At 55.0% G+C, this 57,064-nt stretch carries 56 protein-coding genes and 1 pseudogene; 30 read left to right on the plus strand and 27 right to left on the minus strand.

All coding sequences use genetic code 11. The features are described from left to right. The 5 genes and pseudogenes from ACOSDM_RS11170 to ACOSDM_RS11190 all read left to right on the plus strand — a co-directional run. Positions 1-120 (plus strand): annotated as a pseudogene (locus tag ACOSDM_RS11170) (ISAs1 family transposase); the annotation flags it as partial. Between the two features lie 184 nt (positions 121-304). After that, entirely contained in the window at positions 305-1,276 is a 972-nt protein-coding gene (locus ACOSDM_RS11175; RefSeq protein WP_420724610.1) for an NAD(P)-dependent oxidoreductase, read from the plus strand. A 17-nt stretch (positions 1,277-1,293) separates the two neighbouring features. Further along, on the plus strand, positions 1,294-1,605 hold the full coding sequence (locus ACOSDM_RS11180) for a DUF2849 domain-containing protein (protein ID WP_420724611.1): 312 nt from the start codon (positions 1,294-1,296) through the stop codon (positions 1,603-1,605). Beyond that, entirely contained in the window at positions 1,605-3,275 is a 1,671-nt protein-coding gene (locus ACOSDM_RS11185) for a nitrite/sulfite reductase (RefSeq protein ID WP_420724612.1), read from the plus strand. The genes ACOSDM_RS11180 and ACOSDM_RS11185 overlap by 1 nt, the downstream gene beginning before the upstream one ends. 19 nt (positions 3,276-3,294) lie before the next feature. Next, the gene (locus tag ACOSDM_RS11190; RefSeq protein WP_420724613.1) at positions 3,295-3,798 is read left to right on the plus strand and encodes a DUF934 domain-containing protein; all 504 of its coding nucleotides are present in this window, start codon (positions 3,295-3,297) and stop codon (positions 3,796-3,798) included. 4 nt (positions 3,799-3,802) lie between these two features. On the opposite strand, the gene ACOSDM_RS11195 is transcribed toward ACOSDM_RS11190, so the two are convergent. The 7 genes from ACOSDM_RS11195 to ACOSDM_RS11225 all read right to left on the minus strand — a co-directional run bounded on the left by ACOSDM_RS11195 (position 3,803) and on the right by ACOSDM_RS11225 (position 7,837). Then, the gene (locus ACOSDM_RS11195) at positions 3,803-4,018 is read right to left on the minus strand and encodes a hypothetical protein (RefSeq protein ID WP_420724614.1); all 216 of its coding nucleotides are present in this window, start codon (positions 4,016-4,018) and stop codon (positions 3,803-3,805) included. Further along, positions 4,015-4,761, minus strand: a complete 747-nt coding sequence (locus tag ACOSDM_RS11200; protein ID WP_420724615.1) for a COG4280 domain-containing protein — start codon at positions 4,759-4,761, stop codon at positions 4,015-4,017. Before ACOSDM_RS11200 ends, ACOSDM_RS11195 begins: the two co-directional genes overlap by 4 nt. A gap of 29 nt (positions 4,762-4,790) precedes the next feature. After that, entirely contained in the window at positions 4,791-5,333 is a 543-nt protein-coding gene (locus ACOSDM_RS11205) for a Chromate resistance protein ChrB (RefSeq protein WP_420724616.1), read from the minus strand. 52 nt (positions 5,334-5,385) lie between these two features. Next, positions 5,386-5,922, minus strand: a complete 537-nt coding sequence (locus tag ACOSDM_RS11210; protein WP_420724617.1) for a hypothetical protein — start codon at positions 5,920-5,922, stop codon at positions 5,386-5,388. 67 nt (positions 5,923-5,989) lie between these two features. Beyond that, entirely contained in the window at positions 5,990-6,820 is an 831-nt protein-coding gene (locus tag ACOSDM_RS11215; protein ID WP_420724618.1) for an isocitrate lyase/PEP mutase family protein, read from the minus strand. After that, the gene (locus ACOSDM_RS11220) at positions 6,817-7,392 is read right to left on the minus strand and encodes a GNAT family N-acetyltransferase (protein WP_420724619.1); all 576 of its coding nucleotides are present in this window, start codon (positions 7,390-7,392) and stop codon (positions 6,817-6,819) included. The genes ACOSDM_RS11215 and ACOSDM_RS11220 overlap by 4 nt, the downstream gene beginning before the upstream one ends. Beyond that, complete coding sequence (locus ACOSDM_RS11225) at positions 7,385-7,837, minus strand: hypothetical protein (protein ID WP_420724620.1); 453 nt, start codon at positions 7,835-7,837, stop codon at positions 7,385-7,387. Before ACOSDM_RS11225 ends, ACOSDM_RS11220 begins: the two co-directional genes overlap by 8 nt. A gap of 181 nt (positions 7,838-8,018) precedes the next feature. On the opposite strand from ACOSDM_RS11225, the gene ACOSDM_RS11230 reads away from it, so the two are divergent. Continuing rightward, on the plus strand, positions 8,019-8,699 hold the full coding sequence (locus tag ACOSDM_RS11230) for a helix-turn-helix transcriptional regulator (RefSeq protein ID WP_420724621.1): 681 nt from the start codon (positions 8,019-8,021) through the stop codon (positions 8,697-8,699). Positions 8,700-8,716: 17 nt separating this feature from the next. Here the strand turns inward: ACOSDM_RS11230 and ACOSDM_RS11235 are convergent, their stop codons facing one another. After that, a complete protein-coding gene (locus tag ACOSDM_RS11235) occupies positions 8,717-10,132 on the minus strand; it encodes a malonyl-CoA decarboxylase (protein ID WP_420724622.1) in 1,416 nt (471 codons plus the stop codon). 138 nt (positions 10,133-10,270) lie between these two features. On the opposite strand from ACOSDM_RS11235, the gene ACOSDM_RS11240 reads away from it, so the two are divergent. Both ACOSDM_RS11240 and ACOSDM_RS11245 read left to right on the plus strand, forming a co-directional pair. Next, positions 10,271-11,452 carry a CaiB/BaiF CoA transferase family protein gene (locus ACOSDM_RS11240; RefSeq protein ID WP_420724623.1) on the plus strand — a complete coding sequence of 394 codons (1,182 nt, stop codon included), beginning with the start codon at positions 10,271-10,273 and terminating at the stop codon, positions 11,450-11,452. Continuing rightward, a complete protein-coding gene (locus ACOSDM_RS11245) occupies positions 11,445-11,780 on the plus strand; it encodes a DUF1491 family protein (RefSeq protein ID WP_420724624.1) in 336 nt (111 codons plus the stop codon). The genes ACOSDM_RS11240 and ACOSDM_RS11245 overlap by 8 nt, the downstream gene beginning before the upstream one ends. Before the next feature lie 6 nt (positions 11,781-11,786). Here ACOSDM_RS11245 and ACOSDM_RS11250 read toward each other — a convergent pair whose 3' ends face one another. From ACOSDM_RS11250 to ACOSDM_RS11285, 8 genes are all read right to left on the minus strand, one after another. Next, a complete protein-coding gene (locus tag ACOSDM_RS11250) occupies positions 11,787-12,833 on the minus strand; it encodes a class I SAM-dependent methyltransferase (protein WP_420724625.1) in 1,047 nt (348 codons plus the stop codon). A 15-nt stretch (positions 12,834-12,848) separates the two neighbouring features. Next, positions 12,849-14,681 (minus strand): asparagine synthase (glutamine-hydrolyzing), encoded by a 1,833-nt coding sequence (gene asnB, locus ACOSDM_RS11255; protein WP_420724626.1) that lies wholly within the window; start codon positions 14,679-14,681, stop codon positions 12,849-12,851. Positions 14,682-15,203: 522 nt separating this feature from the next. Continuing rightward, on the minus strand, positions 15,204-15,524 hold the full coding sequence (locus ACOSDM_RS11260; protein WP_420724627.1) for a hypothetical protein: 321 nt from the start codon (positions 15,522-15,524) through the stop codon (positions 15,204-15,206). A gap of 137 nt (positions 15,525-15,661) precedes the next feature. Beyond that, a complete protein-coding gene (locus ACOSDM_RS11265; RefSeq protein ID WP_420724628.1) occupies positions 15,662-16,414 on the minus strand; it encodes a capsid assembly protein in 753 nt (250 codons plus the stop codon). Positions 16,415-16,429: 15 nt separating this feature from the next. Next, positions 16,430-16,699 (minus strand): hypothetical protein, encoded by a 270-nt coding sequence (locus tag ACOSDM_RS11270; protein WP_420724629.1) that lies wholly within the window; start codon positions 16,697-16,699, stop codon positions 16,430-16,432. After that, the gene (locus tag ACOSDM_RS11275; protein WP_420724630.1) at positions 16,692-18,395 is read right to left on the minus strand and encodes a portal protein; all 1,704 of its coding nucleotides are present in this window, start codon (positions 18,393-18,395) and stop codon (positions 16,692-16,694) included. The genes ACOSDM_RS11270 and ACOSDM_RS11275 overlap by 8 nt, the downstream gene beginning before the upstream one ends. A gap of 2 nt (positions 18,396-18,397) precedes the next feature. Beyond that, entirely contained in the window at positions 18,398-18,619 is a 222-nt protein-coding gene (locus ACOSDM_RS11280; RefSeq protein ID WP_420724631.1) for a hypothetical protein, read from the minus strand. Between the two features lie 529 nt (positions 18,620-19,148). Further along, the gene (locus ACOSDM_RS11285) at positions 19,149-19,604 is read right to left on the minus strand and encodes a hypothetical protein (RefSeq protein ID WP_420724632.1); all 456 of its coding nucleotides are present in this window, start codon (positions 19,602-19,604) and stop codon (positions 19,149-19,151) included. A gap of 357 nt (positions 19,605-19,961) precedes the next feature. Between ACOSDM_RS11285 and ACOSDM_RS11290 the strand changes: the two genes are divergently transcribed. Both ACOSDM_RS11290 and ACOSDM_RS11295 read left to right on the plus strand, forming a co-directional pair. Beyond that, positions 19,962-20,603: a S24 family peptidase gene (locus tag ACOSDM_RS11290; RefSeq protein WP_420724633.1), complete on the plus strand. Its 642-nt coding sequence runs from the start codon at positions 19,962-19,964 to the stop codon at positions 20,601-20,603. Between the two features lie 52 nt (positions 20,604-20,655). Continuing rightward, a complete protein-coding gene (locus ACOSDM_RS11295) occupies positions 20,656-21,504 on the plus strand; it encodes a branched-chain amino acid aminotransferase (protein WP_420724634.1) in 849 nt (282 codons plus the stop codon). Between the two features lie 7 nt (positions 21,505-21,511). Here ACOSDM_RS11295 and pyrC read toward each other — a convergent pair whose 3' ends face one another. Genes pyrC through ACOSDM_RS11315 form a run of 4 tightly spaced genes read right to left on the minus strand, consistent with a single transcriptional unit; the run spans position 21,512 to position 26,805 of the window. Further along, positions 21,512-22,549: a dihydroorotase gene (gene pyrC / locus ACOSDM_RS11300; RefSeq protein WP_420724635.1), complete on the minus strand. Its 1,038-nt coding sequence runs from the start codon at positions 22,547-22,549 to the stop codon at positions 21,512-21,514. Then, positions 22,546-24,315, minus strand: a complete 1,770-nt coding sequence (gene asnB / locus ACOSDM_RS11305) for an asparagine synthase (glutamine-hydrolyzing) (protein ID WP_420724636.1) — start codon at positions 24,313-24,315, stop codon at positions 22,546-22,548. Before asnB (ACOSDM_RS11305) ends, pyrC begins: the two co-directional genes overlap by 4 nt. A 35-nt stretch (positions 24,316-24,350) precedes the next feature. Further along, positions 24,351-25,385, minus strand: coding sequence for a glycosyltransferase (locus ACOSDM_RS11310; protein WP_420724637.1), 1,035 nt, complete (start codon positions 25,383-25,385; stop codon positions 24,351-24,353). A gap of 10 nt (positions 25,386-25,395) precedes the next feature. After that, positions 25,396-26,805, minus strand: coding sequence for an O-antigen ligase family protein (locus ACOSDM_RS11315; protein WP_420724638.1), 1,410 nt, complete (start codon positions 26,803-26,805; stop codon positions 25,396-25,398). 199 nt (positions 26,806-27,004) lie between these two features. Between ACOSDM_RS11315 and ACOSDM_RS11320 the strand changes: the two genes are divergently transcribed. Next, positions 27,005-27,793, plus strand: coding sequence for a glycosyltransferase family 2 protein (locus tag ACOSDM_RS11320; RefSeq protein ID WP_420724639.1), 789 nt, complete (start codon positions 27,005-27,007; stop codon positions 27,791-27,793). 8 nt (positions 27,794-27,801) lie between these two features. Here ACOSDM_RS11320 and ACOSDM_RS11325 read toward each other — a convergent pair whose 3' ends face one another. After that, positions 27,802-28,839, minus strand: coding sequence for a glycosyltransferase family 9 protein (locus ACOSDM_RS11325; RefSeq protein ID WP_420724640.1), 1,038 nt, complete (start codon positions 28,837-28,839; stop codon positions 27,802-27,804). A 45-nt stretch (positions 28,840-28,884) separates the two neighbouring features. On the opposite strand from ACOSDM_RS11325, the gene ACOSDM_RS11330 reads away from it, so the two are divergent. Beyond that, positions 28,885-29,763 (plus strand): YgfZ/GcvT domain-containing protein, encoded by an 879-nt coding sequence (locus ACOSDM_RS11330; RefSeq protein WP_420724641.1) that lies wholly within the window; start codon positions 28,885-28,887, stop codon positions 29,761-29,763. On the opposite strand, the gene mdh is transcribed toward ACOSDM_RS11330, so the two are convergent. Then, the gene (gene mdh, locus ACOSDM_RS11335; protein WP_420724642.1) at positions 29,760-30,719 is read right to left on the minus strand and encodes a malate dehydrogenase; all 960 of its coding nucleotides are present in this window, start codon (positions 30,717-30,719) and stop codon (positions 29,760-29,762) included. The two genes, ACOSDM_RS11330 and mdh, sit on opposite strands and share 4 nt — an antisense overlap. A gap of 319 nt (positions 30,720-31,038) precedes the next feature. On the opposite strand from mdh, the gene ACOSDM_RS11340 reads away from it, so the two are divergent. The 10 genes from ACOSDM_RS11340 (at position 31,039) to ACOSDM_RS11385 (ending at position 42,199) form a co-directional block, all read left to right on the plus strand. Further along, on the plus strand, positions 31,039-32,382 hold the full coding sequence (locus ACOSDM_RS11340; protein WP_420724643.1) for a hypothetical protein: 1,344 nt from the start codon (positions 31,039-31,041) through the stop codon (positions 32,380-32,382). Next, positions 32,379-33,194: a hypothetical protein gene (locus tag ACOSDM_RS11345; protein ID WP_420724644.1), complete on the plus strand. Its 816-nt coding sequence runs from the start codon at positions 32,379-32,381 to the stop codon at positions 33,192-33,194. Before ACOSDM_RS11340 ends, ACOSDM_RS11345 begins: the two co-directional genes overlap by 4 nt. Positions 33,195-33,208: 14 nt before the next feature. Beyond that, on the plus strand, positions 33,209-33,937 hold the full coding sequence (locus ACOSDM_RS11350) for a hypothetical protein (RefSeq protein WP_420724645.1): 729 nt from the start codon (positions 33,209-33,211) through the stop codon (positions 33,935-33,937). 11 nt (positions 33,938-33,948) lie between these two features. After that, positions 33,949-34,956: a hypothetical protein gene (locus tag ACOSDM_RS11355; RefSeq protein WP_420724646.1), complete on the plus strand. Its 1,008-nt coding sequence runs from the start codon at positions 33,949-33,951 to the stop codon at positions 34,954-34,956. Positions 34,957-34,965: 9 nt separating this feature from the next. After that, positions 34,966-35,823, plus strand: a complete 858-nt coding sequence (locus ACOSDM_RS11360) for a hypothetical protein (RefSeq protein WP_420724647.1) — start codon at positions 34,966-34,968, stop codon at positions 35,821-35,823. Positions 35,824-35,946: 123 nt separating this feature from the next. Next, positions 35,947-36,534, plus strand: coding sequence for a YqaA family protein (locus ACOSDM_RS11365; protein WP_420724648.1), 588 nt, complete (start codon positions 35,947-35,949; stop codon positions 36,532-36,534). Further along, positions 36,531-37,064, plus strand: a complete 534-nt coding sequence (locus ACOSDM_RS11370) for a disulfide bond formation protein B (protein WP_420724649.1) — start codon at positions 36,531-36,533, stop codon at positions 37,062-37,064. Before ACOSDM_RS11365 ends, ACOSDM_RS11370 begins: the two co-directional genes overlap by 4 nt. Next, positions 37,043-37,609, plus strand: a complete 567-nt coding sequence (locus tag ACOSDM_RS11375; protein WP_420724650.1) for a demethoxyubiquinone hydroxylase family protein — start codon at positions 37,043-37,045, stop codon at positions 37,607-37,609. The genes ACOSDM_RS11370 and ACOSDM_RS11375 overlap by 22 nt, the downstream gene beginning before the upstream one ends. 257 nt (positions 37,610-37,866) lie before the next feature. Further along, the gene (locus ACOSDM_RS11380) at positions 37,867-40,644 is read left to right on the plus strand and encodes an HD domain-containing phosphohydrolase (protein WP_420724651.1); all 2,778 of its coding nucleotides are present in this window, start codon (positions 37,867-37,869) and stop codon (positions 40,642-40,644) included. Between the two features lie 49 nt (positions 40,645-40,693). Beyond that, positions 40,694-42,199 (plus strand): class I adenylate-forming enzyme family protein, encoded by a 1,506-nt coding sequence (locus tag ACOSDM_RS11385; protein WP_420724652.1) that lies wholly within the window; start codon positions 40,694-40,696, stop codon positions 42,197-42,199. A 19-nt stretch (positions 42,200-42,218) separates the two neighbouring features. Here ACOSDM_RS11385 and ACOSDM_RS11390 read toward each other — a convergent pair whose 3' ends face one another. Both ACOSDM_RS11390 and ACOSDM_RS11395 read right to left on the minus strand, forming a co-directional pair. After that, positions 42,219-42,353 carry a hypothetical protein gene (locus ACOSDM_RS11390; protein WP_420724653.1) on the minus strand — a complete coding sequence of 45 codons (135 nt, stop codon included), beginning with the start codon at positions 42,351-42,353 and terminating at the stop codon, positions 42,219-42,221. Between the two features lie 226 nt (positions 42,354-42,579). After that, positions 42,580-42,831: a hypothetical protein gene (locus ACOSDM_RS11395; RefSeq protein ID WP_420724654.1), complete on the minus strand. Its 252-nt coding sequence runs from the start codon at positions 42,829-42,831 to the stop codon at positions 42,580-42,582. 155 nt (positions 42,832-42,986) lie between these two features. Here ACOSDM_RS11395 and ACOSDM_RS11400 point away from each other — a divergent pair, with 155 nt between their 5' ends. Next, positions 42,987-43,667: a DUF4823 domain-containing protein gene (locus ACOSDM_RS11400; RefSeq protein WP_420724655.1), complete on the plus strand. Its 681-nt coding sequence runs from the start codon at positions 42,987-42,989 to the stop codon at positions 43,665-43,667. A 99-nt stretch (positions 43,668-43,766) separates the two neighbouring features. After that, positions 43,767-44,972 (plus strand): hypothetical protein, encoded by a 1,206-nt coding sequence (locus ACOSDM_RS11405; RefSeq protein ID WP_420724656.1) that lies wholly within the window; start codon positions 43,767-43,769, stop codon positions 44,970-44,972. Here ACOSDM_RS11405 and ACOSDM_RS11410 read toward each other — a convergent pair. Then, positions 44,956-45,648: an FkbM family methyltransferase gene (locus tag ACOSDM_RS11410; protein ID WP_420724657.1), complete on the minus strand. Its 693-nt coding sequence runs from the start codon at positions 45,646-45,648 to the stop codon at positions 44,956-44,958. The two genes, ACOSDM_RS11405 and ACOSDM_RS11410, sit on opposite strands and share 17 nt — an antisense overlap. Positions 45,649-45,920: 272 nt before the next feature. Here ACOSDM_RS11410 and ACOSDM_RS11415 point away from each other — a divergent pair, with 272 nt between their 5' ends. Next, a complete protein-coding gene (locus ACOSDM_RS11415) occupies positions 45,921-47,603 on the plus strand; it encodes a putative bifunctional diguanylate cyclase/phosphodiesterase (RefSeq protein WP_420724658.1) in 1,683 nt (560 codons plus the stop codon). A 651-nt stretch (positions 47,604-48,254) separates the two neighbouring features. Here ACOSDM_RS11415 and ACOSDM_RS11420 read toward each other — a convergent pair. Then, entirely contained in the window at positions 48,255-48,659 is a 405-nt protein-coding gene (locus ACOSDM_RS11420; RefSeq protein WP_420724659.1) for a tellurite resistance TerB family protein, read from the minus strand. 177 nt (positions 48,660-48,836) lie between these two features. On the opposite strand from ACOSDM_RS11420, the gene ACOSDM_RS11425 reads away from it, so the two are divergent. Next, positions 48,837-49,784, plus strand: a complete 948-nt coding sequence (locus tag ACOSDM_RS11425; protein ID WP_420724660.1) for an AEC family transporter — start codon at positions 48,837-48,839, stop codon at positions 49,782-49,784. Continuing rightward, the gene (locus ACOSDM_RS11430) at positions 49,777-50,973 is read left to right on the plus strand and encodes a Coenzyme F420 hydrogenase/dehydrogenase, beta subunit C-terminal domain (protein WP_420724661.1); all 1,197 of its coding nucleotides are present in this window, start codon (positions 49,777-49,779) and stop codon (positions 50,971-50,973) included. Before ACOSDM_RS11425 ends, ACOSDM_RS11430 begins: the two co-directional genes overlap by 8 nt. 317 nt (positions 50,974-51,290) lie before the next feature. Here the strand turns inward: ACOSDM_RS11430 and ACOSDM_RS11435 are convergent, their stop codons facing one another. After that, positions 51,291-54,029, minus strand: a complete 2,739-nt coding sequence (locus ACOSDM_RS11435; RefSeq protein ID WP_420724662.1) for an ATP-dependent DNA helicase — start codon at positions 54,027-54,029, stop codon at positions 51,291-51,293. Positions 54,030-54,311: 282 nt separating this feature from the next. Between ACOSDM_RS11435 and ACOSDM_RS11440 the strand changes: the two genes are divergently transcribed. From ACOSDM_RS11440 to ACOSDM_RS11450, 3 genes are all read left to right on the plus strand, one after another. Beyond that, positions 54,312-54,884, plus strand: coding sequence for a hypothetical protein (locus tag ACOSDM_RS11440; RefSeq protein ID WP_420724663.1), 573 nt, complete (start codon positions 54,312-54,314; stop codon positions 54,882-54,884). A 133-nt stretch (positions 54,885-55,017) separates the two neighbouring features. Further along, positions 55,018-56,160: a hypothetical protein gene (locus ACOSDM_RS11445; protein ID WP_420724664.1), complete on the plus strand. Its 1,143-nt coding sequence runs from the start codon at positions 55,018-55,020 to the stop codon at positions 56,158-56,160. Then, positions 56,157-56,816, plus strand: coding sequence for a hypothetical protein (locus ACOSDM_RS11450; protein ID WP_420724665.1), 660 nt, complete (start codon positions 56,157-56,159; stop codon positions 56,814-56,816). Before ACOSDM_RS11445 ends, ACOSDM_RS11450 begins: the two co-directional genes overlap by 4 nt. The last annotated feature ends 248 nt before the right edge of the window (positions 56,817-57,064 follow it).

Raw genomic sequence — 57,064 nt, forward strand, 5'->3', positions numbered from 1 at the left:
CGCAAGCTCGCCCTCAACATCATCAAAGCCAATGACGACAAAGGCTCCATCAAGGGCAAAATCAAACGCGCCGGATGGGATGATGCCTTCCTCACAAAGCTCTTCGCTCATATGCGATAGCCCTGCCCCTTGAGGGGGGGAGGGAGAATAGAACCATCCCACCTGCCAAACACTTAATCCCACTATTCATACTTAAATTATAGGATCTGACTGGACAATTCACTAATTCACACTTATATTTTGTCTATAACATTATTCACACATTTATAAGTGTGAATTAACGCGAAACGAAAGCGACTGTATCATGGACGTATTTCCGTCCTTTTGGCGCCTGGAAGGCAAAGCAATCATCGTCGTTGGCGGTGGTGATGCTGCTTTGCGTAAACTGCGCCTGATCGCCCGGACTGCGGCAAAGATTAATGTTTTCAGTCAGGCCCCTGCTGTCAGTGACATTCAAGAAATGGCAGCTACAGGTCGGGTCACGTTGCATTACCGCGCCCTAACCGATCAGGATATCGCAGAAAATGCAGCCATTGGCATTGTCGCGACCGATGATGATGCAGAGGCTGAGGCCAGCGTCGCGCGACTGCGCGCCCATCGGGTGCCGGTCAATGCGGTGGATCGTACAGAAATGTGCGACTTTCTGATCCCCAGCATCGTGGACCGCAATCCGGTGATCATCGGTATCGCCACGGGCGGTGCCGCCCCGATCCTGGCGCGGTCGGTACGCGAAACGCTGGAAGCCATCCTGCCTTCTCGCCTGGGGGCCCTGGCGGCATTTTCCCAGCGGTTTCGTCGCGCAGTCACTGCCACAATTTCGGAAGGCCCCCTGCGCCGCGCCTTTTGGGAGCGATTCTTTGACGGCCCCATCGCGCAACAGGTTCTGGAGGGCGATGACAGCGGCGCGAATGAAGCCATGCTGACTGCGTTGAATGGCCGTGATGTGCATCACCAGGTCGATGGTCACATCACCATTGTGGAACTTTCTCCCAATGAACCAGATCTGTTGAGCCTGCGGGCGCTGCGCAAGTTACAGCGCGCCGATATCCTGTTGCACGATGCGCAATTTGGGGCATCCGCACTGGAACTGGTGCGCCGGGATGCCGACCGCCTGATCACCTGCAGCCCGGCCGATGCCCTGCACCGTGCTGAAATAGCGCGAAGTGCCGGCAAGACAGTTGTTGTCCTGGCCTTGCCTGGCCAAACCGCCAATACCCGTTACGAAACCCTGCGGCATGGCAGCGCCGATCCGCTGCCCCGCGCTTTAAGCGCCTGATACAAGAGGAAATCACCATGAGCCTGAAAGCCATTACTGCAAATCGTTTGATCGATGGCATCGCCGTCTGGCTGACCCCCACTGGTCGCTGGAGCGAGAGCGTTTATGACGCACGGGTTGCAGAGGACGCCGACAGTCTGGCCGCAATGGAAGCCATCGCCGCACAAGCGACAAAGGCTTGCACCGTTGTGGACGCCTTGCCGATTGATGTGAAATTGGAAGATGGCAAGCCCGTCCCCACCAAAAACAAGGAACGCATTCGTGCCCTGGGTCCAACCGTACGTCTGGATCTGGGCAAACAGGCAGACAGCCTTGGAAAGGCCGCATAATGTACCGGTATGATGAATTTGATGAAACACTTGTAAAGGAACGCGTCGCCCAGTTTCGGGGCCAGATCGCACGTCGCCTGTCGGGTGAGTTGACAGAAGACGAGTTCAAGCCGCTGCGGCTGATGAATGGTCTGTATCTGCAGATCCACGCCTATATGCTGCGCGTCGCCATTCCCTATGGCACCTTTAATGCGAAGCAAATGCGCATGCTGGCCCATATCGGGCGCAAGTATGACAAGGACTATGGCCATTTCACCACCCGCCAGAATATTCAGTTCAACTGGATCAAACTGGAGGATACCGCCGATATCCTGGAGGATTTGGCGAAGGTTGAAATGCACGCTATCCAGACGTCGGGCAACTGCATCCGCAACACCACCGCAGACCCCTATGCGGGTGCGGCCGTGGATGAATATGAAGACCCGCGCATCTGGGCAGAGGTGATCCGGCAATGGTCCAGTTTCCATCCGGAATTTTCCTTCCTGCCGCGCAAGTTCAAGATTGCCGTCACCGGTGCGCCCAATGACCGTGCCGCCGTACGCGTACACGATATTGGCCTGACGATTAAGAAAAATGACGCCGGTGAAACAGGCTTCGAAGTCATGATCGGTGGCGGTCAGGGGCGATCCCCCTTCATTGCCAAAACGGTCAGTGACTTTGTGCCCAGGGACAATCTGCTGTCCTATCTGGAGGCAATCCTGCGGGTCTATAACATGCTGGGCCGGCGCGATAACAAGTATAAGGCGCGCATCAAGATACTGGTCCATGAAGTTGGCATTGACGAAATCCGCCGCCTTGTTGAAATCGAATGGGCGAACCTGAAAAAGGAAACCAGCGTCGATCTTCCCGCCGAAGAACGCGATCGCATCGCCGCCTATTTCCGTGCCCCGGATTTTGAGGTCCTGGCGGATACCGATACCGGGTACGAGGCCCGCCGGTTTGAAGACCGCGACTTCCGCCATTGGGTGCGCAGCAATGTCGTTACCCATCGCCAGCCAGGCTATGCCATCGTCAATATCTCCCTGAAGCCCACGGGCGGCATTCCGGGTGATATTTCCGGCGATCAAATGGATGCCGTCGCTGATATTGCTGATGCCTATGCACTGGACAGTGAAATCCGCGCAACGCTGCAGCAGAATCTGGTTCTGCCCCATGTGAAGCTGTCGGACCTGCCTGCCGTCTATGACAAGCTGGTCGCAGCCGGTCTGGCCACAGGCAATATCGGGCTGGCGGGCGATATTATTGCCTGTCCGGGCCTGGATTACTGCAACCTGGCCAATGCGCGCGCGATCCCCATCGCACAACAGATTTCCGACCGGTTTGCAGATCTGAACCGGCAATACGATATCGGCAATCTGGAGATCAAGATTTCCGGCTGTATCAATGCCTGTGGTCATCACCATGTCGGCCATATCGGCATTCTGGGCGTCGATCGGAAAGGGGAAGAGCATTATCAGCTGACCCTTGGCGGGCGGGCCGATAATGCGGCTGCCATTGGGGACATCACCGGCCCTGGTTTCAGTGCGGATGGCATCATCGACGCGGTTGAGAATGTTGTGGAGACCTATCTGTCGCTGCGTCAAGACCCCGCGGAACGGTTCATTGATACCCTGGAACGGGTGGGTCACACCCCGTTTAAGGAAAACCTGTACGGCCCTAAAGCCGCCTAACCCATAGAAAGTGAAGACAATGGCCCTGATTAAAAATGGTACCCAAGTGTCAGATCAATGGTTGGTTGCTGCGGATGACACTCCTGTCCAGGCAGACATTCCAACCATCGTTTCCTATAAACGCTTTCTGGCAGAACGTGACACGCTGGTGCGCAGCCGCGCGGAACTGGGCGTGAAACTGGTTCCAGGCGATGATGTATCCGCAATTGCCGCAGACCTGCCTCGCCTGCAAGTGGTGGCCCTGGACTTCCCAAAATTCACCGATGGACGGTCTTATTCCGCCGCGCGCCTGCTGCGTCAGCGCTATGGCTTCCAGGGTGAAGTCCGCGCCACGGGGGATGTCCTGCGCGACCAATATCTGTTCATGAAGCGCGCAGGTTTTGATGCCTTCCAGGTAAAGGACGGCGCAGAGGCTCAAGGCTGGATTGAGGCGATGGGCGAACTGTCCCACTATTATCAACCCGCCGCCGACGGCACGCCTGCTGTCTGGGCTCAGCGTCGCGCCATCGCTGCTGCCGAATAGGCCGTTACTTCGCTTTTAAGGCAGACCGGCGCACGCTGCCGATCACGACCAGCAGACAGCCGACCAACAGTACAGCCCCGCCGATCAACGGATCGAGCGGGGTTAGTTCTGTAATTACCGCAGTCCCCGCGGCAACAGCTAATACCGCCATGGACAGCCAAATATCGCCCATAAACATGCTGTAGAGTTCTTCAGCGACGTCTTTCAAAATGGTGATCATGCGACCGCTCCCTTAATCCGTTTGGCCATGGCGGCAGCCATCAATCCAACCGCCAGGAACAGGGCCGCAAATACAAACAGGGCCAAATCCGCGCCCGGCCATTCCACGCCCAACCCTTCACCGGTCCAAAACACGCCAAAGGCGGACAACATCACACCAACACCGAATTTCAGCGTATTCTCCGGCACCTTCGACAAGGGACGATGCAACACCGCACCGACAGCCAGCACCAGAACACAGGCAGCCGCCGCGCCCAGGCTGGCGGAGACCAACAATCCACGCCCCGCACTGACCGCAATAACGACAAAGACAACCTCCAACCCTTCCAGCAGGACGGCCTTGAATGCACTGATTCCACCGATCCAGTTTAAGGATTTCTGATGACGCTTGGATTCCTCATCCAACAAGGCAGCTTCCTTCTTAAAGATCGCATCCTCGTCATGCAGCGGCATCACACCGCCTGCCCGCAAGGCCGCTTTACGCAGCCAGCCAATGCCGAACAACAGCAGCAGAATTCCGATACTCAGTTGCAAAACATGAATTGGGACCTGATCCAATAGGGGCCCCAGCATCAAGACGATCAATGCCAGTACCGCCAAAGCAGCCCCGGTTCCCAGGATCGCTGGGCGCCAGCCACGCAACGTGGCAACAACCAGCACAATCGTAAAGGCCTCAACTACTTCCACCACCGACGCCAAAAAGGCCGCCCCGATGGCTGTGGTTTCCGCGGATGTTATCATCATGAACGCATACCCCCAAGAGTTGTAGATGGTCACAGGTTTTCTTCATGCGCCTCAAAGACACGTTTGGCATAGTCATCCAACAGGGCCTCACACCCTTTTAACCGACGTCCGGCCTCCCCAGCCTGCGCGGCCCCATAAAAATCCAACGCTTTGATCTTTTCCAACCAGCCCTGTAATTTCTTCAGGTCGACATCATTCTCTTCCAATTCAGCATAAGTATAGTGATCCGCCGCGATCTCCTTTGCGATCTCGCGTTCAAAATCATCACATTTGTCGATGAATTCTTCATAGGCATCGTCCCGGTCCGCCTTGAACCGGGCAACAACCTTGTCTTCTTGCGCCTTGTCCAGGGCCAGCGTCTCCAGGATAACGCAGTCCCCCTTCATCTCAGCAATGTCGTTTTCCAACATTTTCAATCGCCGCACATGGCTGTCGGTCTTGGGCAGCAGGCAGACGCCATTCTGCAGATAAACCGCCCCCAGACCCTTTAGCTTACGCCAGAGGGCAATGCGCTTCGATGCGGGCTCTGCCGGCACTTTATAGGTTAGGAGCAGCCATGAGATATCAGTCATGCAATAATTATAATGTTACAGCCGTTACATTTCAATAGATTTATTTCGAACTCTATATCGGCAACCGGGTTGCCGCGACACGACCGAATATACCCAGCGCCCGGGTCGCCCGGCTGACAGCATTCAGATCGGATCGTGCGACCCCCTGGGCAAGATAGTCCTGCCATTCGGCGATTCTGTTCCGTGGCTGTGTCACGGTTGTCATGGAATAACCCCGCCCTGTAGGCCCGCGCAGCAGCAAGGCCTGATCGCTTCGGGTGATGACATGACCGGCGACCAGCATATCGGTCATATCAATCATATCATGCAGCGCCAGTGACCGTGGGTCATAGCGGTCGCCAATCATAAGATAGGTGGCTTCAAGGCTGGGCGTAACGCGGTCATAATCGTCGCCAAAAGGGCCCAGTGGCGGCGGATCTGGCAAGCGGTCCTGATGGCGACCAGCCTTGCCTGCAGCCCCAGCCTTACCGAGACTCATCGAACGCTTGATGGGTCGACTGTGACCCAGCATCGGGGTCCCGGTTTCTCCAAACAGGGTTGTAGCAGACCCATCGTCGCGGATCGGTTCTAAAAAGGATGTTATCTTCATTTTACAGGCCTCCAACCAGCATCAAATCTGGTAAGAGACATGTAGCAAGAGACGTGCCAGCGATAATTTATGGCGATTTACGGAAATAGCGCTCAATCGCCGCAAACCCGGCCGCATGGGCCGAAAAGCCAAAGCTGCCTTGTTCCTGAATTTCCTGCGCCGCCGCCAGCAAGGATCCATAGGCCAGACGGGCGAAGGCCGACCCAATGCTGATCCGCTTGACGCCAGCCTGTTTCAACGCGTCCAGGTCAAAGGTGGCGCCCGGCATTCCCATCACAACATTGACCGGTCGTGTGACGGACTGACACACCGTGCGGATACTATCCAGGTCCGTCAGACCCGGCGCATACAGGACATCCGCCCCGACCGCCTCAAAGGCCTGCAATCGGCGGATCACCGCATCCAGATCTGGCCCGCCCCACAGAAAGCTTTCACAACGCGCGGTCAGGATAAAGTCTGGCGAGATCGCATGCGCTGCCTCCACCGCTGCGGCCACCCGTTCTACAGCCAGCCCTTGATCAAAGATCGGGTCGGCGCGATCCCCGGTATGATCTTCAATGGAGCAGCCCGCCAAACCAATTTCCCCGGCCAGAGTTACGGTTTCAGCAACCCCGTCTGGCGTATCGGCAAAACCTTTTTCCAGATCTGCCGATACCGGCAGCGGCGTTGCATCCACCAGCATCCGACAGTGATCCATCACTGTGTCGCGCGTGCTTTCCCCTTCACAGACCCCCATGGAAAAAGCCATGCCAGCGCTGGTCGTCGCCAGGGCTTGAAACCCAAATCCGTGCAGTATTCGCGCAGACCCAACATCCCAGGGATTGGGAATCACAAAGGGGATATCCTGCTTGTGCAGGGCCCGGAAAGCCGCACGCTTTTCTTCACAATGATTGCTCATGTCAGCATCCTTCTCATAATGGGCCGTGTTTCAGACGGCCTAGCCACTTCCTGATACCCTGCCCTGCGGAAGGCGGCAGCAAGTCCTGTCCAGGCATAAACGGCCGGATAATTGGGAACAGAAGGATCGACCGGATAGCCTTCTACCGCCGGGCCACCGCGGCATTGAACAAAATCCGCCGCACCATTCAACAATTTCACCGACAGGCCCTGCCGCCGGTGGCTCTTGGCAATTGTCAGGCAAGACACGGACCAGACCGGAAGGTCATCCAGCGGTTTGAACAGGCGCGACCGATCCAGATAGGGGTAGGCCGGACGGGGCGCAATCGCGCACCAACCGACCGCCTTGTCCCCATCAAAAGCCAGCAGCCCCGGCGGATCGGTTTCAAACAATGCCTTCAGCGCCTCGCGATTACCCTCTCCTTTCCCCGCATCAAAGCTTTTGCGATCCAATCGCCACAACATGCACCAGCAGCCCCCGGAACCGCCTTGCTTTGGCCCCATCAAATCAACAAAAGCGTCCCAAACATCCGGTCCCGCCTCTCGCAATTCTATCGTATCTGAATTACCCATCTGCCTGTTTCCAGTCCCCCGTCGTATTCCACCAGCGGTGCGGGTTGTTGCGATCATCCAACCCTTTTGAGCGGCTGACCAGAGTGTCCTGAACCTTTATAACCGGTTCCTGATAGCTGTGTACCTGAAACACCGCTTCGACCACTTGCTCCAGAATATTCTGATCCGGTGTCAGATCGAAACTGACTTCGACCACGCCGGGGCGCTCCCGCACTACGCTTTCAGCTCCCGCTGCGGCCCCGTCCAGCGGCCGATACCGCTCCGTACCGGCAGCCGTGGCATAAGCATTGTTATCATAGGGGCCCTGCCTCAAGGGCGTGACGGCGGTGACATGCTCCATAATGCGTGCAATGTCTTCCGCGGGGGCCTGAATGGTGACAGTCCAGAATCTCAACATACAAACCGAATGGGTCTCAAATGCCGATAACAGCCTGGATTCAGTCATGACTGCCCCCTAAAAAGGTCAGGGTTTTCATGGAAAATAACACTTTCATGCGCGTCGCGTTTCATCTCAATGTCTCCTTGGTTACGAAAACTTTTTTGTCCGTCCCGAAAGATAATCAGATTACTGCTGACAACAGTATGTCAGCAGTGGTGCTATAGTCCCTGAATTGAGGAGACTATGAGTGAGCAAGTCAGGACGCCTGTTTGAAATCATCCAGATTCTGCGCGCGGCTGATCGTCCATTAACGGCGCAAGCCATGGCCGATGGGTTAGAAGTCACGAAACGCACAGTGTATCGGGATATCGCTACGCTTCAGGCGATGCGGGTTCCAATCGAAGGAGAAGCAGGGATCGGTTACATCATGCGGCCTGGCTATAACTTGCCGCCCCTGATGTTTGATGCGGAGGAGATGGAAGCCATTGTTGTTGGCCTGGCCATGTTAGGTCGCACACAGGATCATGGACTGCTGCGCGCGGCAGAACGGGCAAGCCGCAAGATATCATCTGCCATCCCGGAGCATGCGGGTCCATTGGCGGACCGTGCCCTTTATGCCTCTAACTGGAATGCGATTCCAAAATCCGATACCGATGCACGATTTTTCCGTGAAGCATTACGCGAGGAGGACCGTCTTTCAATCGCTTACACAGATGCCCAAGGCACAGAAAGCACCCGAACGATCCTGCCACTGGCAATTATCTATTACATCGACGCGATCGTTCTGGCCGCCTGGTGTCAGCTGCGCGAGGACTTCCGTCATTTCCGGCTTGACCGGATCACCAGGGCAGACCGTCTGAACACCCCGTTCCATGACTGCGCGGCCAGCCTGCGCCAAAAATGGCGCGACACGACAAATCTGACTTAAAGAGGCGCTTTACCCCACTACAGCAGGGCCTTCACCGCGCTGGAATAGACCACGGTGCCATCGCTGGAGAACCGTTCATGGTTCCGTTCAATATCGCCCAGACGATAGAGATAATTCACCATCATCCCGGCGGATTGTTCAATGCCCTTGGGGGATGTATCGCCCATCCAGTTGATCCGCTCGACCTGGGATCCATTCTGCAGATGGAACCGTGCGACCGGATCCAGCGGCTGGGTACCACGCTTCTCTTCCACCAGATAGCGGGCGCATAACCGGGTCAGGGGTTCTTTCAAGGCGGCAACCAAATCGTCATCCTGGGTCCAGGAGGGATCAGACAGAATCTTCATCAGATAGCCTTTGGTCGCGGTTTCGCCGGTCACATCCTTCAACCGGCGGCGATCTTCCGCCGTCAGGATATTAGGCAGGCCGTCCGCCACCGCCTTTTCCAGCCATTTGCGGAATCCCGGAATGGGCGACAGGGTAGAAAATGTCTTCAAATTTGGCAGATCCCGTCGCAGGTCATCCACCACCCGCTTGATCAGGAAATTCCCAAAGCTGATACCGCGCAACCCTTTCTGCGTATTGGAAATGGAATAGAAGATCGCCGTATCGGCCTTTTCCGGATCCCCGGTCGGGGCCGCTTCATCCAGCAGTTTCTGAACATTGCCAGACAGGCCGTTGACCAGAGCGACTTCGACAAAGATCAACGGCTCTTCTGGCATGCGCGGATGGAAAAAGGCGTACAGCCTGCGATCCGATTCCAGGCGGTTTCGCAAATCCTCCCAGGATCGGATCTCATGGACAGCCTCATATTCGATCAGCTTCTCCAGCAAAGAGGCGGGAGAGTTCCAGGAAATCGTCTGCATTTCCAGGAAGCCGATATCGAACCAGCTGACCAACAAGGCCTGTAGACTGGAATCCAACGGTTTCAGATCCGGTTCCTTTGACAGGAAGGACAGGATATCGGCCCGCATATCCACCAGAAATTTCACCCCTTGCGGCAGTGCGTTGAACTGCATCAACAGGATGGTGCTGGCTGGGGTCAGGGCGTTTCTCAACGCTTCTTCCGCCTTATAGCGGGCAGCATCATCCCCCGCTTCTTTCCACCCCTCCAGGGCCTTATCGATGTCTTCTGGATTGGTGCCAAACTCTTTCGCCAGGACCAACAGAAACCGGCGGCGTCCATCCCGGCTCAGTGACAGATAGGCCTGGCCCAGGGCCGCGGCGCGTTTGCGCGCGGAAACCTCACCGCCCTTGCGTTCCAGACATGCCGCCATTTGCTTGCGAACGACTGTCAGGTCACGCCCTTCGAGATCCGGCTTCAGGGCCTCAACGCTCTCCGTTCCAGCGAGATCATCCCAAACGTCCCGCAAACTGGCCAGCGTCCGGGCGAAAAAACCAGTCTCTTGTCTAACAACCAGGGTCGTGCTCATTGCTCTGTACCTTCACACTGTCGCATTAATTCTATTGGATATGGCCTGGAAAAAAGACGGCGCAACCGGCATGGTACAAAAGAGTATGATCTATCCGATAAAAAATCGATTAAATTTGCATTTCTGTAGGGAGTCCCCGTGAACGCCATTCCTGAAACCCCCTCCGACAAAGGACCTTTGGCGGGTCTGATGATTATTGATATGACCCGCGTTCTGGCCGGTCCTTACTGCACGATGATGCTGAACGATCTGGGGGCCCGGGTGATAAAGGTAGAATCGCCAGAAACCGGCGATGATTCCCGCAGTTTCGGCCCTTTCATAGAGGGTGTTTCCGCCTATTTCCTGAGCCTCAATCGCGGCAAGGAATCAATCGTCATCAACCTGAAAGACCCCAAGGACCGCGCCATATTCGACGCCTTGATCAGGAAGGCCGATGTGCTGGTGGAAAACTATCGCGGCGGGGCCATGGCGCGATTGGGTTATGACTGGAATGCGCTGCATGCGGCCAACCCTAAACTAATCTATGCGGCTATTTCAGGCTTTGGTCAGACCGGTCCCTATAAGACAAAACCTGCCTATGACATGGTTGTACAAGGCATGGGGGGCGTGATGTCGATTACCGGCCATCCAGGCGGCCCACCAACCCGCGTTGGCACCTCTGTTGGCGATCTGACAGCCGGCCTGTTCGCTTTGGGCGCCATCAATGCCGCTTTGTATGAAAGGGAGCGCACAGGCCTGGGCCGCATGATCGATGTCTCCATGCTCGACAGCCAAATCGCGATTTTGGAAAATGCTGTTGCACGCTACGCCGTCACCGGAAAGCCACCCGGTCCATTGGGCGCCCGGCATCCCTCCATCACCCCCTTCGAAGCCTATGAGACACAAGACGGTCATCTGATCATCGCAGCAGGCAACAATAAGCTATTTACCGATCTATGCTCTGGATTGAACCGACCCGACTTGGCCACTGACCCAAGATTCCTGACCAATTCAGATCGTGCTGCAAATGTGGATGCCCTAAAGACCGAATTAGAAACCAGCCTGAAAACCAAACCAACTGCGCATTGGCTAGACGTCCTGGATGCGGCGGGCGTCCCCCATGGGCCTATTAACAATGTTGAACAGGCCCTGAATGACCCACAGGTCCGCGCCCGCAATATGGTGGTTCATATGAGGGACCCGGATGGCCCCGACCTGATGATGGCGGGCAATCCCATCAAGATATCTGGTGTCGCAGACCCACCGACGCGCCCTCCTGCACCCAAGCTGGATGCCGACAGGGCTAAGATTCTGGCCGAACTGGGCCTGACGGATGAGTGATGATCGCCTGCCAACCGCCCTTTGGGTTCAGGCCGGGCTGGCGCAATGCAGCGGCCAGGGAATCTCCGCCATGGTCCTGCACAAGGGTGATCCCCATACCGGCGTGGTGCTGGTCAAAATCGCCACCCTGGACGGGGCCTGTCGACTGTTGACGCAACAGCGTGATATGGAGGGTAAACTGCGCTGGGTCGATGCCCTGCCCAAAGACCCGACCCCCAGCGAGACCGACGCCGATGCCTATATCACCCGCACCAGTGCCCGCGATCCGGACCTGTGGGTCATCGAAATTGAGGATCGGAATGGAGCCAATCCATTTGATCCAAAGTAATCACTTCTAAGCCAGCTTGGTTGCCAGAATGCGGATGTCGGCCTCGCCAAACTTTTCGGCGGCATAGGGGTCGGCATCGGTGACATCCAGATCGGTATCGAAGCCGCCGATCAGGCGTTTGAAATCCCCAAAGCCGATGGCTTCCAACCGCCCCGTGATATTGGCCCAACTGGTGGCGCGATACACCGCCTTCAGCCCATCGCCCAAGTGATAGCGTTTGTTGATGGAAAAGCCGAGATGGGCCAGGTGATCCTGAACCAGTTTCGCTGGCACATCGGCCAGGATCTGAACGGAGACATGGAACAGGTCGCGGGCAATTGATCCTTCTCCTTCCGTATAAATCCAGGCGATCCCGCCGGGCTTGAGCAAGCGCTGCATTTCGCGGTAGGCGCGGTCTTCGTCATCCAGATGATGGAACACGCCATTCTGAACAGCCGCATCAAAGCTGCCGGACTCTTCGGGCACATCATAGACCGTACCATGGATAAAGCGCAGACGGCTTTCCGGGACACCCAGATTATCGCGCGCGGCTTCGGCATAGCGGATGCTGTCTGATCCATAATCGACCCCTACGACTTCCGCCGCCCCCGCATTCAGCAGGGCATGATCAAAATTGCCATGACCACAGCCCATATCGACGATGCGCATGCCCTCAAAGGTACCCTTTTCCAGCCCGTTGAAGCGCAGGCGCTCATCATAACGGGTAATCCGGTCGCGATACTGATCCGCATCGAATTGTGTCCACAGCGATTGGAACAGGTCCTGGTGTTCCTCCTCCATCGTCTGCTCCCGCGGATCGTGATCCAGCGGCAGCCCGCCATCGCAGAAAGCAATCTTTCGCGCGGCCTCTAAATCCCCAATGGCGCGCTCAACCAGGGCATGGGTCAGCGCAAAAGGATGTTCCGACAGTGCCTGATCATATTGCAAGGCCTCCCAGCCCATATTCATGCGGATCAGCGCCTCAATCCGCGCCAGGGCCATGAACCGTGTCCGGGGCAGGTCAGCGGCCAGACGCTTCAAGTCTTGCAGGCGGGGCAGATATGTCTTTTCCATGAGGCCTAATTCCCTTTAGCGTGGATCAACACTGGTTTCAAAAAACAAACGGGCGGACGTCAGGCAGAATAGGAAATTGTCCATCCCCTGACTGTCTGTTTCAGGGTGCAAAAGCCGGGCCACGGAATCGCGATCAACGATGTCCCACAGGGCGCTGTCGGCCAATAGCCGGTCCCGAACATCCTGTGCCCGCCTGTCCAACAGAGAGGCAATCGGCGCATTGAAGCCCAGCTTCTTCTTCAGTCTCAAGATTTCCTGTGGCACGAGTCCCTCCCCCGCTTGGCGCAACAGCGCTTTTGAATAACCGTCCTGAATCAGATGCTGTGATGGGACGGTCAGCATGAAATCCACCAGACCACGGTCCAGATAGGCACCGCGATTTTCGATGGAATGGGCCATATAGTGGCTGTCATGGGCCCAGGTCAGCACGGGCACGGATTCCCGCAGCAATTCATTCAGCATCCGGTTGCGCAGCAGATCGGGGCAATAAGATGCCTCCTCAAAGTCTCCCGCCACCGGCGCGATCAGATAATCCGCCACTTGGGGCGCGTTGAGATGCACATGTCCACGCTGGCCCGGATGATCGATAAAGGCGCGCGGATTGCGCAACAGCGGATTGCGCACATGTTGACCAAAAGATGCCTGCCATTCAGCGATCAAATCGTCAAAATCAGCGCGCTCCGCCTGCCCGGCCAGCCAGAAAAGATAATGATCGTAGTAACCGGCAAAAATCTCATCCGCGCCATTGCCATTGATCAGCACCTTATAGCCCGCTTGGGCTACGGCCTCTGACAGAAACCCATCCAGATACATGCCCAGCGACGGGACGGGACCATCATAGGCCAGGCTCATCCGCGCCAGACGATCCAGAAAGCCATCGCTGGAAACACGGGTTTCATGGTGGGGCGTGCCCAGAGCGGTCGCGGCGGCACGGATGGCGGCACTTTCATCATAGTCGCGGTCCGCCTCCAGCATCGAAAACGTATGCAATTGCTGGCCATGGCGATGCACCGCGATCCCGGCCAGAACATTGCTGTCAATGCCGCCACTCAGGCTGATGGCAATAGGGACGTCTGATCGTAACCGAATGCGAATGGCGCGGTCGATTTCTACGGCCGCCCCCTCTGCCGCCTCCCCCGCCGTCATTGCAACGGGCGAAAATTTTGGCGTCCAGTAAGGCTTAGGCTCCCCTGCACCCGATTGAGTTATCCAGGCGACCTGACCTGCGGGGAAGGCCGTGACATCCTGAAAGAAGCAGGTCTGGTCCCGAAACAAGGCGCGATAGCCATGGGCCAGAAAGCGATGAACCTTTTCTGCATTCACTGTGAACCCTTCGCCGGTCAGGGCGGCAAGCTGTTTGATCTCTGACGCGAAATACAGACCGTGGGAACAGCGATGCGAATGTAACGGCTTCTCCCCAAAGCGATCGCGCGACAACAGCAGCCGACCGCCGTCCCGTGGGTCCAGCAGGGCAAAGGCCCACATCCCCTCCAGGCGATCCAGCGCCGCCTCTCCCCAGGCCAGATAGGCCTGCAACAGCACTTCTGTATCGCTGTGGGTGCGGAAGGAATGACCCAGCGCAATCAACTCGTCGCGGATTTCCAGATAGTTATAAATCTCCCCATTGAAGACCAGCACACAGCCATCGGCTTCAAAGGGTTGGGCAGATCGGGGATCGGGATCGATGATGGCAAGGCGGGTATGCAGCAGAACAACGGTCGAATCCGACAGGGCAATCACTCGCTGGCCCGACCCGTCCGGTCCGCGATGGGCCATGGAACGCAAGGTCCGCGCCCGCGCATCTGCATCGGGCGGCTCACTGCCGATATAGCCCGCAAGGCCGCACATATCAGGCGACCCCTGTATAGAAGGGTGAAATCACTTCAGTCATCATCCGGCCTTCTGCCGCTTTTAAAGACGCTTTAAGACAGGTTCTTTCTGAACCTTGAAACATTTATATCGGAAATGGAGTGCGCGGTCTACACTTAGCACTTGCCGCCCTGGACCCCGGATCAAGTCCGGGGTGACGAAGCATTAGCCAAATGCACTCTCACCCTGTGGAGCGCAGCGTCTCGAAGGGTACGCCCGCTGTAAGCACTAAACTTACAGCCCATCCTTCGAGACGCGGCGGTGCCGCTCCTCAGGATGAGGGAAGTGCGGATGGTGAAAAACCACCGTCATTCCCGCGAAGGCGGGAATCCAGGGCAGCCCGCATAAATCCTGACTGCCGCCCTGGACCCCGGATCAAGTCCGGGGTGACCACAAAAAGTGATTGTATCCATTTTTCAACAGCCAACCCCGATGAGCGGTGGGGCCTGTCCGGGCAAAGTCGCTGCCGGTCCACCGCCCATCGGTGTTGTCTTTCCCCGATCAGACAGCCGGTGCGCTGCCTTCCGGGTAAAGCTGCTTGAAGCCCTCGCTGACGGCATTCAGGACCTGTGGGTCCCGGTCGCGCCAATAGCGAGGATCGCGCATCATCTGGCGGAGTTGTTCTTCCGCATCCGCCTTCCCCTTTGGATCATCGTTGACGAGCAACGGGCCCAGCAATTCGCCGATTTCCGGCCCGAAGGCCTTGGCCAGCAAAATCGCCGCCCGAGGCGTGATGATGGAATCCAGTTCCGCCAGTTCCGCCTGGGTAAGAGATTGAAGGCCATTGGCGATCACCTGGACCGAGTGGTTATTGTTAAACATGATACTGTCATTCCTTTCGAGTGGTTGAGTAAGTGCGACCGCGATTGTCTTCCATGGCTGAAGGTCTCTTCAGATGGACACGCCCCCACCTGCGATCGCAGAAATCAAACGGGGGCGCGAGAGCATCATCCCGGCGATCAGGCACCGTCGGGATAGAGTTGCTTGAAGCCGTTCTGAACCTTGCGGGTCAGGGCCGGGTCGTGATCGCGCCAATAGCGCGGATCATTCATCAGGCGCTTCAACTGTTCCTCGCTCAGCGGCTCGCCGCGATCCCCGCCCTTGGTCAGGCCCGGCTCGTCCCCGGCGGCCATCATGCGATGCACTGCCATGACCCCATCAAAGCTGGAACACAGAGAGTTGAAAGCATCGCCCGGCAGGTTCTTCTGGCCCCATTTTCGCATCTGGCGACGGATTTCCTTCCATCGCTCCGGACCGCCGAAATGCGCTTCCAATCGGGCGGAGTCACCAGCCCCGCGGGCGGCCTGCACGACCTCCACGATCAGAGGGGCCAGCTTTTCTGCTGCCAGGTCATAGACAAGTTGCACCTGAGCCTCGGTAAAGCCTGCGCGATGCAGCACAGCCTCCATCTCCAGATCCCGTTCCAGATAGTCTTCCAGAATATCGATGCGGTATTGTTCGGGGGTGTCGGGTACGCCCAGGGCTTTCAACATGGCGGCCTGATCCAGTTCCAGCGCGGGGCCATTATCCCCCCCCGGTGCCTGTCCCTGGCCCAGTTTGCGTTCCAATTCCTGATAAGACCGCAGTAGGGTGGTGACATTAACCTCCCCCGTTTCTGGATCCTTGAATTTTTGCGGAATGTTTATATCCGCAGCCGTCCCTTGCGAGGGGGATTGCGCTGGTTTAATCGCTGTTTCAGTTATTTTATTCATGATTTGTTCCCTTTGTTAAGAAAATCCGCGACCGCGATCGATCAGGGACTGGATGTGAAGGACAAGGCAGCGTTGCCCGTCCATGTGACGCAGGGCAGCATCCGTGCTGTTTGGTCCAAGCGCCCGGTCCAAAGTCAATCCCCGCAAATGCGACAGGACCAGTTCCCCCTCCGCCCCGGCGAAACATCGGGCGAAAGCGCGCTCTATCCTGACCTTCAAGTCCGGGTCGCCGGTGCTCCCGATGGGGGTCAGGGCTCCCCAGCCCGTCTGTTTTGGATCAGACATTGCCACCCCCCGATTTTGCCGGCCCCGCCATTGCCGGTATCGGTCCGGGGATTGCGGCGTTTGGATCAACGGCGGCTTGAGCCGCCCCCGCCAGGCCACTTAAAGCGGCTGTTGGATCGCTTCCACCAGCGGCCCCCGCCAGCGGCCCCAGCATCTTGCCCAGCCCAGCCAAAGGATCTGCCCCTGCATTCGCCTCCTTATCTTGCGCTATGGTCATTTCTTCCGGTGTGCGCAGCAACGTGTCAGGAATACGGAAGGATTTGGCCAGCCATCGCGCGGCTTCCTGTGGTTTGACGATCTGGGCGGCTTCCGGGCCAAACAGACCGATCATCTCAAACCATTGCATGGCTGATTGCGCTTCTGCCCGACGACGGTGCAAGGCGATGGGGGACACGATCTGCAAGTCAACCTCGTGACCATCCAGCACGATATCTGGAATTTCACCCCGTCGACGCAAAATGGAGACAGCGCGCCGAACAAGAGGGAACATCAATTCTGCCTGTAACCGACCATAGGTTGCCCCCAATTGACGCGCCATTTCTGCGGATCGTTCCAACACTTCCGTCGCGGTCATTTTGGGTGCGTTCACCTGGCCCAGTTTATCAGCCAGCAGGCTGGCGCGAATGCGTCCGCGCATATCGTCCAGCATCAATGTCGATACATCGAAATTACCCGGCGCAGAGAGTGGGGTCAGACCACTGGATCCAACCGCTTTTGGTATGATCGTCCCTGGCAATAATTTTACCGTTGCAGGGTTCAACACGCCGTCATCATCGGCCTGCCAGATGCCCGTCACGGCGATGGTGGCATTCTTCAGTACCAGTTCAACGACCTTATTGGCGGTTTTTATATCCGGCAGGGCTTTCATTACGGGGGAACGCCCATAGATCTCACCAGGCGCTTTCATCCAGCGAAAATTGATAAACGGTGATGCCGGGAAACTCCCTTGAGCCAGTTCAGTGGCCCGATCCGCCGTGTGGGATCCTTCTGTCAAAAGCGCACGATACGTATAGCCGCGATCCGGATCGGGAATAACCGCCTCCAGCACGGCATATTTCTTATCCCCCTGATCTGTTTCGCCAACTGCCTGATCGGTGATCACATCTGCTTTGGGAAACCGCGCCTTCAGTGCTTCTTCCGTAAACTCGCTGCGCCGGAAACTGATATCCAGCAGCCCGGTTGGCCCTTCCTCCAACACCGCCTCCCCCAAGGGAACAGCCGTGAAACGAAAGGCTGTCGACTCTCCCAGCGCGGCCTCTTCAAACAGCAGGCAAGCTGTGCCCACCGTCACGAGGTCCAGATAGCATTGGTGAATTTCAACGGCGAAGTTGGACCGGTCGAAATGACGCTGCAACGTTGCCGACGCTTCTTCCAATGGGCCCGCAATCCGCATGGCGTCCTGTGCAGGAACGTCAGGACCGGGTACCAGATCAAACCAGCGGCTCCAGGGCGGCGTCAATTCCGCCATTAGACTGGCTGCTAACTGATCCACCGCATCCGGGGCCGTGCCATCAAACAACTTGTCCGTCTTTTTCTGGCCCGGAACAGTCTCCGACAGAGCCCCATCCCGCTGAGGCATGGCATAGTCGTAACATTCGCGCCAGTGACCTTCCCAGGCCGAGCGGCGGGCTTTCGCCCGTTCGAACCGGCCCAGGATGGAGTCAGCCGGCATCGTTTCAAGCGATGTGACTGTCATATCTATTCCCCAAGGTAAGTTTTGCCGGGCTTGGTCGTACCCGATGTTGAAGCAGGCGTCAGAACGCCCCGAAATCCAGTTTCAACGGTGCCGCTGCGGCCACGACGACGGCGCTCCAGTTCCTCCACCCGACGATCCCGTTCCTCCAGGGTCGGGTCCTTTTCCGGTAACGGTTCAGCCGGAACAACCGGTGGCGGTGTTGGTGCACTTGATGAAAAACCCATTTTAGACTCCCTTTGTTCTTTTTCAGTGTTACGCGCAACCGCCTAATAAATATCGCCCCGGTCACGCGATAGGGCATATGCAGATCATTCAGATTTACTCTTGCGGGTTAAAATATTACATTGCTATCTTATGTTGTCAATATGTTTTTCTTAAGGTGAACAAAAAGCTGATACGGTGTCCAGATTCGATAGCTGATCAGGCCTAAGGTTCGCTTGACAGCTTCGGTGCAGGTGTAGGGCATGACACTGATCTCAGCGTTGGGGCTGCGGTTCGTATGGGTCAATTGACACCGATATCCATTCTGATGAAGCGTCACCAAGTAATCGGCCAACCCTTTAAGATCCAACACAGAATGTGAGAGTTTATTTGATATTGGATCAACAAGAACCCAATAAGGCGGGGCGGCAGAGATCGCTATGCAATGGCGAAACCCTGGCCGCAACCATCGCAGAAACGAAAAACTGGTCCGGTTCGTATAGGCAATGATCACGGCCCGTCTCAAGGGGATTTGTCCGGTCGGTTTATTCACTATATGTTCCTTTCAAAACAAGAAAAATCAGACCTCATTCCGATACCCTGTTTAAACCCGGTATGGGTTTTGCCGGTCGCCGAGTTCGCCCAGGGGGATATCTTCACAATTCCTTTTTCCTGCAGGGGCCCAGTCAGCTTTCCCAATGCCTGTGACCAATAGCGCTCATCCTGAACTTCCTCCTGGATGCGCGGATCCGGCGGGCATTCCGCCGCCCCGTATCGACACAAGGCACCAAATTCATAGCCACTCAATACACCCGCGCGACGCAGGCGGCAGGCCACAGAAATCACATCCCTTGGCTCACATGGTTTTGGGATATCTGATTCATGTGCGGTAAGGCTGCCCCCACCGACCCCATGGCGTGTGATAAAGGCGGCCCATAGCCACGCCTCCTGCGCTGTATCAAATGCCACACCCTGTGAAACAACAGTCGGGCGCGGGATGAGTCGCATTCGCGTCATCCAATCCTCCATTACAAATTTTATGGACTTTGCAGTTCCAGACAGGCACCAGATCGTATTACTAGAAATTTTTATGGTCAACCACAAAAAGGGGCAATTTAGTCGATTTTCTTATTTTAACTAACTTATGTTCTTTATATAATTAAAAAAATTAAATTTTATGAGATCTTTCTATGTGTAATTTAAACTGATTTCGACCATTACAGCATTGGCCGTGCGACCAAACTGTATGTATCCCCGCCATTCGTTCGAAAATTGTTTTTCTTGAGGTTTAGAATAATCCCGATTAAATGGATTTAATAGATCGCAAGTTTGAAAACAATTAATTTGCCCGTTTAGGAAGGACATATGAAGCAAAAAGACATTTGGCTGGGGATTGATCACCTTGCGGATCAGGTTGGGGTGTCGCCCGCCCGTCTTGCGCGCATGGCTGGGCTGGATCAGGCCGTATTCAGTGCAGGTCGCCGTCGGAAACCAAATGGGGAGCTTCGCTGGCCTTCCATGGACAGCCTGGCAAAAGTTCTGGATGTGGCCGGCGTTTCCCTAGGCGATTTCGTGAATTACATGCATGGCGATCCCGCGACCAGATCAGGGTTCAAACTGCCCACGCTGCCCTTGGATAAGGCTGCCGATGACCAGAATTATGATGATGATGGATTTCCTACAGGGGCCGGTTGGGATCTTGTCGAATTCCCGGACGTACAAGACCCCCATTGCTTTGGCCTGCACATAAAGTCCGATCACTTTGAACCCGTCTATCGTGCGGGTGACCTGCTGGTTTGCGCACCGGGAATCAGTGTTCGGCGGGGGGACCGTGTGGTCTATCGCTTTAAGAACAGCCTGACAGGTCACGCCGGGCTTTTCATCGGAACGTTGCTGCGGCAAACTCCTTACACCATTGATATCGCACCTCTGAATGGGGGGGATATTGAAACCATCCAGGCACAGCATGTTCTGTGGCTTACGCGCATCGCCTGGGCCCGTCAGTAATGGATTTTGGCCCTTTGCGCCGAATTCCTCATCACAGTGAAGGACCAATAGAATGACAACAACCACCGCGATCACCTATGTCGATGGCAAATGGGTCGATGCCAATGCCCCTTTGTGGAATTCCATGTCCCATGGTGTTTGGCTGTCTTCTATGATTTTTGATGGCGCGCGTGCCTTTGAAGGCGTCACGCCCGATCTGGACCTGCATTGCCAGCGTGCAGTGCGATCTGCGGGAGCCCTGGGTCTACGCGCCACGATGGATGCGAAGAAGATTGAAGAAATCGCACGCGAAGGCGTTGCCCAGTTTTCATCTGATACTGCCCTGTACATCCGCCCGATGTTCTGGGCAGAGGTTGGCTTTGTCGCACCAGACCCGGACTCGACGAAATTTGCACTGACGGTCAACCCTCTGCCGATGCCGGGCACACAGGGCTTTTCCGCCTGCCTGTCAACGCGGCGTCGGCCAATGCCCGATGCGGCACCTACAGACGCAAAGGCGTCCTGCCTGTATCCCAATGCGGGGCGCGCGCTATTGGAATGCCGCGCCAAGGGTTTTGATAACTGTGTCATGCTGGACCCGCTGGGCAATGTCGCGGAATTTGCCACGGCCAACCTTTTCATGGCGAAGGATGGTGTTGTGAAGACACCCGTTGTGAATGGCACCTTCCTGAACGGCATCACCCGCCAGCGCGTTATCAAATTATTGCGGGATCGGGGGGAAACCGTGCTGGAAACCCGCCTGACCGCCCAGGATTTGATTGAGGCGGATGAGATTTTCAACTCAGGCAATTATGGCAAGGTCATGCCGGTCATTCGCTATGAGGATCGCGACCTACAGCCCGGGCCGAAATTCAAACTGGCCCATGACCTATACTGGGAGTTTTCCCACAAAAAGGCATAGTCGGTATCTAGACAACCGCCCAAGGCAGCGTTTCCCCGGCGTGATAGGGCAGGATCGTGTCACCGCCAGTCGTCACGACATCCGGCACGGTCCAGCCGGTTTTGCGCAGGGTTATCTTTTCCTCATTAACCGGCAGACCATAGAATCTGGGCCCATTCACGCTGGCAAATCCTTCCAGCTTGTCCAGGGCTCCATCGGCCTCGAACATTCCGGCATAGACCGACAATGCGCCCGGCGCGTTATAGATCCCGGCACAGCCGCAGGCGGCTTCTTTCGCATGAACCGGATGCGGTGCTGAATCCGTTCCCAGGAAAAACCGGGGATTGCCGCTGACTGCCGCGGCCCGAACCGCCTGGCGATGCTCCTCCCGCTTGGCGATGGGCAGGCAATACAGATGCGGGCGAATGCCCCCCCGGAAAATATCCGTGCGATTGATTTCCATATGATGCGGCGTGATCGTGGCGGCCAGATGGTCCCCGGCAGTGGCAACATAATCAACCGCCTGGCGCGTGGTGATATGTTCCAGTACGATCTTCAAATCCGACAGACGATCCATCAAGGGTTTCAGCACCCGTTCGATGAAAACGGCTTCCCGGTCAAAAATATCAATTGCGGGATCTGTCACTTCCCCATGGACCAGCAGCGGCATACCAATTTCTGCCATCCGTTTCAGTGTCGCATCCACCTTGCGGATATCGCGCACACCGGCATCTGAATTCGTTGTCGCGCCCGCTGGATACAGTTTCACCGCCGTCAAATCGCCTGCCGCATGCCCTGCTGCCAGATCATCCGGGTCCAGCGTTTCTGTCAGATAGGCTGTCATCAAGGGTTGGAAATTAGAACCCGGCGGACAGGCATCCAGAATACGCTGACGATAGACGCGTGCCGCCGCAGCGGTGGTTACAGGCGGCACCAGGTTTGGCATTACAATGGCACGGCGAAACACGGATGCGGTGGCCGGAACCACGGTCTTCAGCATATCCCCATCGCGGAAATGAATATGCCAGTCATCCGGTCGGATCAGATTGAGTGTGTCTTGTGTCATGTCGCCTCCAACGCCTCAAGAATTGTCGCCGAATGTGTGTCGACCCGCTGTATCCAAGCCTTATGCCACAGAGCATAAAATAACAGAACCCAGGCCGCCTGCCCCTCACGCTTTTTACCCGCCGCCTTGAACAGGGCGATCACGCGATCAGGGTGGGCGATTTCTGCAATGCAGTCCTGGCGGGCGACGGCTGCGCCCAACCGGGCGGCATCTGACTTAATCCAGGCGCCGACCGGCACCGTGAACCCGCGCTTGCGGGCAAAGGCATCAGCTTCCGGCAAATGCTGATCCAACCATTGTCGCAATATCCACTTGCCGCGTCCTTCACGAATTTTCAAAATATCGGGCAGGCGAAACGCCGCCTGGGCCACAACAGGGTCTAGGAATGGGGTGCGCCCCTCCAGCCCATGGGCCATCAAACAGCGGTCCAGCTTAACCAGCAGATCATTGGGCAGCCAATCCTGACAATCCGTCGCCTGGGCGGCCTGCAGCCGGTTCAGCCCATCCATGCTGTCGGTTGCTTCCCGCCCTGCAATGCTGTCACGCCAGGTAGAGGAGACGTCGCGCAAAACGCCCAAACGATCAAACACACCCTTACCTCGGATGGATTTCCCCCCCATCCACCAGGGGCGCAGAACCGATCTATAGCGACCATATCCCCCGAAAAGTTCGTCACCCCCCTCCCCGCACAACACGACCTTTAAATCCTGCGCTGCGCGCTCTGCCAGGGCCCAACTGGGCAAGACCGCATAATCTGCTGTCGGGTCATCAATGGCCGCCGCGATGCGTGGCAGCAATTGATTGAAATCCTTCTGTCCGAATGAAACTTCTTCATGCTGTGCGCCCAGGCGTTTGGCGAGCATGCGGGCATGGCTGCGCTCATCCTGCACGGTGGTTCCATCGAACCCTGCGGTGAATGCCACAACGGGGGCATCATTCAAATCCGCCATGATCCGCAGAATGGCGCTGGAATCGATCCCGCCGGACAAAAACATGCCATAGGGCACGTCAGATCGTTGATGAACCCGAACGCTGTCTCTCAATGCATCATCCAACCGGGCCAGCGCTTCCGCTTCGGTAATCGGTTCCGGCCCGCCCTGGGGGAGTGCTGGCAGTCTGTGGCGTTCAACAATCCGGCCCTGGCGCACGATCAATGTCTCGCCCGGCAGGACGCGTTTTATGCCTTTCAAGGGGAGATCCCGTCCACAGGAAAACTGTAACTGCAAAAAGGTATCTCGGGCTTCATCATCCAGCATTGGATTAATCAATCCCGCTTTGATCAGCGCGCCCGGTTCAGACGCGAAGGCAAAGGCGCTGGGCGTCTCAATATAATACAGGGGTTTGATACCAAACGGATCCCGGCTGAGAACCAGGCTGCCCCCCGCTGTCGGGTCATGGATCGCAATGGAATACATGCCACGCAGCGCCTTGGCATATTGCACCCCGTCCCGGCGATACAGGAACAGGGCGGCCTCGCAATCCGACGCGGTGCGAAACGGCGTATCTGGCATCGCCGCTTTTAATTCGATGTAATTGTAGATTTCGCCATTGGCAACCAGGGCCGCACGGCCCGGCTCATACAGCGGCTGATCCCCGGTGGTCAGATCGATAATTGCCAGCCTGGTCTGCAACAATGCCGTATCGCCAGCAATATGACGGCCACTGCCATCCGGGCCACGATGCCCCAAGGCCGTGATCAAGCGATCCAGGACCGCATCTTTGGGCGCGGACCCATCCCGCATCATAAGGCCAGCAATGCCGCACATATACTTCTATCATGCTCCAGGGATCGCCATTCCGTTCACGAGGATTGGCGGATCTTTTCAAAAAATTCCTGATAGGCGGCGACAACCGGGCCTTCAGAGTACTTGTCAGTGAATTCCGCATGCGCATGCCCGACAAGTTCCTGACCAAGGCTGCGATCGTCCAACAGTCGCGCAATGGTGCGCGACAGTTCTTTAGCATTGTCGACAGGTGCCAACAGGCCGGTCTTGCCGTCTTCTATCAACTGACTGGGCCCTTGGGACGCTGCGGCAACGACCGGCACACCCTGTGCCCAGGCTTCCAGAACGATATTGCCCAAGGGCTCATGCCGCGACGAACAGAAGAAAATATCTGCCGCAGAAAGCAAGGCTGGTGTGTCTTCTCGCCAGCCCAGGAAACGCACCCGATTGCTGATGCCCAATTGCGCCGCCTGCTGCTTCAAGGCCTGCTCTTCCTTGCCATCGCCTGCGATCCATAGATACGCCTTTGGCAATTGCGCCAATGTTTCCAACGCCGTATCGAACCCTTTGTTGGGATGCAATCGCCCCAGGCACAACAGCAGCGGCGCGCCCTGGGGCGTATCGAATTCTGCGCGATCAACAGGTGGCATACGGCGATCATCGACAAAGTTGGGCAGGTACCACGCCCGCTCCTCTGGCCAGCCCTCCCGGATCAGATAGTCCCTGATATCATGGGTGTTGGCGACCAGATGATCACAGCGCTTATAGTTCTTCAGCTTGTAATAGCCGCCCAATCGACCGACCACCGTCCAATCCCCTTTTGGGGCAATCTTGGCAGCGCGATTCATCCAAACCAGCACTACATCCGGATTGAAGCTTTTCGCCAGGCGCTTAACGCTGCCCTTGGTAATCATGTCGAATTTCCCGGAAAAGGCCAGCTCCGTAACCGGGACGCCTGCCTCTATCAGGGTCTTGCGACGACCATCATGATGCCGAATGGCCGCTTGTTGCGGTGTCCCTGCGCGCGCCAGGGCACAGACCAACCGAATGAAAAAGGCCTCAGCCCCACCGGTTTGCGCCCCGGCCATCACTTGCAGAACGGATACAGACACTTGCTACTCTTTACCTCCGCTTGTCGGGATCCGAGGGATCGACATCAATTTGCCATTCCTCCTCATCCTCCGACGTCTCAGTGCTTGAATGCGACTCTTCCAATGCGTGGGATCTCTGTCGGGACAAATCGGGATCCCGCTCGTCACGATCATCCTCATCATAGTCGTCGTCGTCTTCAGGTTCGTATTCGTCGTCGCCCGGATCATCATCCTCATAAAGATCATTGTCGAAATGATAGAGGGTCGGATCATTCCTGGCGTTGTCAAAAATGGACCCCAAAGATGCCCCTTTCGACTCAATGGGACGACATCCCGCCACAGCAAGGCCGGACAGGACGAACGCTGCCAAGACCCAACCCTGCCAAAACCCAAGGCCGGAAACAGCTATTGCCAGACCGGTTCCAATAACTGCAGCAGCAGCCGGCAGCCGCCATCCCTCCCGCGGGCCTTGAACACAGCGCAAAATCAGAAAGCAAACGCCCAGAATAGCCAGCATCAGGCCGACTATGCCTGTCCCCAACATCAGTTCCAGAAAAGCACTGGTCTGCACCGACGCGGTTGAAAAGGACTGTGCCCCATCCGCCGAGACAATTCCGGCGCCCCAGCCAAGCAAGGGCGATTCAGCCCAGGATGCCAGGCCGGCGCGCCACGCATCCACCTTGTTGGTGAGATAGGGAAAATTCGTGCCATTCTCCAGGATCCAGCCGTTCATGCGGTCCCCGTACAGCGTGACGGCAACGGCTGGACCAAAGCTCCACGCCAACAGGGCCAATAACAGCATCAGACGTGTCAGAACAATGGAGATAAAACACAACAAGAAACACACCAGACCAACAACCGACACAATCCGGGCTATCGGGCCGGCCGCGATCAACAGCACAGCAAGACAGATCACCAGCCACAGTGCCGCTTCTTTCCATCCATAGGCGCGCTGCACCAATGCTGCGACAGGCCACATAAAAATGCTCAGGAGGACATAGAGAATACTGAATTGGGGCCCATTGATTCGCAGAATACCACGCAAAGCACCATCGGATGCGGCTTCGAAAACCATAATCGCAACAATCGCAAAGGCACCATACAATGTGGGAACGACCACCGCCGAATCCGATGTCAGATGACCGGCCAGAAAAATCGCAGGCACGCCCAATAAAACCGCCCCGCATAGCACAATCACGATTGGCGTTGTGATGTCCGGCTGGGCAGACCAGAAAATACTGGCTGCCCCCCACAGCGCCAGGGCCAATGTGAGCCAGCCCACGGTTCCCATCGCCCTGGGCAAGGTCAACAGATGCGTATAGCCGCGAAAAATCGTAACAATACAGGCGCAAATCATAACCAGGATGACGCCATATCCTGCCCATCCTGGTGCCAGAACCAACCCGATCCAGGCCGCAACCAGCGCTGCGGCAAGAAACATGCGGCCATCCATGAATTGATCTGGGGGGCGAAGACTGCTTGGCTCTGTCATCAGCACGCGGACACTGGATCATCCGATTTTAAGGAGCGTCTGGGTCAGCCAGACGCGCGGGTTTCAGCGGGAGACTACAGATGCTCGTTTCCAGAGGCAAATTAATCCTTCCTTTTCGGGGTTGGAAATCTCGGATATACGCAAGGTTATGAGCGAAAACAGCACCACCAAGCGCAAGACACTCTCCTGCCTTATCGTCGCCCGGAATGAACAGGCGATGTTGCCGGACTGTTTGAAATCATTACGTTTTGCAGATCAGATCGTTGTTGTCCTGGACCGCACGACCGATGAAAGCAAAGCGATCGCACACCAGGCCGGGGCCTTGATCATCGAAGGCAGTTGGCCGTCCGAAGGGGAACGGCGCAATACCGGTATCCAGGCCTGCACCAGCGACTGGATTCTGGAAGTGGACGCGGATGAACGCGCAACCGAGTCGGTGGCCCAGGAAGTGACAGATCTGATCCAGAGCAGCCCCGATGGATTATACCTGATCCCCATCCGTAACATGATTGGCGACCGCGAGGTTCGATATGGCTGGGGAGCCTATAATGGCGCGGCCTCTGCACCCCGTCTGTTTTCCAAGGGGGCCAAGGTCTGGGGCCCAGAGCGAGTGCATCCGTCCCTGCAAACCGGGACGCGGTTGGGATCGCTGCGCCATGGCCTGATCCATCTGGTGGATAAGGATCTGGCCGATATGTTCGACCGGATGAACCGCTACACGACCCTGATGGCCCAGGATGCGGTGGATAAGAACACCGTCCCGTCCCTCAGTTCCGCGCTGCGCCGAGTTCTGACGCGCGGCTGGAAATCCTATATTGCTCGCAAGGGATATCGCGAAGGGATCTATGGCCTTGCCCTGGCCTTTTTTGCGGCGGGCTATAGCCTGCAAATTCATTTAAAGGCGCGTGAGATCCTGGAACGCCAGAATCGCCAATAACCGCACCGTTATCCCAGCAGATCGGTGGCGCCAGCGATAACCTGATCGGTGGACAGACTTCCCATCAAACTGCCAACTGTATGCCGGTCGTAGCCTGAAAAGCCAATAAGTTCCGCCATGGTTTCCGGCGTTCGCAGAAAAGCAGCGCGCGGGCCGCGGGGCGCATACAGGGCCTCTTGCGACGGTCCAAACAGCCCCAAAGTCGGGGTGCCAACCGCGGCGGACATATGCATCAGCCCGGAATCATTACCAACATAAAGGGCCATTCGCGACATTGCCGCCGCAGCGGTCAGCAGGTCCACTGTTCCAACCAGATCAATGCGCCTGTCTTCCGGAACGGATTGCAGGACCGGCATTGCCTGTTGCCGCTCCCCCGGCCCACCGAAGACCGCCACTTTCGCCCTGGGCAACGGACCAGAAGGGCCGGTCAAAGCGTCAATCAAGGATACGAATCTGTCGGCTGGCCATATCTTTCCCTGCCAGTTGGCAGTCGGGCCTATTGCCAGTACTTTCCCATTTCCTGATCCAATCTTTGCCGCAGCCCGCTCTTCATGGTCAGGCGACCACCACATTTTTGGCAAGGGTGGATTATCTGCGCGCCCAACCATGCTGCCCAGAACATCGACGCGATGAATCGGCTGCACAGGCTTTGGCACGCGCAATTTTTCTTCCGCCCGCAATGCATTTAAAATGGCGGATCGGCGCAGGTCTACGGCAACATCCCATTTTCGCAGACCAACCGCCCGCCACAGACGCCACCAATGGCCATGAAACCGGGCTTTGTTCAGGACAATCAAACGTTCCAGCCCCGGCACGGCCTCAAACAAAGGCGCAGAGGCCGGGCCCGCCGCAATAGTCACGCGGATGCCTGGATCCCGATCGATCAAATGCGACAACAGACCGGTCGATAAAACCGCATCCCCAATTCGATTGGAGGTTATGAAAAGAAGGCGCATAGAGCTGTAACAGGCCTTTCCAGTGTCTGGATCCGGTGTCGGGAGGACCCTATACCCGCCTTGTCCCCGCTTGCCAACAGAACCGGTCATGCTTACCTGTGTAAAATAGCCGTTTCGCGTCAAGGAGAATGCGTCATGACAAATTTTGCCGAACTGACGGGCCGGGGTGTCATCACATTGTCCGGGACCGACAGGATCGCGTTCTTGCAAGGGCTGGTGTCCAACGATGTTGCCAAGCTGGACTCCGGGCGCGCCCTATGGTCGGCCTTGCTGACGGCGCAGGGAAAATTTCGCCATGACTTTTTCCTGATCGCCGATGGTGACAGGATCCTGATCGACTGTGAAGGCGGTGACCGTCTGATGGATTTGGGGCAGACGTTGCGACGCTATGTCCTTCGGGCCGATGCCAAATTGGGCGTAGAGCCAGCGCTGCACTGCTTTGCGATCTGGGGGGACGGATCAGACGCCCTATCACCGGATGGAACGGCAGAACCCGTTGCCGGGGGCATTTTGTTTGCGGACCCCCGCCTGCCCGCCATGGGATACAGATTGATCGCCCCGGCAGATATGGCGCGCCCGTGGTTGTTGCAGCACGGCGCGACAGAGCGCAGTCGCACGGATTGGGACGCGCACCGCATCCCACTGGGCATTCCTGACGGGGCACGGGATATTCAGCCCGATAAGGCAATCCTGTTGGAGCATGGATTTGATGAACTGAACGGCCTGGACTGGAAAAAAGGCTGTTACATGGGCCAGGAACTGACGGCCCGAACGAAGTATCGCGGCCTGACCAAAAAGCGTCTTTTGCCTGTCCGACTGTCAGGCGGCATACCCGAGGAAGGCAGTCAGGTCCTGACGCCAGAAGGAAAGGATGCAGGGACACTGTTCAGCATTGCGGGCGATTGGGGATTGGCCCTTCTGCGCCTGGATGCGGTCAGAAAAAAGGCGGCGCTGACTTCCGGCAGCACCGCCCTTCATCCACAGATTCCAGACTGGATAACCCTGTCTGATTAACTGGCCTTCAGCACGTCTTCCAAGGCTGCATTCAATTCTTTAACCGCATTGACGGAATGGTCGAACATGGCGCGTTCGTCCTTGTCCATGTTGATTTCGACAACACGTTCCACGCCATTTTCACCGATCACGACCGGCACGCCGACATACAAGCCATCCAGGCCATAAACGCCATCACAATAGGCGGCGCAGGGCAGAACCCGCTTCTTATCCAGCAGATAGCTTTCCGCCATGGAAATTGCGGAAGACGCCGGTGCATAAAAGGCCGAACCGGTTTTCAGCAGGGCAACAATTTCGCCGCCGCCGCCACGGGTCCGCTTGACGATGGCATCGATCTTTTCCTGGGTTGACCAACCCATTTCGATCAGGTCCGGCACGGGAATGCCTGCAACCGTTGAATATCGAATCAGCGGCACCATTGTGTCGCCATGACCGCCCAGAACGAAGGCGGTGACGTCTTCCACAGACACATCAAATTCTTCAGCCAGGAAACAACGGAACCGCGCGCTGTCCAGCACGCCCGCCATACCAACGACCTTGTTCTCCGGCAGACCGCTTTCACGCTGCAGCAGGCCGACCATGACGTCCAGCGGATTGGTGATGCAGATAACAAAGGCGTCCGGGCAATGGGTTTTAATGCCCTCACCCACCGATTTCATGACCTTCGCATTGATGCCGATCAGATCGTCGCGGCTCATGCCAGGTTTGCGCGCAACACCGGCGGTAACGATAACCACATCAGACCCTTTCAGATCCGCATAGTCATTGGTACCTGACATTTTTGCATCAAACCCTTCAACCGGGGCAGCCTGCGCGATATCCAACGCCTTGCCCTGCGGCATGCCGTCGACAATGTCGAAGACGACGACGTCACCCAGTTGCTTCAGACCAGCCAAAAGCGCCAGCGTCCCACCAATATTCCCAGCGCCAACCAGCGCAATCTTGTTCCGTGCCATTATTTTACAGCCCTTTCGTTGCGACCCATGCCGCACTGCGTTTCATACTTGCAGTGTCCGCATGGTGTCATTTTTGGACGAAAAAATACTGCCTTGTTCCCTATCCGACACGGCAAGTCCGCGCAAGGCACAGCACAAGAAAAACCACACCCGACCGATCAATCCACCCAAAGGGACCCTAAAAGTTGATCATATGGCTATCTTAAATAGCAATATTTAATTTCATGTACTTATGAATGATTTTTTAATTGATTGTAAAATTTATCCTTCATATCGTCACGATTGAATAGTTCGCTAAATCGCTTTGGGGGGGTCCCAGATGGATAGATTCATAGCGGCTGAAACTCTGGCCTATTACCAGAATTTCAGCAGCAGAGACGCGCGCCTTGATCGGCAACGGGGGGCTGAAGACGGCTACCGGGAATTGCCAGCGGTAGAGGATACCGATTTCTCGCCGCATGAGGCATATCGCATTGCTGAAGCCCGGACTGCCTTGAACGAATACATCCGACGCATGCGCACCGAAATCGACAAAATCGATCTGCGCATCCGCGAATTCGTTTCGTTGCGCGATGATGATTACAGTTCACGGAAAAGCTCGCTGTATGTGGAAAAGCAATCCCGCCTGCAACGGGTGAATGATTTGGTTGGCAAGGGATCGCATCGCTATACGGAGTTGGTGCGGCAACGGGACGAGGCGAACCGAACTTATCGGGAGCGGGAACATGAATTTGGGCGCGCGCCCAGTTTGCGCATGCACGAGCCCATCATCGATCGCCCTTGGTTTTCATGGCTGTCTATCTACATTCTGGTATTGCTGTTTCTGGCGCTTCTGGAAGTGCCAGTCAATCAATTGGCGGTTCAGTTGTCCTTCGAATTTTCCGCCTGGATATCTTACATCATCGCCTTCCTGATCGGTGTCACCTTTATCCTGCAGGCCCATTTCCTTGGGGTGCAAATGCTGCGGTTTATCGCTGTATCTGGCTGGCGGAAGTTGTGGCATTTGGTCCTTATCCTGCTAACCCTGCTGCTGATGGCCACGATGATTCTGGTATTGTTCCAAATGCGCGGGGAAGTCACAGCAACGGTTGCCGCGCAATCTGCAATCATTCAGGTCCCAGGGGCAACACCCCCGCCCGAAATCGCCCAGGTGGGTGCAAGCAACTTCTTCTCAAACCTATTTGGAAATCTGTCCAACGCCCTGTTTGGCGACCCGACAGAAAGCAACTTTGCCCAGGTGGGTCTGCTGCTCTTGAACGGATTGGTTTTGTTAATCGGAACAGTTTTGTCCTGCCTGCGCCACGACAGAGAACCAGAGTTGGAACAAGCCTATTTGAAAAAGCGCCAGACGGAACGTGCCGTTGATTACTATATGCGCGATTTCAACCGCGATGCGTCCGACATAGAAAACGAGATGTCCAAACGGATATCGTCTGCAGAACGCCTGGCCGATCAGATCGATCAGGATATTCAGAAACTCGAAGAAGAGCGGATGCAGCTGAAGCGCCAGATCGAAAACGATATCCGCACCGTCCTTAACATCTTGTCCCAACAGTTGACCGCCTATCAGGAGAGCAATGCCCAATCGCGCAAATCACAGCGGCCCGTCTATTTTGGTAATTTCGGATTGAGACTTCTGGGCGAGGAGGTATTGGTCGAATGACAATGTTACGCTCGTCCTTATTGGGCTTTCTGGCCCTTCTGGCTGGCATCAGCACCCCTGACACCGCACAGGCACAGGCGTTTTCCACCTATTGCGGTCCTGCCAGCCCGCCATCCCACACCCTGATGCTGATCGATCAAACCGAAAACTTTGACACCATTGATATGACGCGCTTTGCTGAAGGGTTTAACCGCATATTCCAGGAGTTGATTCCAGGCAACCAACTGGATATTTATCTGATCGCCGGTCAGCCTGGCGCTTTAACGCGTGCCTTTTCATCCTGCATTCCGGGCTGCCCCGACGAGATCGAATCCGGCAATTCCAACTGGCAACATATCTGTTCGAATGTTCTGATTCAGCGCGACAAACGCCTGTTTGTCGCCGCGTTTACAAAATTTATGAACGACCTGAACGCGGCGTCGGCGGTTTCTGATGCCACCCATCTGATCAACACTCTTGAGAATCTGGCCTATCAATATTCCGACAGCTCTATTAGCGACTTCTATATTTTCTCGGACATGCTGGAATATTCGCCGCTGAATTACAAAATCAACGCGTTTGATTTCACCGCGCGGCAAGCGCTGGAGCGCAAAGCACGGGGGGTTATTCCCGAAAATCACTTTCTGGCAAATGCGACTGTTACTGCCTTTGGTTTTGGCAAACGGTTGGGACAGCAGAGTCTGATCGAAGAAAAAGGATATGCCGCGGCCTTGCTGCCGTCCGGCACGGCGACCCAGTTTCGCGCCTTCTGGACCGATTTCTTCAAGACAACCATGCCAACAAAGGCATTCCGACTTTCCCTGGAATATTAAGAAGGGCAAACACAATGACGACCAAAGATCCAAATTTGTGCTTCGTGCTGGAACCCACACCGGTGAAACAGCGCGATGATGCGCATCCAGATGCCCTGACCCACGGAGACCTGAATACGATCTTCAATCAGATCATAGAGCCATCCATCACCGGGCGGGGCTTCAGGATTGTACGATCCTCACATATCACGCGGTCAGGCTATATGACGCGCGAACACAAGGATCATACGACAAAGGCTGCCCTGGTGATCGCCAATATCACCACCGCCGACCCGATTGTCATGTTCTGCCTGGCCCTGCGCTACAGCATGACAACCGCGAAGCCGAATCATTCCGTTATCGGTCTGCTGGATCGGGAACAGTTCAACATCTTTGACCTGCCCAGTGTCATCGTTGGGCCCATTCCCTATGGCCTGACCCCAGAACCCCATCTGGATGCCACGGCCAGCCAAGAGACCGATGTCGCCGACGCCATTCAAAGCGCGCGCAATGACCTGATCCATTCCGTCGGGCAGTTTATCGATTGGAGCAAGCCTGCGGGTGATCCCATCGGCCAGGACAGCGCCTATACCGCCGCGCATACCAAAGCCGAAAACACCGCAAAATACCCAGAAAGCGACAACTCTGACGATACCGACGCCTTCGACCGCTTCCTGAAAGCCCGCATCCGCGCCCTTCTGAATGAAGACAATACCGACTATGCCGCGCGAAAATTGCAACAACGCCTTTTCGATCATCGTTGAGGGGTGCAACAATGGCACAACAACGCGAAAAATATTTTGTAGGAGCGTCTTTCTCAATAGCGACGATGATAATACTCCTCATCCTCGTCACCCTGGCAAATCTGAATTTCGCCTCTGAAAAGGGTCAAGAGTTATCAGCACTAAATGCACTTACCCAACATAAGCCACTTGTCGGCGCAGGTCTTATTCTTCTGGTTCAAGTCATTTTTGCTGGTTGCATTTGGCCGCGCAAAGGCAGTTCCCCCGACGAAGCTGCAGAGAGAATTAGCATCCATTATTACCTGGGTTTTGTTTCCACATTGATTGCAATTGCGGTATCAATGTATTTCAGTACGTTACCAATTTCACCAGAATCCGCAGCAAAACAGTCAACAGAGACCGCTGCTATTAACTCTACAAGTGCATCCGATGCGGATTCACAATCCACATCGGGAAATTCAAACGTCGAAAGCCCCCGACCAGAAACAGCACCATTCAATGGACCGATTACCAAAAACCAGAGTCAGGAACAGATAAAGCAGTTTCTGGTTAACGTTTCAACAAATGCTGCAGCAGCTGTGTCATCAACAGTTATAGGGTTCATAATTCACATTGTTGCCAAGGGACACTATTCAGTCGTCAGGTCACGACCTGAACTGAATGCTCATTTTCGCTCCGGAAATAATTCAAACAGTCGCAGTGAACATGAGAGTTCTTCGAAACTATCAGAGAGCGAGCCGCCCCGTCAAAAACCTGAAGCGGGGTTCAACGACGGAAATTCTGAACCAGTCGCGGGGCATAGATACTGCGGCTTGATTGATGCTCAATCCTGTTGGTTGAACTTAGTTAAGTTCCTACAGAAACTACCACAAAGGCCCCAGGATACGGTGTATGGTATCGACGGTCACCCTGGGCGAACGGATGGATATTATCCAATCTATCAGACCGCTACATCCACGCGTCCCCCCTGTGGCGAAGATGAGATTTCGCGAGATACGCGAAATGCCATTCGACGTTACTCAAATGGTAGTAAAGTCTAGGACGCTCCAATGGCCCAATCAGAACAACAAGACATGATGCCAACAACGATGTCTGAACTGGCATTCATTTTTGTTTTTGTTTTTGCAATGTTCGCAGCGGTCGGGAACGCTCAAGATACGGAACCCCCAGTTTCAGCAGATGCAAGATTGGTTGAATTTGAAACCAGTGGCCGTGTAAGTTGTATCTATGTCCCGTACGTGTCTTTTCGACACCAAACCGGTCAAATGGTTTCCTATATTCCAGAAACAGGGCAGTTGAATGTTGCTATCAGTGCAACTGATAATACACCAGCAGCACGCTCTTTCCTGCAGTTTTATTGGCGGCAACATGAGGATGAAACACAAACGCTAGATAAAACCTGGGACAGCAAGAACATCTACGTAAGATACAATCTTGATGGACCTGATTCCACGACTCAACCAGGAAAACCGTACCTGTATCTTAATGAAAAAGGTAGAACCGCTGTGTTCTATGCTATCAACTTCTTAAATCGCGTTATTTCTAGAAATTTCAGCACACACAAAAGGAACAATGCAAAAATAATTACAGATATACCAGAATTCACCTCTAAGAATTTTCTTATATTTCATAATCATGATGAATTTTCTATTCTCTTGTCTTCTTTAATAACTTTGAATGATATTTTAGAAAAAGAGTATAATTGCCGTTTATTTTATGATCTATTTAATGTACCTGAGAGAAAAAATCCTGATATCTACACATTGTTTTCAGGCATGATATCAAACGAGCTTTCGTCCTATGAAGTAGCATTTAAGAACTTTTTTTTGGATGAGGCTCATAAGCCAAACCACGGATTGGTAAACTCATACGAGAAATTCCCAAATTACATTGATACAACTGAATGAGAATTGTTGCGTTGTTTGCTCATTCCAGAGTTCTTTTTTGCCTGTGACGGGGTGACTGCTGGACGTCTTTGGAATGATCGTCTAATCAAGACGCTCAATCTTTGATACCGTTGTGGACCCCCCATGCTCTTGCTGCATCGCCTGTATGATTGGACGCTGTCTCTTGCCGCGCATCGACATGCGGTTTGGTGGTTGGCGGTGGTCTCATTTATCGAAAGCTCGGTCTTTCCGATCCCGCCCGATGTGCTGTTGATCCCCATGATCCTGGCGCGCCCGCATTTGGCGTTTCGGTTTGCATTGATTTGTACCATTGCCTCTGTGCTGGGGGGGATGGCCGGGTATGGGATCGGGCATTTCCTGTTCGAATCCATCGGGCGGCCGCTGGTCGCCCTGTATGGCGCGACAGAGGCGCTGCAGGGCATTCAGGGGGACTTTGCAGAAAACGGCTGGTGGATCGTCCTGGGCGGCGGTATGACCCCGTTTCCGTATAAGGTCGTCACCATCGCGTCTGGCGCATTGGGGCTGGATCCGTTGGCCTTTATGGCGTCTTCTATCGTGGGACGCGGGGCGCGGTTCTTCCTGGTCGCAGCCCTGTTATGGAAATTTGGGGCCCCCATCCGCGACTTTATCGAAACCCGACTGGGCTGGGTTGTCGCAGGGGCATTTGTACTCTTGATCGGCGGCTTCCTTGTGATCAAAGTGATCTTATGACAACGCTTCTGACCCGACTGCTGCCGCCGCAGCGTATCCCGTTCGCCCTTGCCGTGTGTTCGGCACTGGTGCTGATAACGGTCAATATTTTCGAATATGGATTTGGCTATCTGCCCTGCCATTTGTGCCTGTATCAGCGATTGCCTTGGTGGATCGCATTGGGGTTGTCATGTGTCGGTATCATGCTGTTGAAACGCAGAGGCGTTCTGTCGCTGTTGATTTCGATCCTGGCACTGGTTGCAATTTTAGTCGGTGCGGGATTGGGCGCCTATCACGCCGGTGTTGAATATCAGTTCTGGCCCGGACCATCTGGTTGCACGGGCGCACAGGCCTTATCCACCGGGCTGGCCGGAGCCATTCAGAATATTCAATCCGGCCCGCCGGCCCCGTCTTGTGGCGATCCCGCATGGACCTTGTTTGGCATTTCCATGGCGGGGTATAATTTTCTACTGTCGCTGTTCGTCGTCCTGGTGGGCGGTCTGGCGATTTGGAAAGGATTGAAACGCCCATGGCCCTTGAAAAACCCATGACCCGTGGCCCGAAATATCTACCCGGTGACAGCCGCAAGCGCGACGATGTGCATTCCATGTTGCGCGTAAATCTGGCAGGTGAATTTGGCGCCAAACGGATTTACGAGGGTCAGTTATCGGTTCTGGGAAAGGGCCCCAAGGGGGACATCCTGCGTCATATGGCAGACCAGGAAGCCCATCACCTGGAAACCTTTGAAACAATGGTAGCACAGCGTCGCGTGCGCCCAACGGCCCTGCGCCCCGTTTGGCATGTTGCGGGCTATGCCCTGGGGGCAGGCACCGCCCTGTTGGGGGAAAAGGCCGCTATGGCCTGCACAGTCGCCGTTGAAGAAGTCATTGATGCCCACTATCAGGAACAGCTATCAACATTAGGTCAGGACGAGCCGGACCTGAGCGCAAAAATTGAAGAGTTTCGTCTGGAAGAACTGGAACACAGGGACATTGGGTTGGACCATGGCGCGGCCCAGGCCCCGGCCTATTCTATTCTGACCGGTCTGATACAACGTGGCTCCCGCCTTGCAATCTGGTTGAGTGAGAGATTTTAACGCAGGTTGCACTTTACAATACATGTTTTTGAATTTGGTATGATAGCATACTTAAAATTCTTTGCATGCGGGGCAGAATGCAAACAAAAATCCGACTTTCAAACCTTAGATTCTCGCTACAGGTTCACCTAAGTACGATTTTTCTATTTGTTGTTATCTCCGTATGTTTGTTGATTGGCGCTATTTCCTACAATTACGCACTGAAGCTTACCGACACTTCGACAAACTCGCTGTTGGATCAGGTGAACCGTGTCTCTGTGGCAGAGACACGCGCGCTGTTTCTTCCTGCAGAAAGTGTTGCCAATCTTCTTTCATCCAACGGCAATCTTGGCACAACAGCGCTGAAGAACCGGATGCAAAGCATTCCCGCTCTTTTGCGGGGCTTGAACAGGTCGGAAAACATAACCGCTGTCTTTGTGGGTAATCAGCAGGGTGACTTCATGTTGGTCAGAAGATTACCTGCTGATCCAAATCTGGCTGCTCGGTTTAACGCGCCAGAGGGTACGGCCTATATCGTCCAGGTGTTGGAGCGCAACAAACAACAGGTTGCCCGCGGATACTATATTTATGTGAATGCCGCGATGCAGACCCTTCGTTTCCAGCCACGGGAAGATTACACGACCTATGACCCCCGAACCCGTCCCTGGTATCAATCCGCCACACAAAGCGACGAGACGATTTCCACGCCCCCCTATGTTTTCTTCACCACACAGGAAATAGGGATGACCGTTGCCCGCAAGGGATCATCAGAGTCACCGGAAGAGCAGTTCGTGATTGGTGTTGATATCACGCTTGGAACGCTGGGCAATGCGATGGAACAAAACCGTGTGACTCCCCGCACGGAAAGCATTCTCATGACCACCGATGGACTGATCGTTGCGCATCCCGACCCTGCTAGTGTCACGCGAATGGGGGAGGATGGAAAACTCAGGCAAACCAGCCTGTCTGATGTTGGAAGCCCTGTCTTGTCTCTGGGATTTGAACGGTTCCGCAACGGCGGCAACAGCCGCCTCCAACTGACTCAGAATGGATCTGTATGGGATGTATCCTATTCATCGGTGCCCATTCTGGGCGACCAGTCCCTGATCCTGGCCCTGGCAATTCCGCGCGCGGAAATGATGGGGGGACTGACAGCGGTTATGCAGGAAGGGATGATTTGGGCGCTGGGTCTGATGCTGGCGTCCATACTGCTGGTGCTGTGGGTCAGTCGCATGATCACGAACCCGCTGCGGGCCTTGCAACAACAGGCCGACGATGTAAGCCGGTTTGATTTTACACATCAGGAGTCACCGACAACGCGAATTTCAGATATCCAGAATTTATCCAATGCAATCTTTATGATGAAAGAAACCATCCGGCGGTTCCTGGATATCTCGCAAGCTGTCGCGGCAGAGGAAGACTTTGATGCGTTGATGAGGCGGTTGCTGGACGAAATTATTGGTGTAACGAAAACCGAGGCGGGCATTCTGTACCTGACCGATAAGGACGGCACCCGACTGGTCCCCCATGCGGGGCGGTTGGATGCCAATCGGCCTTTGGACTATCCCCTTTCCGATGTCTTGTTATCGCGCAAAAAGACCCTGCTGGCACGCAGCATCGTTGACGAAAATGCGGAAGGGACCCCCGCAACCGCCACCGAACTGGAAATGCTGGGCCTGGGCGGCATTGCAAAAGCGATGGATGCGGCACCAAAGAACCTGATCGCTGCCCCCCTGTTCAACCGCCAGAAAGAACTGGTTGGGGTCCTGTTGCTGCTGGAAACCGATACGACGATGGATCAAACCTTAATCCGGTTTACCGAAGCCCTGTCAGGTTCTGCTGCGATTTCCCTTGAAGCGCGACAATTGATTGTTGCCCAGAAAGAATTGTTTGAAAGCTTCATTCAGATGATCGCAGGCGCAATTGACGCGAAAAGTCCCTATACGGGGGGCCATTGTGCACGGGTTCCAGAACTGACTAAAATGCTGGCCTCTGCGGCGCATTCAGCCACCAGCGGCACTTTTGCCGACTTCACGCTTTCCAACGAAGATTGGGAGGCCATTCACGTCGCCGCCTGGCTGCATGATTGTGGAAAAGTAACAACGCCTGAATTCGTCGTCGACAAAGCGACAAAGCTGGAAACCATCTATGATCGAATTCACGAAATCCGCATGCGTGTAGAGGTCATGAAACGTGAAGCCGAAATCGGCTATCTGCGCGATGTTTTGCGCGATGGCGATGCCCCCGAACGCAAAGCCGCCTTTCAGGCCGACCTGGACCAATTGGATGACGACTTTGCCTTCCTTGCGAAATGCAACCAGGGGGGTGAATTTACAACAGATGCAGATATTCAACGCATAAAGGAAATTGCGGCAAAGACCTGGACCCGAACCATCAGCGATCGAATGGGGGTCTCGCATGAAGAACTCAGCCGTTTGGAAAACCGTGAAGAGCGTCCCGTGCCTGTTGAAGAACCTCTTCTCGCGGACCGGATTGAACATCAAATCAAACGCCCCGCCTCAGAACGGTTTGATGCCGACAACCCCTGGGGCTTTAAAATGGACGTGCCAGAACTTCTGTACAATCGTGGTGAAATTCACAATCTGACCGTTCGTCGGGGCACGTTGACCGAGGAAGATCGTTACAAGATCAATGAGCATATCGTCCAAACCATCAAAATGCTGGAGCGTCTGCCCTTCCCGAAACATCTCAGCACGGTGCCGGAGCTGGCCGGGGGCCATCATGAGAAAATGGACGGGACGGGATATCCCAAACGATTGAGCAAGGAGGATATGTCTCCTGTCGCCCGTATGATGGCAATCGCCGATATCTTTGAAGCCCTCACGGCCGTTGACCGCCCCTATAAGAAAGGAAAAACCCTGTCGGAAGCGCTGAAGATCATGGGATTCATGGCTAAGGAATCCCATGTGGATCCAGAGCTATTCAACCTTTTCCTGACAGAAAGAATTTATGAAGCCTATGCGAATAAATTCTTACAACCAGAACAGATTGATGCCGTCGATCCTGACGATTTTCGCATTGTAACACCGTCCTGATGATCGGTACTGCCATCCCCTTACGCGCGTCTACTCAAGACTCCGCTTGATGATAGATACCCCATCAATGGGCGGGAAACATCCTCAACCATCGCTGACCAGAACCCTGACAGCGCTTGCAGGCCATGCACGAATGCGCCCGGATGCTGCTGCCATTCTGGATAACAGTATCTCCATATCCTACCAGACCCTTTGGCAGGATATCTGCCGCACAATTTCAATGCTGGAACCAATTGTGCCAGAACCGGAGTCCCTGGCGGCGGTGGAATGGACATCCCCTTATCGACACGTTGTGCTGTTGCTGGCGCTTGAGCATTTTGGAGTGGTGACGGCCACATATCGCGCACAGGAAATTGGTGATGAGTATCAACGCCTGTTCAGCCATTCGGACCTGATCGCGGCGGCGACAATCAGGCCGCATAGGACCTGTCTGACGATCCTGTGCGATGACCTGTGGTGGGAAAAGACATTATCCAAACCAGTCAATACAGTCGCATTGCGGGACAGCAAGCCGGCAAAGAATCATCGCATCGCTTGCAGTTCTGGCACGACCGGGGCACCGAAATTCATGATGCGCACAAGCGCCCAATCAGAATTCCGCTTCAGTCAAAATCAAAAGCGCCTTGTATTGACGCAGAACTCACGCCTGGTTTTGCCTGCCACTTTCGCCTTCCAAGCCAACTATTTATCTTTCATCTCCTGCATGCGCGTCGGGGGGCTGTGTATTTTCGCAGGGGATGCGCCTCTTTTCCAAACCCTGAAAGAGCAAAGCGCAACACATAGTATTGTTATCCCTATGGAATTCATTGCGCTGAAAAGTATGAACCACCGCAATGCATTGCCACCCGGCCTGAAAATACTGATTGTTGGCGGCAGCTTAACCCCGGCGGACAGGGCTGCCTGGCGCGAGGTCTGTCCCACAGGCACATTGATTGAGCTTTATGGGACCAATGAAAGCGGCACGATTGCAGAAATACAGTCCGATACGCGCGGTAAAATCATCCCGGAACTGGAGGTTCAGGTCGTTGACGACAACGACATCCCACTTCCGTATGGGAAAGAAGGGACAATCAGACTGCGCGGGGAACCCTGCGCAACCCATTATCTGTTTGAAGAACACCCCAGGCCAGAGCGATTTCGCGAGGGCTGGTTCTATCCAGGGGATAAGGCGATCCTGGAAGATGCAAACCATTTGCAATTACTGGGGCGTGATGACGACCTGCTGAACGTCCGTGGCTACAAGATCCCGGCCGCAGCCATCGAAGAGATCGTGAAAGGATTTCCCGAGGTGATAGACTGCTGTGCAACGACCATTCAAGACCCGCTGGATGATGGGGCAATCTGGTTGGGCGTTCGGTTTTCCCCAAATGCCGACTTTTCCGATATTCAGCAAAAACTGAAATCACATTTGCCGATTAAAGCTGACATACATCTCTATACTGTCGATACGATACCGCGTGGCCCGTCTGGAAAGATCCAACGCCACACAGTCGCCACCAGGTTGCGCCACCACATTCATTCAGCCGCACAGAAGAAAACCCAGAGCACGATCTGATCCGTGCCAGACGTCGTGTTTACTTGGCCTTCTTGCTGGTCGCCCCCAAAACAGGCTTTCCTGCATTCGAATTGGCTGTTGCCAGAACCTTCGGCTGTTCTTTCTTGGGCTTCTTCGTTTCCTTGTTGCCGCGTTGATTATTGCCCTTACCCATTTGATGATATCCTTACGGTGTGGCGAGGCTTGCACGAAATGTGCTGCATCCCGCAGGTCGCATCGACGCGCGCAACTTCCGGCCGGATCATACACAAGACCCGCACCGCTCAGGCGCACTGCTATACGACAAATCGGGTGTTCCCTGGACCATATTCGGTCCAGAGACACCTTTCAGAAACTATAGGGGGATTGATGCAAACCGAAAAGCTGATTTACAGGCCGCGTCATCGACTGGCTAAGAATTGTGTGATCAAACGACGCCAATCTGGATGGGGGCTGTGATAAGTGACCACCATGTCTGTGCCTTTACGCCGCAGCACATGCCCCGTTGCTTGAACTTTTTTCATGCCTTTGCGCACGGGTATCAATAAATCAAAATACAGACCCTGTCCGGCGACAACCCATCCAGGGGCATGACGGACCTGAATTCCAGTGGCGGAAATATCGACCACATCCAATTCTCGACCATCCATCAAAAAGCGAATTTTCTTTGAGTTAAATCGTGGATCCCGTCGAAAATCCGACCCCGTATCTGCGTTTCCTCGATTGCCTCCGAACATCCTGCACCCCAGCCCGCAATGTCCAACAGCAAAAGTGTGCCCGGAGTAGATTTTCAAGACAAGCGTTCAACATGGTTAACGCTGCACAAATAGTAGGCACTGCGCCAACTGCGATTTCAAATTACCAATACGGACCAGCTTGCGTCAGCATCATTCACGGCCTAACTCTTTTAAGAAGAACGATTTTATTCGTAACCACCCCTGCACGTGAGAAACGAGCTATGATGCGACGCTGGTTAAAAATATTTTTGCTTGTTGTGCCGTTGACTGGGTGCAGCGCACAACAGAATATTCAGGAAGACGCCGAGACGGTGGTGATTCTACCCGCCAACCAAAAAACAGCCTATGTCACGACACCTGTCGACGGTCGGGATGGAGCAAAAATCTATTTCCGCTCGGGCGTTTTAACCGCGATGATCGTGGCAGACGCATTCGCCCCCTACTTCATCAATTTGACGCTTGGCTCCAGTCAGGAAACCCGGGATGAGGCCTTGACTTCCGCCCGATCCCAGCAGGCAGACTATCTGATAGAACCAAAAATATTGCGGTGGCGTGATGTTGACACTGCGTGGACAGGGGCCGTGGATCAGGCCACCGTCACGGTGTCGATCATTGAAACCAATTCGGGTACAATGATCAAATCAGGCACCATCGACGCAAAAGGAAGTTTCATGGGAATTGCCGCGGGTCACCCCGAAGACTTCCTGGAAAAGCCCATTCGTCAATATGCCGAGTCCCTTTTCAGCCAGTAGTGACCGGAATTTTCCAGCTTTCCCGTTGGATAAATTTGCCAAGAACAACTTCCGTTTCTATTGTATCCACACGAATGAATATATGGGGTGCACAAGGGTATGCGGGGGGCCATATCAAGAATTGCAACAGGCTGCTTTGGCCTGTCGACCCCTGTTACTGGCATTCTTCTCTGTCTGGTGCTGACATTCGCTACCTTATCTCTGCTTAAGCCAAAATATGCCTGGGACTCTACCCATTACATAGGATGTATCCTTTCCGCCCTGCACGGCGGCACCTGGGACGAGAAGCGGGAGAGAACGTATTCCTATCTATCCCAGCATTATCCGGAAAATGTTTATAGGGACCTGACCACGGCGGGCCCAGGGATCAGCACGTATCGTGAATACATGAGCCAATCGGCGAAGGCTTTTGAGCTCACTCAGCCCGTTTACTGTTACAAGATAGGGTTCGTTTGGCCCGCCATTGCGCTGACATGGATGGGGGTTGATCCGCATTGGGCGCTCAGATTGCTCTCTGCACTTCCTGCTGCAGTCCTTTTTGGTATGACAGCGGTTTGGCTGTGTCGTCGGGTAGACGCCAGGATTGCCATTCCACTCAGCCTATTGGGCATGGGCTTTATGCTGTATCAAACCGCCCGGTACGAATATCCCGACAGCCTGACGGCGCTGGCCTTGGGCGCAGCGATGATTACCCATGCCAAAGCAATGCCGCGCGCAACCGGCTTGCTGCTGCTTGCCGCAATCACTGTGCGCGCCGATGCGATCATCTTTGTCGGCGCGTATCTGGGGGTCGCGACTTTTTTCTGTCAGGGACCCCGCCGAATGCCATTCTGGCAGGCGTCTGTGCCGTGGGGGATCGCTTCCCTGCTGCTGTATGCCGGAATCGTGGCGGTCATGAACCCTCCAGGATATAAGGCCGTTTTCAGCCACAGTCTTATTTCCCAGACGCCATATCTACAAATATCAGAACCAATCATAACCTTCGAAATTTACCTAAAAATACTCATCCGCCAATTGGGGTATTTAATGGTTGATGGCATTAAATTTGTGCTGATTGCGCCGCTGGTGCTGGTGGCTTACTGGATCAGTCGTCAGCACAGAAACCTTCAAATCTATGGAGAAATTGGGGCAGTTTCCGTTGCGATGGTCGCGCTGCATTTCATCATCTTCCCCTATTACGATCCGCGCTACTATACAGCACCCTATCTGATGATGGTTGTGGGCGGCGGCACGGTCTGGGCAACCCTGATCGCATGCAGGTTCACCAGTTTCCAGGTTTTGAAACCCTCTACCGGGGGCGCATGAAGACGACATCTATCTGTAGCTGTCGTTTCAGCTTTCGTGAGAAATAGGTTTCCCACATCATGTAAGGTTCAAATCCCCAGCGATGAAGATCCTGGAGGAACCCAAGATATGTCTCCTCCCCTTGATACAGTTCGAACAAGGACAATTCCAATTGAACGCCTTGCAGCTTCTTCAGGGCCTCAGAGGCTCCGTTTAAAACCTGACGTTCAAATCCTTGTGTATCGACTTTCAAAAACGCCCGATTGTCGGGGGTCACATACTGATCCCACAGACTATCCAGACGATAGACAGGGGTGGTGACCTTTTCCTGATTGGCGGTCCGTGGCAAGGCCTCCAGCAGCGCGGGATTGGCATCCAGGGCGGAGCTCATGCTGGTCTCTTGCGATACATTCAGGACGATTTCGCCATCCGTGTCGCCAATCGCCGTACGCGGTGCGACGGTCCATTTTGCGTCATTGGCCGCCGCTTCACTCAGCGTGCCATGCGCCTGTGGCCCCGGCTCAAAGGAAACGATTGCACCTGAATAGCCAACCCGGCGCAGACGCTGCCCGGTTTGTCCGACATTCGCCCCGACATCCAAAACAATATCGATGGAAAAATCATTCAGGATGGAAACAAGTTTGCCTTCAGGCGTTTTCTTGAACTTCCGTGCAGGATCAAACAATCGCGAAAACACACCCAAACCCTTATCTGTGTACCAATCGCCAAAGATACCAGATCACCACCAAGGCACAAGCAGGAGACGGGCTATTGGACGCCGCGCCGATAGCTTATTCTCGCTATTGCCTTGAGGGACTTTCAAAATAATTGACACGCACTGAATTTCCGCACTGGTTGTTTTTTATAATAATTTGTTAAGTTTTTACCACTCAAACTATCTTTGCCAAAATTGCGTATATAAGTATCAGTTGGTTCTGCCGGTCAGATGACTGTTTAAAGGGATAATCCATGAAGAGACGTTTTGATAGATTTACATTCTCGCCAATGATCAGACTCTACAACAACCCCTGGATCGCTATCCTGACTATTGCGGTCTGTTTTGTCCTGTCCTGGATTATTGTGCGTGAATCTGGCGGAACAAAATTTGCCCATCTCCATGTCGTGTATTTTCCAGTGGTACTGGCCGCCTTCCGCTTTCGAGTATTGGGGGGGATTGTTGCGGGTCTTGTCGGCATGATTGTCATGGGGCCGATCATGCCATTGGATGTTCTGGCAGGGGAGCCGCAAGAACTGGATAACTGGGTTTCCAGGGGTGTGTATCTATGTCTTTTCGGCCTGGTGATTGGTCTTCTGCACGACACGATCCTGAGTCACCAACAGGAACTGTTCCGCATTATGAACTACGACCCTGTGACAAATCTTCCGCTATTCGAGGCATTCCGGCGCAAGATCAGCGCGGCCGCACAAACAATCAATGACCCGAACGATCAACACGTAATTCTGAATTTCGAAATCACAACCGCCGTCGACATCCGCACGTCATTTGGCAATGACGCCTGTGAGGACTTCATAAAGGCCTGTGCCAATCGAATAAAATCCATTCTGCCAGAGGAATCTTATCTGGCCCGTGGTGGGCACGCCACATTCCTGGCATTGATAGAACATGTAACGCCACAGGAGGCCGGTCGGATATCGAACTTAATCGTTTGCTCTCTACAGTATCCGGTAATGATGCGGAGCCTTCCAATGCGGATCGACAGCCGGATTGGCATGGTTGTGTTTCCGGATCATGGAACACAACCCGATGATTTGGTGCGCAAATCATTTGCGGCGATGCTGCAGACGCCATCCAAATTTTCCACGGCTTCGGTCTTTAACGAACACGATGACACAATGCGGCGGGACAATCTGAAACTGCTGGCGGATCTGGGCCAGGCAATCGAACGCAAGGAGATTGTTTTCTATGCCCAGCCCAAGCTGTGCGCCCGGACCGGGCTGGTGCGGGGATGCGAATTGCTGGTGCGGTGGAAACATGGGGAAGAGGGAATGATTCCCCCTGACCGCTTCATCCCTTTGGCAGAAAAGTCACGATTGATCTATGACATCACAAGCGCGTCGATTGAAGCCGCGCGAACCTATATGATGGCAACAGAGGCTGTGCTGCCGGATATCGACTATCATATCGCAATCAATGTATCGGGCTGGGATGTCACAGATTCAGACTTCCCCAGCCGATTAAAAGCAGCCTTCAAAGACGATATGAAACGCCTGCCCTATCTTGAACTGGAAATTACAGAGACCTCTGTTATTGAGGATCTGGGCGAGGCAAAGCCTATTCTGGCTGAATTGCGCGACATGGGAGTGCATATCGCCATAGACGATTTTGGGACAGGTTTTTCCTCATTTTCCTATCTGAAAGATTTCCCTGCCGACACTTTGAAAATCGACCAATCCTTTGTGCGGGAGGTTATGCAATCCTCAACCGATGCAATTCTGGTGCGCAGAACCATCGAACTGTCGAAAGATCTGAACCTGAAAAGCATCGCGGAAGGTGTCGAAGACAAAGAGGCTGCGGATTGGTTGACCAAGCAGGGATGCGATATGCTGCAAGGCTATTGGATCGCCAAGCCCATGCCGCTCTCAGAATGGCCGGACTGGTTGAAACAAAATGACCCCCGGGCACAGGCATAACAAAATTCCGGGATGTCCTTAAATTCGGAATGTCCTTAAACACATGCGCGGAACCGGCGCGCCCCTCTCCATCCCGTTAAATCGCTAACGTGTAACAACCATTCTTCACCGGCGTAATCCTGCCCTTCCTTGCAAAGCCAACAATGACCATGGAGAAACCCAAAACTCTCATACAGACGCTGGGATTTGACGTGACCTCTCATGTAACTCAGGCAGCTTTTATAGCTGCAGTCTGGGTAATCGGACAAAAAAACAAAAAAATGCCCGGATCCGAAGATCCGGGCAAGTTGAACAGGGAGGCTTCACGTCTGGGAGACGTAGGGCCGGGCTGATGGGGACATCACCCGGCGTCGCTGCACTGCAGCAACTGAAGCACCCCTTACATAGTCTTGTTGAGCCGCCCCGCCTAGCGTTAAAATCGTCAAACCGGGCATGCGAAAACTGCATGGCTGAAACAGAAGCCCCGCAACAAATGCGTCACAAACTCCGAATCCTTTGAAATCTAACGATAAAATAATAGGCGAACGCCTAATTTTTAGACAATTTTGGCGTTGCAAATTTGTCACCATCTCTGCCAATTCGCGCAAATAGATCTGTATTGGCGGCTTGATTCCTTGCCGAAGCTGAACACCAGACGACGACGCGGGGGGGTTAATCGATGGTGAATCGCGCCCGGACACCGCGCTCAATACCCGTGCAGATCAAGCGATCCAGTCCAAAAATCTGACGGAACATCTGCAGCAGGATCAATTCCTCATCGCTGGCTTCCAAATCCGCCGCCGCCACTTCAACCGCCAGCGCATAGGCAGTTTCATGCAGCGATACCGGCAGAGAGGCCTTCATTTCCTGCAAGATGTGATCGATACCATCAATATCATCCAGCTTGTCGATGCAGGCATTTGCGATACCGGTCAGTTGCGTCACATCAAAATCACGAAACACGGGCAGATGCGCAACGATGCGCCCAATCATTTCCATTTCGGATTCAGTGATCACGGCATCAGCGGCAGCGGCGATCACCATACCGTGGATAAGCGCCTCGTGACGGTTTAGCATTATTCAGAAACCCTCCGTTAAGAACTCTTTCTATAAAGAGCCTGAGTTATTTCAAGCTCCCCGCCGCACGTCAAGGAAGACCGTTACGCCTGTCCTTCGCGCTAATATGGGGTTGATACAGGCCAGTGCCATGCTTTCGGCTCGACAAAACGGGGCCAGCGCTTATAGCGTACCTTTATGCAAGCTCTTATCGACTTTTCCATTCCCATCTTCGCAATCATTCTGGCTGGCTGGCTGGCCGGACGGTTCCGGTTGTTGGGACAAGACTCCACTGCCGCATTGAATGGGTTCGTCTTTTTCATCGCGCTGCCCGCCCTGTTTCTGTCATCGACATCGCGCGCGCCGGTCGAGGCCGTTTTGAACTGGCCTTTATTGGCGGTCGTGGCCGGCGGCTATCTTTTCACCGCGATCCCGATTGCGATCATTGCGCGGATCTTTTTTGCACGGCGGATCGGGGAGATCGGCCTGCACAGCGCCTCCTCCGTCTTTGCAAATACCGGCTATATGGGAATTCCCCTGGGCCTGGCAGCCTTTGGTGAGAGCGCAACCAACCCCATGATCGCAACCGTGCTGGCCAATATCTTTATCGTGCTGGGCCTGGCGACTGCCATGATGGAAGTGGACCGCACCGGATCTAAAGGCCCGCGCATTGCCTATGACGCCGTCCGCGGGTTGGTGCGCAGCCCGCTGCTCTGTGCTTTGGCGCTGGGCATGGCCCTATCCGCATTGGGCATCACAATTCCCGGCCCCGGCCTGAAATTTCTGGATCTGCTGGCCGGAGCGGCAGGGCCCTGTGCCCTGTTTGCCATGGGCCTGTTTCTGGTGGGACAATCTGTTCGACGCGGTGCCGCAGAGGTCAGTTGGGTCACCTTTGTGAAGCTGATTATCCATCCGCTGGCTACCTGGCTGATCGCACATTACGTGATCCCGCTGGATCCTTTGGAAGAGGCTGTTGCGGTCGTTATGGCGTCCTTGCCCACGGGAGGATTGATTTTCGTCCTGGCCCAGCGTTATGGCATCTATGTGCAACGGGCCTCAGCGGTAATCCTGGTATCGACAATCCTATCTGTCGTGACCGTTTCCTTCATCCTGCAGCACTATGTCGACCTGCTGAACCATGGCTGACCCGGTCGAGGCCATTGCCTATGGACCCGCCGCCCCGCGCAGCCTGTGTACCGATTGCGGCGTATCGCGCATGTCAGATCCCAAACAATGCGGCAAGGCCTGCCAATTTATCAAACCAGACTATCCCGCGATGGAAACCGCTGTTCATGGCCGCGCCAGGGACCCGGTTCGCAGCGACGAGATGTATTTCGGCCCGTTCCGACGAATGCTGCGCGCAAAACTGAAAAACCCCAGCCCTGGCGCCCAATGGACTGGCATCACCACCCGGATCGCCCAACGCCTGCTGGAAACAAAGGCGGTGGATGCCGTCCTGACCATGGCGCCTGATCCACAGGACCGATGGAAACCAATGCCGGTTCTGGTGACCGAACCAAAGGGTATGGAACAGGTGCGGGGCATGCGCATGGGCTATGCGCCCCTGTTGGCGCTGCTGGAGCCAGCCATTGCCAAAGGCTACAAGCGTCTGGCCGTGATCGGCATTCCCTGCCAAGTCTATGCCCTGCGTGCGCTGGAAAAGGAATTGGGGCTGGAGCGGTTGTATGTCATCGGCACGCCCTGCTCCGATAATACGACAACAGAGAATTTCCATACCTTCCTGGAATTGCTGGCGGAAGACCCGGACACGATAACCTATCTGGAATTCCGCGCAGATTATTATGTGGAACTGCGCTTTACCGATGGCCGCAAAAAGGAAATTCCCTTCCTGATGCTGCCAATCTCGCAATTGCCACCAGATTTCTTCCCCCTGACCTGTCGCACCTGTGTCGATTACACCAATGTTTTGAGCGACATCACGGTGGGCTATATGGGCGGCCAGGGTCAGCAATGGTTGCTGGTTCGCAATGACCGAGGCGAGGAATTGATCGACCTGCTGGGCGACGAACTCCAATCGGAAGCGCCGGGCAGCAAAGGCAAACGCGAGGGGCCGGTAAAAGGGTTCCTGACCAATACAATCCGCGCGGCGGGCGGCCTGCCCCTGCGCCGCATGCCCAATTGGCTGCGCCCGATCGTGGGACGGTTAATGCCCATTGTCGGGCCCAAGGGTCTGGAATTCGCCCGCGCCCGGGTGGAGATGAAGGCCTGCGAGACCGTCGTTCATCTACGGCGCGAAGAACCCGCCCGCGCGCCCTACATGATCCCCGACCATGTCTGGGACATCGTGAAACCCTATGGGATCGAGCGGGAATGACGCACCACCACTCGAGCCCTATTCGCGCAGGCGGGTGAACAGGGCCACAGGCACCAATCGCGCCAGCCGCCCTGGACCCCGGATCAAGTCCGGGGTGACGATTGGTGCGATTTCATTAGTCCCACCTAGCCGGTCGCCAATGCTTTTGCCTACAAACGGGTCGACAATGAGACGTGCAACTACGGTTCCCAATATCAATAAGCACCCTCATCCTGAGGAGCGAAGCGTCTCGAAGGATGACAATAGTGTGCGCTCGATTCCGTCACCCCGGACCTGATCCGGGGTCCAGAGCAGCGATGACAAAAGACATCGTAAAGTTAAACCTCAGCAGGCATCAAAAAGGCCGCGACCCCCTCGACCGCCTCCTTCAGTCCGACCCGCTGAACCTCAACCCCGTCCGGGAAGGCCCCCAGCAGGCGGCTGGGCATGCGGGAATCCAGCAGGACGAAGACACCGCGATCATCCGCGCGCCGGATTAGCCGGCCAAAGGCCTGTTTCAGTTTCAGGCGGGTCATGGCGTCGTCATACTCCTTGCCGCCAAAGTGACCGCGCCGGGCCTTGTGCAGGATCGTCGGGCGGGGCCAGGGCACACGGTCAAACACGATCAGGCGCAGGCTGTCGCCCGGCACATCCACCCCATCGCGGATGGCATCGGTCCCCAACAGGCAGCTATGGGGTTCTGCACGGAACATATCGATCAGGGTCGGCAGGTTCAGCGCATCCACATGCTGCGCCAGCAGGTCGATGCCTTCTGCCTCCAAATCCGCACCAATGCGCTGATAGACGGCGCGCAGCCGGGCTATCGCTGTGAACAGGCCCAACGCCCCACCACCAGACGCGCGGAACAGTCCCCGATAGGCGGCTGCGACCTGGGCGGTATCGTTCCGGTTCACATCGGTAACGATATAGACCCGCGTATTTCTGGGGTAATCAAAGGGTGATGGCACCCTTGCCCGAATGGGCGGGCTGGGCAGGAAATTGGTGCCCGCCCGACGCTCTGCCGACAGCCAATCCGCCTCCCCATCCCCAGACCCGTCGGTTAACGTTGCAGAGGTGATCAGCGCGCCATGGCTGTTGATCAACACGGTTTCAGCAAAGGGAAAGCTGGGGTCAACCCAATGGCGGCGCATGCCCACATCCAGGTCGCGCCCATCAACTCGGTCCACCCCAAACCATTCGACGAATTGGTCGGGCGTCGCCTGATCCAGGGACCCTGCCATCTCCATCGCGGCCTTGGCATAGTCTATGACGCGATGGGTGAGCGAGCGGCAGATCTGATCGATCCGCATCTTGTCGCCGCTTTCCAACTCATCGGCTTCCTCACTCAGGCGCGCCAGCAAACCATCGCGCAGGCCCGTTGCGGACCGTAGCAATGTCTGGAACAGATCCTTAACGCTCAGGCCTGCTTCGGCGACTTCGGGGCTGGGTTCGGTCGCTTCAACCTCCAGGCCGAAGGGGCCATCGGCGTCTCGCGCCCTTGCATAGACCAGACGACGGACCTCCGCTAAAAAGACTTCGACCGGCCCCTGGGCACGCCCCTCCGTCATGCGGGCATGCCAGCCTTCACCCGGTAAACCGGCGGCCGCACGCATCAGGGCCTCCAGATGGGCGCGATTGTCCTCTGGCCCCAGCAGGTCTTCACAGCGTGCCTTCAGACCCCGTGCACGGCCGCGACCGGTTCCCTCATTCCCGCGCAGCCAGCGGCGCAGTTCGGCGGTTTCCTGCCCCGACAGATGGGCGGAAAAGGCACTGTCGGCGGCATCGAAGACATGGTGCCCCTCGTCAAAGACCAGCCGCGTTGTGCGCCCCCCAAGATCCAGCGCGCCGCGCGCCGCCTGGATCATCACCAGCGCATGATTGGCGACCACCAGATCAGCCTTGCGGGACCGGCGAACGCCGCGCTCGATAAAGCATCGGCTGTAATGGGCGCAGGCGGTATAGACGCATTCCCCCCGCCGATCGGTCAGGCTGCTAAGCCGCCGCCCGCCGGTCAGATCCACCAGCCAGGCGGGGAAATCACCCCCGGTCATATCTCCATCGCGCGTTGCCGCCGCCCATCGCGCCATCAGGCCCAGCGGGATTGCCTCCGACCTGTTGATCTCAACGGCGCGTACCGTCTCTTCCAGGTTCAGCAGGCACAGGTAATTCTCCCGTCCCTTGCGGATGACGACGCGGCGGTCTTTCTCCTTCGCATCGGGGAACAGGCGGTCCAGCTCCCCATCAATCTGATGCTGCAGGTTGCGGGTATAGGTCGACAGCCAGACCGGCCCTTCATTCTTTTCCGCCCACAGGCTGGCCGGCGCGATATAGCCCAAGGTCTTGCCCACGCCGGTCCCCGCCTCTGCCAGGACGACACGGGGATTGCCCTCATCCTCGCGGGGCCGAAACACCTCACTGACGGCAGAGGCATAGTCAGACTGGCTCGGCCGGGCTTCCGCCCCTGCCCCCAGCAGATCAGCCAGGCGGCTGCGTGCCTCTGCCGGATCAACGGCCAGATCACCGGGCGGCGGCGGGGGCGCTTCTTCCTGCCATTCCGGCAGGTCCTTCCAGACATCCAGCCCGGTCACAGCGGCGCGCAGCCCGGCAGATTCTGACTCTTCGCCCAACGCCGCCAAGACCATCGGGCCCCAGCTCCAACCGCCCTGAGCCATGGCGAAGGCACAGCGCCGGGTGCGGGGGTCCCGCTCCCCCACTGCCATCAAGTGACGCAACAGACGCTGGGCAGCGCGGGGCAGCAGGATCGCCTGATCCTCCAACCCGCCTGGAATTGGCAATTGCAAAGCCTCGGCCAGCCCGCGCGGGGTCGGCACACAGAATTTTGCAGGCGCGACAAAGGCGAACAGTTCCAGCAGATCCAAACTGCCAGGCGGTATACGCCCCCCGGCCCGACCCGAAATCCGGGCCACGGTGGCAGGGGCATGCAACAGGTAAATCGGCCCGCCTTTGGACAGCCGTCGCGCCGCCTCCTTATGGGGCAGACGCTCCACCTCTCCATCCTCGGTCAGCCACGCAGCCTCATGCACCCCGGCCACAAGGGCGGGCGCAGGTTCCAGCATAAGAGTAGGGGCCGCACACATTCCCCACTTTCACCGGATTCCAACCCAGTCCTCAAGCGATGGTTTCAATCATGAATGGGCCATTATGTTCCCTTTAAAGTATGGTTTTTAAATTAATTCTTTATATGTTCTTATTAAGCCACTATACAAGCTTTGGGAGCGGGCCATAAGTGCGTCCAAATCCCAAAAGCCAGACTTACCCTGTTCAAGCCTTACGCCGCATCGGAAGCCCGATGCGGCGTCTTTTGTTTGGATACACTCTAAATTTGAAAGGAATGACCCATGGGCAGTTCAACAACCGCACCAAGCACACCCGTACCAAGCACACCCGCCGTCGACAGCGGCAGCACGGCACGATTTGATTCGATAGGCGCCCGCGCGCCCACTGCACCCGCGCGCACAACAGCCGTATCTACCACACCCAACACAACTGGCAGGATGCCGTATAATGGCGGTCTCGCAGGGGGCTATAGCCCAACCCTGCCAAGTCTGAACCCGGCCGTGCCAACAGTACCAGCCAATCCGACTGTCCCGGAAAATCTGGCCTGGAATCGCTGGGATGGTGCAACCGCGCCCGTGCCCACGCCGTCGGCTTCAGGGATCAATGCCTCAAAACCACAGCGCACCGCCGCACCGGATGTGACCGACAAAACACTGATCACACCCGGCATACGGCTGTCCGATCCAAACCGAACCGTGGAAACGCGAAACCCGCATCCGCCAACGCGCAGCGAAACAAAGCGCCCGTCCCCCTCACCCCAGACCAAGGCCAGCCAGTCCTATCGTGGCATGCACGGGCCAGGGGAACCAAAGCGCCCCTTACCCTCGGCACCAGAGCATCATGCGCTCGCATGAGCTCACACATGATGCTCTTACGGCTTGTTTTTTCAGCAAATACGTCGTCGCAAACGATCCCGTTTGCTCGGGATTTGCTGCGCCTGTTCTTTCAGAGGAAGCGCAAGCCTCGAATGACCGCCTGGTATCGGCAATGACCAAGACCCGCGATCCCTCTGGTCTGATTGAGTTCATGGTAGCCGCAAAACAGCGGTCTCCCGACCAGTTTGCCGTTGAATATGCCGATATCCTGGACCGCTACCAAAAGGCCCTGCCCGACTCGCAGCAGGATCAATATCATGCCTTCAAATCAAAAGCAGATGCAGCCCTGGGCTATCACAGAAGCCAGGGTGACCGTTCCTGGGTCGCAGGCGCCCTGCACGAGCCTCTATGGACTGCCCCAAAACGACAGCAACAAGACGTGCATCAGGCCACTCTGCGCCGCAAAGAAAATCGGAGCCTCAGCCAGGAGGAGCGAAACCGCCGTGTGGACGCAAAACCGAAAGACGGAACCTGGGATTTCATTAAAGAAGCCGCCACTGAGGGGCCATCCGACCTTGTAATCGATGATAGTGCTCCTTTAGGTATAAATGCCCTGCGGGAAGCCTTCCCAGACTTGCCCGAAAGTCCAACACGTGATGACTTCTACAAGGCAATGCAAACCCTAAAGCCGGGTGAAACTGTTCTTGAAAACAGTCGGACATATGAGTTGATCCACGCCTTGCTGCATAATACGCCGGGCGCCATTCCATCCAATTTTCCCAAGGCAGCGAGTGAGGTCACCAGTTGGAACGCTGTTGGCGCTGTGGACGCCGCATACAACCCCTATCTTACGGATGAATCCCAAGACTATCTGAAATTCATTCACCACAATCTAATCCCCTATAACTTGGAGATTTTTGCCAACTTGCAAAAGGGGGTAGAGCCAAAAGGATTGGAGGGACTGCGGGGATTAGATCTGGACATAAAGCTGGTCGAACGGGAGCAGCATTTAGTTTCCGTGCTAACAGACCGCTATTTTATGGATAATCCGAATCTCAACAAAAGGGTAGTTATGCAAGAAATCAGCGACTCAACTACGAATGCGATGCCATATGTCAACATTAAGCCTTTGGACCAATTTGGAATCGGCAAAATAAACTTATCGGCGATTGGAGATTCTCGAAACGATTATGTACAGGCAGCAACGACCGATCTATTCTCAACCCAGGATTACAATACCAAAAAGGAGTCTGACCGCGTGAAGATCGGGCAGAACATTGTGCGTCAAATCTACCGGAAAAGGTCCAACGAATGAAAGCGGTTGGCCGGTTTTTCGGACTCTTCTTTTTAGAATGGGTACTGGACATGGCCATCTGCGTGGTGGCCATGTTCAGCTTGGGCGTATTAATGATGTTGATAATCTCAGTCTTTGGACCAAATCACATCGACATAAAAAATACTATTTTTTACGAATCAATAAACATAATTGGAGTTATAAGCTTTGTAATTATTATAAATTTATCCAGATTATGGAATCAATTAATAATAAATATGACAATAAGATCAATAGTATCATATTTTTATTTTAATATATATTTGAGTATATTTTTAATTTCTATTCCAGCCATAATGTTATACGGGCTTATATTTATTTCATTCTTTGATTTTTTATTTTCCAGTACGCAAACATTCGATTGGTTCTCAACATCCTATCCTAACACTTTTTGGTTTCTTATAACACTTCCCTTTGTAGTCAGCACCTTGACCGCCCCCTATATTGTTTATCGCTGGAAGGGCGAGGTATTTGAGAGCCGGTTCAATCGCAAGTTTCGCGCACAACTGCAAGATAAAGAGCGAATTCAGGCGCTCACCGGGATCAAACAGGCCCCCTGGTGGGAAAGCGGCATAGGACCAAAAGACAACCTGCTGGACTTTTGCCGCAAGCGTTTTCAGAAAAGGTCCAGCGAATGAGAGCGGTCGGGCGGTTTTTGTGCCTCTTCTTTCTGGAATGGATACTGGACATGGCCATCTGTATGGTGGTCACGTTCAGCCTGGGCGTGATAGTAACCATTCCAATATGGATATTTGGGCCAAACGACATCGACCTCGGAAGAATACCTTATTACGAAGAACTCAATATACATAAAATTCTTTTGTTCGTTATATTTGCAAATATTCTCAGGTCATATAATCAAATTATAATAAATGCATTAGTACGA

It is taken from the genome of Hwanghaeella sp. LZ110, assembly GCF_048892525.1.
Lineage (GTDB): Bacteria > Pseudomonadota > Alphaproteobacteria > UBA8366 > Aestuariispiraceae > Pacificispira.

Bases quoted from the DNA above. Each gene is read 5' to 3' on its own strand.
- ACOSDM_RS11175 (WP_420724610.1), top strand. From the start codon at position 305: ATGGACGTATTTCCGTCCTTTTGGCGCCTGGAAGGCAAAGCAATCATC.
- ACOSDM_RS11180 (WP_420724611.1), top strand. From the start codon at position 1,294: ATGAGCCTGAAAGCCATTACTGCAAATCGTTTGATCGATGGCATCGCC.
- ACOSDM_RS11185 (WP_420724612.1), top strand. From the start codon at position 1,605: ATGTACCGGTATGATGAATTTGATGAAACACTTGTAAAGGAACGCGTC.
- ACOSDM_RS11190 (WP_420724613.1), top strand. From the start codon at position 3,295: ATGGCCCTGATTAAAAATGGTACCCAAGTGTCAGATCAATGGTTGGTT.
- ACOSDM_RS11195 (WP_420724614.1), bottom strand. From the start codon at position 4,018: ATGATCACCATTTTGAAAGACGTCGCTGAAGAACTCTACAGCATGTTT.
- ACOSDM_RS11200 (WP_420724615.1), bottom strand. From the start codon at position 4,761: ATGATGATAACATCCGCGGAAACCACAGCCATCGGGGCGGCCTTTTTG.
- ACOSDM_RS11205 (WP_420724616.1), bottom strand. From the start codon at position 5,333: ATGACTGATATCTCATGGCTGCTCCTAACCTATAAAGTGCCGGCAGAG.
- ACOSDM_RS11210 (WP_420724617.1), bottom strand. From the start codon at position 5,922: ATGAAGATAACATCCTTTTTAGAACCGATCCGCGACGATGGGTCTGCT.
- ACOSDM_RS11215 (WP_420724618.1), bottom strand. From the start codon at position 6,820: ATGAGCAATCATTGTGAAGAAAAGCGTGCGGCTTTCCGGGCCCTGCAC.
- ACOSDM_RS11220 (WP_420724619.1), bottom strand. From the start codon at position 7,392: ATGGGTAATTCAGATACGATAGAATTGCGAGAGGCGGGACCGGATGTT.
- ACOSDM_RS11225 (WP_420724620.1), bottom strand. From the start codon at position 7,837: ATGACTGAATCCAGGCTGTTATCGGCATTTGAGACCCATTCGGTTTGT.
- ACOSDM_RS11235 (WP_420724622.1), bottom strand. From the start codon at position 10,132: ATGAGCACGACCCTGGTTGTTAGACAAGAGACTGGTTTTTTCGCCCGG.
- ACOSDM_RS11245 (WP_420724624.1), top strand. From the start codon at position 11,445: ATGAGTGATGATCGCCTGCCAACCGCCCTTTGGGTTCAGGCCGGGCTG.
- ACOSDM_RS11250 (WP_420724625.1), bottom strand. From the start codon at position 12,833: ATGGAAAAGACATATCTGCCCCGCCTGCAAGACTTGAAGCGTCTGGCC.
- asnB (WP_420724626.1), bottom strand. From the start codon at position 14,681: ATGTGCGGCCTTGCGGGCTATATCGGCAGTGAGCCGCCCGATGCAGAT.
- ACOSDM_RS11260 (WP_420724627.1), bottom strand. From the start codon at position 15,524: ATGTTTAACAATAACCACTCGGTCCAGGTGATCGCCAATGGCCTTCAA.
- ACOSDM_RS11265 (WP_420724628.1), bottom strand. From the start codon at position 16,414: ATGAATAAAATAACTGAAACAGCGATTAAACCAGCGCAATCCCCCTCG.
- ACOSDM_RS11270 (WP_420724629.1), bottom strand. From the start codon at position 16,699: ATGTCTGATCCAAAACAGACGGGCTGGGGAGCCCTGACCCCCATCGGG.
- ACOSDM_RS11275 (WP_420724630.1), bottom strand. From the start codon at position 18,395: ATGACAGTCACATCGCTTGAAACGATGCCGGCTGACTCCATCCTGGGC.
- ACOSDM_RS11280 (WP_420724631.1), bottom strand. From the start codon at position 18,619: ATGGGTTTTTCATCAAGTGCACCAACACCGCCACCGGTTGTTCCGGCT.
- ACOSDM_RS11285 (WP_420724632.1), bottom strand. From the start codon at position 19,604: ATGCGACTCATCCCGCGCCCGACTGTTGTTTCACAGGGTGTGGCATTT.
- ACOSDM_RS11290 (WP_420724633.1), top strand. From the start codon at position 19,962: ATGAAGCAAAAAGACATTTGGCTGGGGATTGATCACCTTGCGGATCAG.
- ACOSDM_RS11295 (WP_420724634.1), top strand. From the start codon at position 20,656: ATGACAACAACCACCGCGATCACCTATGTCGATGGCAAATGGGTCGAT.
- pyrC (WP_420724635.1), bottom strand. From the start codon at position 22,549: ATGACACAAGACACACTCAATCTGATCCGACCGGATGACTGGCATATT.
- asnB (WP_420724636.1), bottom strand. From the start codon at position 24,315: ATGTGCGGCATTGCTGGCCTTATGATGCGGGATGGGTCCGCGCCCAAA.
- ACOSDM_RS11315 (WP_420724638.1), bottom strand. From the start codon at position 26,805: ATGTTTCTTGCCGCAGCGCTGGTTGCGGCCTGGATCGGGTTGGTTCTG.
- ACOSDM_RS11320 (WP_420724639.1), top strand. From the start codon at position 27,005: ATGAGCGAAAACAGCACCACCAAGCGCAAGACACTCTCCTGCCTTATC.
- ACOSDM_RS11325 (WP_420724640.1), bottom strand. From the start codon at position 28,839: ATGACCGGTTCTGTTGGCAAGCGGGGACAAGGCGGGTATAGGGTCCTC.
- ACOSDM_RS11330 (WP_420724641.1), top strand. From the start codon at position 28,885: ATGACAAATTTTGCCGAACTGACGGGCCGGGGTGTCATCACATTGTCC.
- mdh (WP_420724642.1), bottom strand. From the start codon at position 30,719: ATGGCACGGAACAAGATTGCGCTGGTTGGCGCTGGGAATATTGGTGGG.
- ACOSDM_RS11340 (WP_420724643.1), top strand. From the start codon at position 31,039: ATGGATAGATTCATAGCGGCTGAAACTCTGGCCTATTACCAGAATTTC.
- ACOSDM_RS11345 (WP_420724644.1), top strand. From the start codon at position 32,379: ATGACAATGTTACGCTCGTCCTTATTGGGCTTTCTGGCCCTTCTGGCT.
- ACOSDM_RS11350 (WP_420724645.1), top strand. From the start codon at position 33,209: ATGACGACCAAAGATCCAAATTTGTGCTTCGTGCTGGAACCCACACCG.
- ACOSDM_RS11355 (WP_420724646.1), top strand. From the start codon at position 33,949: ATGGCACAACAACGCGAAAAATATTTTGTAGGAGCGTCTTTCTCAATA.
- ACOSDM_RS11360 (WP_420724647.1), top strand. From the start codon at position 34,966: ATGGCCCAATCAGAACAACAAGACATGATGCCAACAACGATGTCTGAA.
- ACOSDM_RS11365 (WP_420724648.1), top strand. From the start codon at position 35,947: ATGCTCTTGCTGCATCGCCTGTATGATTGGACGCTGTCTCTTGCCGCG.
- ACOSDM_RS11370 (WP_420724649.1), top strand. From the start codon at position 36,531: ATGACAACGCTTCTGACCCGACTGCTGCCGCCGCAGCGTATCCCGTTC.
- ACOSDM_RS11375 (WP_420724650.1), top strand. From the start codon at position 37,043: ATGGCCCTTGAAAAACCCATGACCCGTGGCCCGAAATATCTACCCGGT.
- ACOSDM_RS11385 (WP_420724652.1), top strand. From the start codon at position 40,694: ATGATAGATACCCCATCAATGGGCGGGAAACATCCTCAACCATCGCTG.
- ACOSDM_RS11390 (WP_420724653.1), bottom strand. From the start codon at position 42,353: ATGGGTAAGGGCAATAATCAACGCGGCAACAAGGAAACGAAGAAGCCC.
- ACOSDM_RS11400 (WP_420724655.1), top strand. From the start codon at position 42,987: ATGGTTAACGCTGCACAAATAGTAGGCACTGCGCCAACTGCGATTTCA.
- ACOSDM_RS11405 (WP_420724656.1), top strand. From the start codon at position 43,767: ATGCGGGGGGCCATATCAAGAATTGCAACAGGCTGCTTTGGCCTGTCG.
- ACOSDM_RS11415 (WP_420724658.1), top strand. From the start codon at position 45,921: ATGAAGAGACGTTTTGATAGATTTACATTCTCGCCAATGATCAGACTC.
- ACOSDM_RS11420 (WP_420724659.1), bottom strand. From the start codon at position 48,659: ATGCTAAACCGTCACGAGGCGCTTATCCACGGTATGGTGATCGCCGCT.
- ACOSDM_RS11425 (WP_420724660.1), top strand. From the start codon at position 48,837: ATGCAAGCTCTTATCGACTTTTCCATTCCCATCTTCGCAATCATTCTG.
- ACOSDM_RS11430 (WP_420724661.1), top strand. From the start codon at position 49,777: ATGGCTGACCCGGTCGAGGCCATTGCCTATGGACCCGCCGCCCCGCGC.
- ACOSDM_RS11435 (WP_420724662.1), bottom strand. From the start codon at position 54,029: ATGCTGGAACCTGCGCCCGCCCTTGTGGCCGGGGTGCATGAGGCTGCG.
- ACOSDM_RS11440 (WP_420724663.1), top strand. From the start codon at position 54,312: ATGGGCAGTTCAACAACCGCACCAAGCACACCCGTACCAAGCACACCC.
- ACOSDM_RS11445 (WP_420724664.1), top strand. From the start codon at position 55,018: ATGACCAAGACCCGCGATCCCTCTGGTCTGATTGAGTTCATGGTAGCC.
- ACOSDM_RS11450 (WP_420724665.1), top strand. From the start codon at position 56,157: ATGAAAGCGGTTGGCCGGTTTTTCGGACTCTTCTTTTTAGAATGGGTA.